Source organism: Methanococcoides sp., from assembly GCF_030594565.1.
Taxonomy (GTDB): Archaea; Halobacteriota; Methanosarcinia; order Methanosarcinales; family Methanosarcinaceae; genus Methanococcoides; species Methanococcoides seepicolus.
Window position 1 is genome coordinate 1 of record NZ_JAUVEY010000001.1, and the last position, 57,671, is coordinate 57,671.

The following is a 57,671-nucleotide window of genomic DNA, read 5'->3' on the forward strand; positions in this document are numbered from 1 at the left end:
GAAGTTAAACTTAAAAATTGTCGGAAAAGACCACTCTAAAGTGAATTAGAGAGTTACTTATTAATGCACAATTTCGATTAGTTCTCGATAGATAGATTTACACTATCAGTCAGAATTAATCGAACTGCCAAATTCAACGTCAGACCGAAAAAGCTCTGGTCTCCACTAATGATCTTGATTTGAAAGTGATTGAAATTCCACACGTTGAGTGGATTTCCTTAAACTCCTTCATGCTATATATACGTTCCGAATCGGAAAGCATAACCACATTTTTGAGAATGTGAATCCAGTCATGAAAGAGCATAAACGTTTTTGAACCCTCATCCTGATCGTACCGAAAATGGCACCGATCAGCTCAATGAGAGCACCCCTACCACTACGCACTCGTATTTATATGTAGTGTGACAACGTTTGACATGGGTTTATATAAAAGTCATTTGTGGCACATGACATGAAATATATATTTACAGCAACCCTGCAAACTAATCCACAGCATTACAAGAAAAATTATAAATCAGATTAAACAAATCTAAAAAAAGTTAGATATATTAATAACAAAAATATTGAAATTGCTGTGATAAAATGCAAAAAGACAAAATGCAACGTATGCAAGGAATAGGATTGTTTTTCGCAGGATTAGGAAGTATTATAGTTGCAGGAACATATGCCCTTGATATCTCAAACAAATTTACCATAATAGGAATAACTTCTTCCTTAATTGGTGCCTTCTACTTCAGAAGATCTGAAACTCTCCGGCGTAAGCTCACAAAAATCAGCAATTAAAAAGATATGAACACTCTACTAATACTAGTATATTGAAAAATATAGGCCATCCAATGTAATAAACTACTTCAAACGTTTTCTATTTATACCATTAATCAGGTAGTATTAATGATTATTATGGATACAAATACACAACTGAGGGATCGATTTTTACGTCGATGAACCCATCCGAAACCGAAAGATAAGCATTTTTGACACTACCCTTCGTGACGGCGAACAAACCCCCGGCGTATCCCTAACTCCTGAGCAAAAGATTGAGATAGCTCATCAGCTTTCCAAGCTTGGAGTGGATACCATCGAAGCAGGGTTCCCCATAGCCTCCGCAGGAGACATGGAATCCGTTCGCAACATCGCAAACGCAGGCCTCACATCAGAAGTATGTGGTCTTGCACGCGTACTAACAAAGGATCTTGATACATGTATAGATGCAGGCGTTGGAATGATACATACTTTTGTTTCCACATCTGACATCCAGAGGATACATACCATCAAAAAGAGTCGCGAAGAAGTCGTCGAGATGTCAGTAAATGCCGTACAATACATAAAGGACCACGGTATGCGCTGCATGTTCTCTGCAATGGATGCAACCCGCACAGACCTTGACTATTTAATAGAAGTATACAAGGCAGTTGAAGACGCAGGATGTGACATCATCAACGTCCCTGACACAGTGGGAATAATTGCACCCTCCGGTATGTACCGCCTTATCAGCAAACTGGACAAAGAGATGAACATCCCGATAGACACCCACTGTCACAATGACTTCGGACTTGCCGTTGCAAACAGTCTCATGGCAATAGAAGCCGGTGCAAGTCAGGCACAGGTCACCGTCAACGGATTGGGAGAACGTGCCGGTAATGCAGATCTTGCGGAAACAGTAATGAGCTTGCACTCTATATACGGTGCAAAGACGAACATCAATACCGAGTATATCGTAGAGACCGCCCGAATGGTCGAACGTTACACAGGCGTTCAAATACCTCCCCACATGCCTATTGTAGGAGAGAACGCATTTGCTCATGAATCCGGCATACACACCCACGGTGTCCTCGAAAATTCCGATACATTCGAACCAGGCATCATGACACCTGAAATGGTCGGACACACTCGAAGGATAGTACTCGGAAAACACGCAGGAAAGCACGCTGTCCTCAGATCATTGCAATCTGCGAACATCAACCCAACCGATGCTCAGCTCGATGCGATCATCAAAAAGGTGAAAATGCTTGCAGACAAAGGCAAACGCATAACTGATGCAGACCTTTACACGATAGCATTCGATATCCTTGGAAGACCTGAAGGAATGCCACCTATAGACCTCAAAGAGGTCAGTGTCATGACCGGTAACATAACCACATCTACCGCAGTCGTAAAAGCACTCTTCAACGGAAAAGAATGCGTAGCATCGAATGTAGGTGTAGGTCCAGTTGACGCTGCCCTAAAAGCAGTCGAAACCCTTATCGGACAGCATGCAAAAGTGACCATCCATGACTTCAGGATAGAAGCAGTCACCGGTGGATCCGATGCACTCGCAGAAGTGGTGATCGGAGTGCAGAACGACAAAGGCAGGATAGTGACCGCACGCGCAGCAAACGTTGACATTGTCCTCGCATCGGTCGAAGCTCTCGTAACAGCTATTAACATGCTCCTCAAAACATAAGGAGCATGCTAAAGGTCATAGACTCACACTGTCACCTTGACTTCCCAAAGTTCAACCGTGACCGTGATGAAACAATAGAAAGAGCACGCAATGCGGGTGTTGTTAAAATGGTCAACTCGGGAATTGACCTTAAATCAAACCAGGCAACACTCGCACTTGCAAATGAATACGATTTTATCTATCCTACAATTGGCCTAAGCCCTCTGGTAGTATCCCACTACGGCAATGAAGTCGCCAATTCGATCATTCTCCAGCTAGAACTACATGCAGAACAAGCAGCAGGTATAGGGGAAGCAGGTCTTGACTATCATTACTATAAGGAAGACAAGGAAAGAGAACACCAAAAACAATACTTCCGTAAAGTAATAGAGATAGCAGAAAAATATGAAAAGACACTCGTAATTCACGGAAGGGAAGCCGAAGAAGACTGTTTTGAAATGGTAAAGGACCTCGACAAGGTCGTCTTCCACTGCTATGGAGGCTCAATAGAAACAGCCGCCAGGATAACCGATGCAGGATACTACATATCCATCCCCACAATAGTCTGTTTTTCAGAGCACCATAAGAAAATAGCAGAGAACGTCCCCCTTGACAAAATGCTCATTGAAACCGACAGCCCATACCTATCCCCTCGCAAAGGTCGGAACGAACCCGCATTCGTACTGGACAACCTCTCAGTAATAGCAGAAGCAAAAGGCACAGACCCTGAGACCATTGCAAACGCCACCTTCAGGAACACGAAGAAGATATTTGGTATCTAAAACATACCCGGAGTCAAACAATGAAGATCACCAGCATAACCACATCCCCATACGCATCCAACTCATACCTCATAAACGAAAAGATACTCATCGATCCCGGAATGGATGCCGATCGGCTCATACAAAAAATAAAAGAGCACACACAACCGGAAAACATCGAACTGATAATACTGACCCACTCCCACTTCGACCATTGCGCCGCAGCTAAATCCGTAGCAGAAATATGCAATGCCCCTATAGCCATCCACAAAGATGATGCTCAAGCCCTGAAAAGTAGAGAAGAAAGTGTATCCATACTCTTCTCAGCACCAGCCCCGGACATAGACCCGGACATCCTCTATGCAAACGGTGACATAATAAAGATAAGCGAAACCGAAGCAATGGAGGTCATTCACACCCCCGGCCACACCCCGGGAGGAATATCACTCTACGAGCCATCTTCGAAAAGCCTTTTCTCCGGTGACACTGTATTCCCGAACGGAGGAATTGGCCGCACCGATTTTACCGGTGGCTCATTGGACCAGCTTTCAGCATCCATAGAAAAACTAACAGAACTGGACGTAATTACACTCTACCCAGGGCACGGCCCAGTTACCAGTGATGACGTGAACAAGCAGATACGTTTATCACTACAGATGTCAAGAGCATACCGATAAAAGGACAAACACATGTCACAGAAAAAACGTAACCCGAAAAAGATAGATACATCCCGCTTTCTCCCAATGGATATTAAAGATATCAAGAGTCGCGGATGGGATCAACTTGACATAATCATTGTAACAGGTGACGCCTACGTAGACCACCCCGGCTTTGGTGCAACCATCATAGGACGCGTCCTGGAAGATGCAGGATTCAAAGTAGGGATAATCTCCCAACCTAACTGGGAAGACACAAAGGATTTCACCAAACTGGGAAAACCCCGGCTTTTCTTCGCAGTAACTTCAGGGAACACTGACTCAATGGTCAGCAACTACACCCCTGCCCTCAAGCCACGCCCAAAGGACATGTACTCCCCTGGAGGCAAACCAGGACTTCGCCCCAGCCGTGCAGTCGTTGTCTACTCCAACCGCCTAAAACAAACATATCCTGACGTGCCTATTGTCATCGGCGGAATAGAAGCGTCCCTCAGGCGTTTTGCTGAATTCGACCACTGGTCCGGCAAAGTAAGGCAATCGATACTCGCCGATGCTCCCGCAGATCTGCTTGTATATGGAATGGGAGAGCTGCAAACACCTGAAATCGCCCGAAGGCTCGATTCAGGTGAAGATATCAGGAACATAAATGATATTCCCGGGACCACATGGAAACTTGAGGTGAAAAAATGGAAGGAAGCGAAAGAGAACGATCAGATACCTTTCCCTTACGTGGAAATGCCTTCCTACAATGAAGTATCAAAGGACAAGCCTACCTATGCAAAAGCATTCAAGCTAATGTATGACCAACAGGACCCCGTAAGAGGTATTGCCCTTGTCCAGCCTCATCCAAAAACGACCATCATCCAGAACCCCCCAATGAGACAGCTTTCCCAAAAGGAACTTGATCATGTCTATGATCTACCTTACACCCGACGGGAGCATCCCTCATACAAAGAGCCAGTACCTGCTCTTGAAACTGTCAGATTTTCAATAACAACTCACAGAGGCTGTTTTGGAAGCTGTTCTTTCTGTGCCATCGCACAACATCAGGGAAGAATGATAACAAGCCGTAGTATTGACTCCATCCTGCATGAAGCTGAGCTTCTGACAAGAATGAAAGAATTCAAAGGCAACATAATAGGGGTTGGCGGACCAAGTGCTAACATGTATGCCATGAAATGCAAGAACTGGGAGAACAAAGGCGCCTGCAAGGATAAACTTTGTCTTTACCCTGAACCCTGCCCCTCCATGGACACATCCCACAAAGAAAATATCGAAATGCTGCGCCAGCTTAGGGAAATGCCTGAAGTAAAGCGTGTTTTTGTAAGTTATGGAGTTCGATATGACCTCGCCTTACAAGACCCTGAATATATCACAGAGCTCTGCCAATATCACGTCAGCGGCCAATTGAAAATTGCACCTGAACACTTTTCAAAATCGGTTACGGACTGTATGAAAAAGCCAGGAAGAGAAGTATTTGAAAAATTTGCCAAGATCTTTAAGGAAACTAACAAGAAACTGAACAAAGACCAGTATCTTGTAACATTCCTTATGTCAGGCCACCCTGCATGTACAATGGATGATATGATAGAACTTGCAGAGTACATCAAAGCAACTGACAGATATACCGAACAGGTACAGGATTTCATACCAACCCCGATGACCGCGGCAACCTGTATGTTCCACACAGGACTTGATCCCTTCACAGGAAAAACAGTCTATGTAGCTACTTCTCGTAGAGAAAAGAACATCCAGAGAGCGATGATGCATTATCGTGATCCGAAAAACCATGGTCTTATCTTCGAAGGACTGAAAAATGCAGACCGTCAGGACCTTATCGGGAATACCTGGAATTGCCTTATACCACGAAAAGGCAAGAATATGTTTGCACCAAAAAGATGAAATTTTTTATAATATGAAGATTATCGATATGCTAAATTCCATAACTTCATAGAGTAAACATGACCCAAAAAAGATCGAAAATATTGATCATTGATAATGAAAATGATAATGTTGAAATGCTGGAAGCCATACTCAGCTCCGACTATGAAGTTATAAAAGCATATTCCGGTTGCAAAGGTCTTGAGATCGCAATTGCTGAAAGTCCTGATATCATCATACTTGACATCATGATTCCGGACATTACAGGCCATGAGCTATGCAGGACATTGAAGAAAGATGAACGCACAAAGCTCATACCTATCATCATGCTGACATCACGAGCAGAAAAGAAAGAGAAAATAAAAAGCCTTGAAGAAGTTGCAGACGATTTTCTCAACAAACCTGTCAGTCATATGGAAATATTAAGCCGTGTGCAATCCCTGTTAAAAATAAAACACTTACAGGAAAACATAATCAAGGAAAGGAACCAGGCATATAAATATCTCGATGCAGCAGGCACTATCATTGTTATAATCAACACGGACACAGAGATAGTATTCGCAAATCAGAAGACCTGTGATATCTTTGGTTGGGAGAAAAAGGATATTCGCGGTAAAAGCTGGATAGATTTTATTCCGGAAAACGGACGTGAACGCCGAAAACAGGACTTGCTCAGCATCTTGAGCGGTAAAGCCCAACCGCCTGAATATTACGAACGTTTAGTAGTGACTAAAAATGCGGATGGTACGTTTTCCGAACGCATGATCCTCTGGCATGATGTGATATTAAAAGATGATGAAGGCAAGATAACAGGATTGATTCGTTCAGGAGACGACACGACTGAAAGAAAAAATATTGAAGAAGAACTTTCAAAGGCTAACGAAAAGCTCCAGATCTCCCACAAGTTGAAAGATGAATTCCTGGCAAACATCAACCATGAGTTAAGAACACCATTGATATCAATAAAAGGTTTCAGTGACCTGCTCTACAATGAAAGACTGGGTGACCTGAACGAGCATCAAAAAAAGACAATGGAATCCGTGGTCCGAAATTCAGAACGCCTGCAACATCTCATAGAATCACTGTTCTATGTAAGTGAAATGCAGAACGAGACGATAAAATACACATTCAGTCTTATTAATATCAAAAAAATACTTGAAATGATCAAAAAAGACATGTTCCCCCAGATCGATCAGAAGGGGATCGAGGTCACTACCGACATTTCCGATTCGCTCTCACCGGTACACGGGAACGCAAAGTACATAGAAAGTGTATTGATGCATCTGCTTGGCAATGCTATCAAATATACTCCATCAGGAAGGAAGATCTCCATCCTTGCCTCAGAAGAGAACGGGGACATACACATCGTCATAAAAGATACAGGTAAAGGCATTCCAAAAGAGATGCTTACCCATATATTCAGTGAAGCTCCTGAAGAAGAAACTGAATGTGATATCTGTTACTGTAGTCAGGATTATGGACTGATCATCTGTAAAAAGATAATCGAAGCGCATAGAGGCACCATATGGATAAACAGTGAAGTAGACCAGGGCACCGAGATCCATGTCAAATTGCCTGTATTCGTTGATAAAGGCCCCATCTGCAAATAAATGAACTTAGACGGCCTTCAGGCCTTCCTTTTGTGCCATATATAAGAGGTCCAGCAGATCAATGACCGGAACATCACTTGCCTGTTCCAGATTCGTCCTACACAACGGACAGCATGTTACAATATGGTCCACACCATCGGGAACATCCATTGTCCTCTTTTTAGCAATTGAAGCCGAAAGGTCAGGATATCCTTTCCTGACTCCCCCACCCCCTCCGCAACATCTGGCATTTTCCCTGTTGGTCCTCATCTCTTTTAGATCACAGACAGCCATTATCAGTTTTCGGGGAGCATCGAATATCCTGTTTGCCCTGCCAAGATGACACGGATCGTGATAAGTTACCGTGAGATCCAGCCTTCCAAGCCCCAACTCATCCATATGTTCCACCAAAAACTCAGTGATGTGAACGACATTGAACCTGTCGGGATAGTCATTCTTGAACGTATTATAACAACCTGCACAACTGGCTATTATGGTATGTGCACCGGTCTTTTCGATCTGCTCAAGATTATGTCTTATGAGCTCATCCGCATCGAATCCTGTCCTGAGTAGCGGAGAACCACAACATACCTCATCGGAAAGTACGGTCACCCCCATATCTCTGATAAGGTCATATGTCTTGAGAGCATCTTCCCTGAACCGATATGAACCAAGGCACCCTACGAAATATACATAGTCTGCGACCTTGGGAACATCCCTTTGCCCCAGGATAAAACTTGTATCAGACCTCTTTTCGCCAAGGGGATTTCCTGTAAGAAGAGTATTATTATACAATTCCAATTGTGAACCTTTGACCTTGCCCATCCTGACAAGGTCGCGACGTAACTCTTCGAAGACATCAGTTGGCTTTGCTCCTGCAGGACACATCTGCTCACACAACCCACATGTGGTACAGGTATTGATGCTATCGATCATACTTTCATCCACATCCATCCCTTTTGAGATACCCTTTGCAAGAAGCATACGCCCTCTCGTACTGAAAGATTCCCAGCCAAGTTCTTCAAAGACCGGGCATATACTACGGCATGTCCCGCAACGGACACATTTGAGAATCGACCTTTGCTTATCTTCCTGCATATCAAAGCCCCATTTTACCCGGATTAAGTATCCCTTTCGGATCAAGGGCCCTTTTTATCTGCCGCATCACCTCAAGAGAAGTTGGGTGTTCCAGTTCCATATACATCGCGCGTGCCTTCCCCACCCCATGCTCAGCACTCACAGTACCACCCACAGAGATCGCACGCCTGTATATCCTGTCCGCCACAGCATGTGCACTTTCCAGTTCTTCCTCACTGAGCATATCGATGGCCATCCCGGTATGGAGATTCCCATCGCCGATATGCCCATAGGTCATAATATGAATATCGAACTCTTCTGAAAGCGAACGCACGTATTCAAGCATACCAGGTAGTTCTTTTATTGGAACTCCAATGTCTTCTCCTACATAGATACGAGTGCGCTTAACATCGATCTTTGATATGGCAGCACCTACCAGCCTGCGTGCCTTCCATAGATTATCACTTTCAGCTCCACTCTCCGCGACCTTTATGGCAGAAGCCAGCTCCTCACAGGCTTTCCCCACAAGAGCAGCTTCTTCCCTGACCGCATTCTCCATCCCGTCCACTTCTATCATAAGAATAGCACCCACATCAGGAAGTTCCACAGAAGGATCGAACCTCCTGACAGCCTTGATGGCAGTACTGTCAAGAATTTCACATGCCGAAGGTATGATCCCGGATGAAAGCACCTTCACCACGGCCTTGCCGGCAAGAGTGGTATTGTCAAAGGATGCAAGTATGACACTGCGGGAATGGGGCAGAGGATGTATCTTGAGCACAGCCTTAGTGATAATACCAAGAGTGCCTTCAGAACCTACTATAAGATTGGTCAGATCATACCCTGAAGCTGTTTTCAAAGTCTTCGAGCCGGTGTTCACTATTCTGCCATCGGCCATCACGACCTCAAGATCGAGAACATAGTTCCTGGTAGTACCGTATTTCACACACCTCATCCCGCTTCCATTGTTCGCCATGAGCCCGCCGATGGTACACATGGCAGTGCTCCCGGGGTCAGGCGGGAAGAAAAAACCATACGGCTCCAGTGCCTTGTTAAGTTTTTCGTGAACGACACCGGGTTCGACCGTGATCTGAAGATTGTCAATATCGATGTCAAGGATACGGTCCATTGAGGACATATCCAGCAAAATGCCCCCATTTACCGGAACCGCACCACCGCAAAGACCTGAGCCTGCACCCCTTGCAACAACAGGAGTGTTCGACATGTCCGCTGATCTGATCACATCAGCTACCTGTTCAGTGCTTGCAGGCCTTACGACAAAGTCCGGCAGCCCTTCTACTCCGGAAGCATCAAAGGAATAACAGTAAAGCTCTGACCTTCGGGTAGAAACATTCTCTTTCCCGAGGATCTCCTCAAGTTCTTTAGCGAGCATCATCTTAACCTGAAACCCTTTTTAAAAATAAACGTTTGGGTACTTATGTTCAGTAGAAAAGATTTACATCTACTTAAGCATATTAGGGAAACATGACATCATACTTTGAGGTAGAACAACGGGATGGTGCTGCCCGAATTGGAAAAATACTCTTTCCAACACCAGTAAGGACACCATATATAATTGATACAGCATCCCTTAACGATGCCCATTCCCCCATAACAGATGCAGGCTCCATCTGGAACATCTCTATTGAAGAAGCAGAAGAAAGGATCAGGAAGATCCGCGAAGAGGTCGGGGATGAAACTATTATCATACTTCCTCATCAGGACCTGACCTTGGAAGTACCTGAAGATGTGGTAATGAAGACCTCGGAGAGAACCGAAGTTGAATCTACAGGTCCTATAGGTCGCATTTTCCGCAAAGGTGTGGATGTGAAAAAGGCTGACCTTTACGTAATGGAAGGTGCAGGTTCTTTAGAAGGCAATGCGAGAAAGTTCCTGGAGAGACTTATCGATCTGAAAGATAGTGTTGCTCCTGATACCGCTATTTACCTGCCGAACCTCTGTACCCCCATAAATGCTGCAATGCTTGTTTACCTTGGAATAGATATTGTTGATGATACAAAGGCAATAATAGCCGGATATAACGATATCTACATGACAACTGCCGGCAAACATTTCCTTGATTCGATGACAGAGCTGCCATGCAGATGTGAAGCATGCGCACCTATTACGCTCGAGGAACTAAGAGCAATGCCTAAAGCTGATAGGGCAGAGCTGATCAGCAGACATAACCGCAACATGCTGGAAGCAGAGATAGTCCTAGCAAGGGAAAGGATACGCTCCGGCAACCTTCGTGAATACATTGAAGGACAGTGTAGAACAGAACCGTGGCTTGCAGCACTTTTGAGGCTTTCCGATACACAATACGACTACATGGAAAAGCAAACTCCTATTGCCAGGTCCAACCAGATGCTTGCAACGACTTCTGAATCCATGACAAGGCCTGAGGTCGTTAGGTTTGCAAAAAGGATACAGGAAAGATATACGCCTCCGGAATCCGAAATACTCGTGCTTTTTCCTTGCTCGGCAAAGAAACCATATTCAATATCCAATTCCCACAACAAGTTCATAAAATCATTGGGAAAGTACAGGAAATTCGTGCATGAGGTTATCCTTACCTCCCCACTGGGTATCGTACCCAGGGAGCTTGAAATGACCTATCCTGCAGCACATTATGATACTGTTGTGACAGGATACTGGGATGCTGAAGAGATAAAGTGGGTCTCCGCCTGCCTCAGGGATTATCTTTCAAAGCACAGCTATTCACATGTCGTAGCACATGTAGAAGGAGCCTACAGGGAAATATGCGAGATCGTTTCAGAACAACTTTCCATCGATTTCATTTATACAAGTGCCGGGAACGTGTCATCATACGACTCCCTCGATAACCTGAAAAAAACCCTCTCTGAGATAGTGTCGGAAAAGGAGTATAAGCAGACCAGATCAAGGACCGACATGATGCGCTCTATTGCAGACTACCAGTTCGGCCTAGGTGCCGGTAAGCTGGTCGTACCTGACGATGCAAAGATAAAGGCACCATTCCCCAAACATCAGGTATTCATTGGCAAAGAACAGATAGCTACAATGATACCGCAGTATGGTACACTCGCACTTACCGTTGCAGGGATACGATTGCTTTCAAATTCCGAGGAGTACTCAGGCTACACTGTGACCATAGATGATTTCCTTCCAAGAGGCTCATTGCTTGCACCTGGTGTTGTTGCTGCTGACAAGAACATCAGACCCGGAGATGAGGTCATGATCACCGGCAGTAAAGCAATAGGAGTCGGGCGCGCTATGATGAGTGGAGAAGAGATGGTAGGCTCATCACGAGGGGTAGCTGTGGACCTCAGACATGTAAAAAAGGCTAACTAAGGCATTAATTTGCTTTTAAGGCCTTTTTTCTCTTTTTCTTATTACTTCTTTCAATATTCTTTTTTATAATGAGATACCTACTAAAAGACAATGATAGTCAGAAATTTTATGCCCCAGGATTTTGAACAGGTTCTGGCCATTGAAATGGAAGCATTTACAGAGCACAATCCTTTCGTTTACATGAACTTCTATGAGATGAACGATGAAGGATTTCTTGTTGCAACCACGGGCAATAAGGTCATTGGTTTTGTCATGGGCTATCGGTCTGAAACGAACGAAGGCCGTATATTCTCCCTGGCAGTAAAAAAGGAATGGCAGAACATGGGAGTTGGAAAAAAGCTCCTTAATTCTATTCTGGACCTGTTCAAAGATGAGGGCATAAGATCTGCGACCCTTGAGGTCAGGAGCAGCAACGACAAAGCTATTCAGATGTACAGGAAAATGGATTTTATAGCTTGCTGGATAGAGCACGATTATTATTCGGATGGAGAAAGTGGGATCATTATGAAAAAACAACTTTCTCCAAGGTCATGGACCAATCACTCCAAGAATATCTCTTTTGAAGTGCCTTCACTTCCTGAGACCAAGTTCCAATTGCCTGACAATATTTAATTATTGCTGACAGGGGAGTGCCTTCCAGTGCGCTCTGCAAATTCCTGCATTCTTACAGATGTTCTGCCAATGCCAGAAAGCTCATCTTCTGAGATTATCGAAGCAAGATGGTTTCCAAGTATAAATATGGCATGTTTATGATCTGCTTTACTGCGATGGATATGAACAGGACTTATTGACAGTGATCTATATTCAGAAAAATCATAATCACTGCTCTGAGATTCCAGATGTCTCTTTATCTGAGCTAATAATGTATGCAACTGAATCAATTCATCTTTTTGCATGGTTTTAGTCCGTTTTCTTTACACCACACTATTTTGTGTGCGTTGCATTACAGTAAACTTAAGACTCAAATAAAACCATTATTCGCGGACGAGCCTTTCCTATTTATCATATAAATGTTTTTTGATTTATTTTTTATGATTAATAATGCTCTATTGAGGGAAAAAGAGAAAAAGAGAAAAGATTTGATCCTTAAATGATCAAAAATCAGATGCTGTCAGAACATTGACACTTGCAGGGCTTTTTGCAATATTGCCCTTTTTCACACCAATAAGGTTCTCAATACCCTTGTCAGATGCGATATCCAGGATACGCTGAGTTACGACTCCATCGAAAACAACGCTCTTGATCCCTTCATCGTTCTCTTTCAGTGTGTTGACCAGATCACGAACTGCAGTTTCCTCAATGATCTTGTCCTTTGAATCCAAAAGTCTTGCTCCAAGAGTTCCATTCAGTGCATCAGAGTGTGGTTTAAACCTAAGTGCCCGCGGAGAGAGCACTGCGGGCTTTGCTTCTTTTGGCGCCCTTGTTTCCCTGGGTGCCGTTGTTTCCCTGGGTGCCCTTGTTGCTCTAGTTGCTGTTGTTTCCCTGGGTGCCCTTGTTGCTCTAGATGCCGTTGTTTCCCTAGTTGCTGTTGTCTCCCTTGGTACCCTTGTTGCCCTAGATGCCGTTGTTTCTCTAGTTGCTGTTGTCTCCCTTGGTACCCTTGTTGCCCTAGATGCCGTTGTTTCTCTAGTTGCTGTTGTTTCTCTAGTTGCTGTTGTTTCTCTAGTTGCTGTTGTTTCCCTTGGTATCCTTGTTGCCCTAGATGCCGTTGTTTCCCTGGGCACCCTCGTTGCTCTTGATACCCTCGGTTTCTCTTCGGACATGGAAGGTTTGTTAACAACTTTGGTAGCAACAGGTGCAGAGACCTCACTCGTTGGCCTTTCCTTGCGCTTTGGAATGCGTGTGACCCTGCCACCCTTAGCAGGTTTTTCTATCTGTTCAGGTTTAACATCTGTTTTGATAGAGTAATTTTCAAGAGCCTGCTCTACAGGGATCTTCTGCCTCAGTGCGCGTACGATCTCCCTCTGAACAAGGTCTTCGACACTCTTTCCGTCAGGAGCACGTGCAATGTAATCAATGTCTGCAACCTGTAGAAGCTCCTTTATGATGAGCTTTCCACCACGGTCACCGTCTGTGAATGCAGTTACGGTCTTCTTCTTTGTGAGCTCTGCAACCTCAGGTGGTACATTGGTGCCGCCTACACAGATAGTGTTCTTGATACCATATCTCAAAAGGTTCAGCACATCCGCCCTGCCTTCAACAACAACGATCGCATCGGATTCGACCACATTAGGGCCACATGGGATCTTGTTCTTTCCATAGTACTCCATCTCTTCAATGCGTACTGACTGACGAACTTCATCTGCGATCTCCTGGGATTCCGGAAGGTTCTCATCGAACATGTCGGTAAGAATGTACTTTGCACGCTCAATGATATGTTTCCTTTTGGTTGCACGAACATCCTCGATCTGTGTGATCTCGATCTTTGCCGTACATGGACCTACTCTGTCAATGGTCTCAAGGGATGCTGCAAGAATAGAGGTCTCAACCCTATCGAGGCTAGATGGAATAAAGATATTACCTTTGGTCTTACCGCCCTTTGCACCTACTGCAACCTCTATCCTTCCGATACGGCCGGTCTTTTGAAGATCGCGCAGGTCCAGATCTGAACCAAGCAGACCTTCTGTCTGGCCAAAAATAGCTCCTACAATATCAGGGCGTTCAATTATTCCGTCAGCGCTGATCTTTGAATGAATGATATATTTAGTGGTGTCTGTATTTTGCATATTATCTCCTTCTTATACAGTAGTTGCCATATTAGGCAGGATCTACGTTTAAACAGACTAACAAAATATGACCAAATATGCATACTACAAAATAGGCTCTCAAGAGTAGAAGAAAGAAGATCTTTCGGCTGCATGTACTATGTCAGATATTGTCTATTGACCATCAATTCAAACAAATTCCCCATAGTTTGAACTACCAAGTAAGGCATCAACTCTCCAGATAATCCACATATATATAAGACATCCCAAAATCCCCTCGTGCATCAATTGCACATGGATGTGTCATCTGTTAATGCGAATAATTCTGTATGCTGACATCGAACCTTTGAATAGCTATAGACAATTGACACAAATTATAAAGTGCCGTTTGTCCAATTCCTATAATATGAATAAGCCTGACTCTCTCGACTGCTCCTTCTGCTTGTAATATGTGATAATGGTGCGCATAAAGTGATGGCGCAACCACAATGATCCAGATTTTATTTTGATAATCTGTTTATTTCCATTGAATAAATCACCCAATGGAATATTTGATAAATTAATTAAGTTTTAGTGTGATAGTATTCCAATCACAATAGACTAATTAGTCCTTACACTTTAATAACTTTGTGGTTTTGGATCTTTCTGAAATACCTCTGCACCACGATTTCAAAAATGTGTTCGAAAAACTATTTTAAGGATCATTATGGTATTGTAAAGTGGATGTAATTAAATACATCACAGCATCCTCTTTAAAATATAAAGATCACACCATAACCACAGTATATTCACTAAAATCAAACACGATAACCGTGTTTAAATTTGTCTGATGTAGAGCTAAAATATCGTAATAAATCAACATGTTTAAATACAATAACATAATAGGGATGCTGACGAGCGGGACACATTATTTTTTACTACAATAACCCCCCCACTCCCCAAACTCGCTCGTCAATTATCTTACTGTTCTATCCTCGGTTCTTCATCATATACGGTTCTCATCAAATGCCAAAACCCTAATAACATGCATCTGAGAATATCTTTATGAAAGATATTAGAAAATATGACCTTGCCATCATCGGCGGAGGTGCTGCCGGGCTTACTACTGCTACACATGTAAAGCGGTGCAGGGACCTTTCCGTCATAGTCATTTCAAAGGATGCTCACATATCGTACAGTGAATGTGGGATACCTTTCAAACTGTCAGGCAAAGTAAATGATTTTGATTCTCTTATTGTCAAAACTCCTGACTTCTTTGATAAGATGGGGATAGACATAGAACTTGAAACTGAGGCCCTGTCAATAGATATTCTCAATAGAACGATAGAGCTTGAGAACTGTGATATCTTGTTCGATAAGCTTGTCATCGCTACCGGTGGAAAACAGCGGATACCTCAGCCCTTACAGAAATATATCGGAATGGATGGCGTATTCACCCTGCAAACACTTGCTGACGGCATGAAAATAGAAAATGCACTTCTTTCCGCTGAGACCATGGTCATCATCGGTGCCGGTGCAATAGGTGTTGAGACCGCAGCCGGTATAGCGAAAAGAGGGATAGACACAACACTGATCAACCGCGGTCCTGCAATTATCTCACGTCTGATAGATCCTGATATGGCAGAGATAGTTTCAGAATACCTCAAGTCTGTCGGTGTAACCCTCATTACAGGCAATATACCGGATAGTATCGAAGGGAAAGAAAGGGTGGAGAACGTTCTAATTTCAGGAGAACGAATACCAGCGGATATCGTTATAATAAGCACAGGAATATTACCTGATGTCGAGCTTGCAGAAAATGCAGGTATTTCCACAGGAGAACTTGGAGGTATTATCGTAAACGAACACCTTCAGGCATTTGTGGACGGCGATTTTTCAACCGACATATTTGCAGGCGGAGATTGTTGTGAGATCACAGACTTTATCACCAACAAAAGAACACTTGTCCAACTCGCCCCTGCTGCAAGACATATGGCTACGATAATGGCTAACAACATCTGTGGGAAAGATACCGTACTCAAACCTCTTCTGGGTCCCAGTATCTACGTTGCAGGTGATCTCCTGATAGGCTCGGTGGGTCTTACAAGTAAAAGAGCAAGGTCAGAAGACATCGATATAATCACAGGTTACGCTACAGGAACGACAAAAGCATCTTACTACCCAGGCAGCAGTGATATCCACATCAAGCTTATTTTTAGTGATGATCGACTTACAGGTGCACAGATAATCGGAAAAAGCGGTGTAAAAGAAAGAATTGACAGTCTTGCTTTCATGATAAAGAAGAAGACAACAATTGAAGAAATGCTTTCAATTGAAACCTGTTACGCACCGCCGGTATCTACTGTTGTGGATCCCCTTATGTATGCAATTAAAGACGCTTTCAGGAAAATAAAGGCAAGAACATGATCGATATCGATGGTTCCTATGGAGAAGGCGGCGGACAGATAGTCAGAAACGCCATAGCACTTTCTGCTGTTACGGGAAAAGCAACATCCATAAAGAATATACGTAAAGACCGGCCAAACCCCGGACTCTCAGCCCAACATGCAAAAGCAATAGGAACAGCGGCCTTATTGTGTGATGCAAAAGTAGAAGGAGTTAAGATCGGCTCTACGGATATTGCATTCTTTCCACAGGAAACAAGGGGGGGTAACTATACCATTGATATCGGCACTGCGGGAAGCATAGCTTTACTAGTACAATGCATAATGCCCATTGCTGCTTATTCTGACACTAAGGTCAAACTTGACATAAAAGGGGGAACTGATGTTTCATGGTCACCAAGTATCGATTATCTTAATAATGTCACACTCAATGCCCTCTCGAAAATGGGCTACCGATGCAACATCGATATTTTAAAAAGAGGATACTACCCGCGTGGTGGAGGTAGTGTTAAGGCAATGATCGAGCCTTCACATTTAGTGCCTCATGAGCTTTCAGAAGAAAGAGGGATCATCCGTGGAATATCGCATTGCTCCAATCTGCCTGACCATGTTGCACAGAGGCAGGCCGACAAAGCAAGGGCTGTTCTTGAAGATGCCGGCTATGAATGTTCAATAGAAACATGCCGTACTGACTTTCAATCCACCGGTAGTGGAATAACTTTATATTGTGGAATGAAAGGCTCTTTTGTGCCTGGTAAAAGAGGAATAACAGCAGAAAAGGTAGGCGGTGATGCTGCTACATCCCTTCTGGATGAACTTTTAACCCCTTCTTCCGTTGACATTCATCTTGCAGACCAGCTTATCCCCTATCTCGGACTTGCTGAAGGTGGTTCTTTTACTGTAAAAGAAATATCACCCCATACAAGGACCAACATCTGGGTCACAGAAAAATTCCTTGATATAAAGTTCAAAACCGAAAAAAGAAAAGGTATAGTGGAAATTTCAATTCAATAAGCTTCAAAAAGCTTATTCCTCAGTTTCCACGACGCTAAGATATTCCGGTGGAACACCATCTGTTAGCACAATATCATCATTGACCAACATAAAATGCAATCCATCATCTTGTGCCTCATCCACATCGACCTCAAGCACTACCGGATTCTCAGTATGGACCGAAGCTGATTCTATCGCCTTCCCATAACTTGTACTAAGATGTACATAGCGTTGTCTCATGGGAGCAATACCAGTATCAAGAAGCATATCAACCTCTTCCTGACTGACACCATAGTAAAGATATGGAAGCTCAGTTTCAAGATAGTCCAATTCCACATTAACAGAATGACCGTATCTTGCCCTTATCTTGGAACCCTTTATCTCATACCTAGTTTTCAGATCGGATTCGATCAGAGAAATAAGCCGTTCCCTTGTCGCCCATTTGTAGCGCCGGTCCATTATGTCACAGAGCAGGTCCATATTGACCCAGCCCTGTTCGTCCATAGTGAGTCCAACATCATCGGGAAAGTGCCTCAATGCGCCTGAGATGAACCTTCCGAGACGCTCTTCGCGTTCATCGTCCAGTACATACCTTCCGCTCTCACCACAGTCCGGACAAAACTCGCCCCTGAAGTATCCATGCTCATTACACTTGCGAATCATGCTATCTAAATGCAAATGCATTTTATACTTAATATATCTTTATCTACATCCACGCATCAGAAAGCGGATAATAGAAAATAAGAACGGATTTCTGCAAGATAATGTATGACCTACCTTTCGTTAGGGTTATATCATATCGAATTAAACTTACCCGAGACCTATGCTATTACAAAACAAGGAAAGAGCCTATCTTTTTCCTATAAGTTTTGGATAATTCTTATGGACCCGTTTTAATACTATTTACAGGTGTCATCAATGGACGAGATAACTGAGATCTACAATAAGCTTGGAGGCATTATCAGCGAAGACGATTTTAGAAAGAGGGTCGATGAAAAAGTAGACCAAATGAGCGGTCTTTGTGATATGAAGACAGCAGCAATGCTTGTTGCTCATGATCTTGGGGTCACAGATACTGTAAAAGATATCATCAAAATAAAAGATATAACTGCTGATATAGGCAATGTGAGCTTTGTAGCAAAGGTCACTTCCATTCTTGATGTACGCGAATTCAATCGCAACGATGGTACCATTGGCAGAGTGGGAACTGTTAAGGTCGCAGACGAAACAGGTTCCATAAAGCTCACTCTCTGGGATGACCGTGCGGATATCATTAAGGACGGAAGCGTCGAGGTTGGAGATTCCCTGGAGATCACAGGTTACGCAAAGGATGGCTATTCCGGAACAGAGATAAACATCGGCAAATACGGCCTAATGCGTCAGACCGACCAGAAAGTAGAGGTCAGCATGCAGTCACAGAAGATAGCTGATATAAAGGACGGTATGTCCGACATCAATATTTCAGGAAAACTTCTGGATATCTCTGATGTCAGGAACTTCCAGAAAAAGGATGGTAACCCTGGGCGCGTCATGAACATACTGATAGGTGACGAAACCGGAAAGATACGCGTGACACTGTGGGACGAAAAAGTAGATTCCACCACTTCCCTGAACCTTGATGATGCTGTTGAGATAATCAACGGATATGCAAGAACAAATAATTTCAGCCAGCAGGTTGAGGTACAGATCGGAAACCATGGTGTTCTCAGAAAGACCGAAGCAAATGTCGAGTACAAAGAGAGCTATACACCTATCGCTGACATCATACCCGGCGAATCCTATTCAATAAAAGGATTTGTTTCCGGTCTTGGAGAACTGAGGGAGTTCGAGAAGGATGACGGAACCAGCAACATGGTCTCAAACATCTATGTATCTGATGATACCGGCCGTATTCGAGTTGCTCTGTGGGGAGATCATGCCCTTCTTGTAGATGAACTGGACATTGAGACACCTATCGAAATAATTGATGCATACTCAAAATCCGGATACGAGGATATAGAACTAAGCGCTGGAAACCGTACAAGAATAACAATCAAGTAAAAATGAACACCTATATATGCTATAAAGTAGAATTTTTATGTAATTGAATGTGGGAATTCAATTAGTAGCATAGGAAGGTGATGTTTATGGTCCTGGTGACCAAAGGGGACATTGAGGCGGACGGGTCTATCAAAGAGACCCTGAAAGATGTTACCGTTCATGAGATAATGACTAAGGATGTCTTTATCCTTGACGTGACAAGCACAGCTCTTGAAGTAGCCAAGGCTATGGATGAACAGAATATTGATAGCGTCATCATCACAAAATATGGTGAAGCTACAGGCATTATAACTGAAAGAGATATGGTATGTAAGGTAATGGTAAAAGATGCCATGCCCCACACCGTAAATGCTGAAGAAATAATGTCATCACCTATTCTAACAGTGAAACCAAACACTGGTGCCATTAAAGCATCTGAAATGATGGTGAAATTCCATATTCGAAGGCTTGCGGTCACCGATGGGAAGGCGATCGTAGGACTTGTTACCGACAGGGACATCCTTACAGTAGCTCCGGGTCTGAATACAATTCTGGAAGACCTTATAGAGATAAATAGAGAGCAGGATGTCGTTGAAACTATTGACATTGAAAGGGGGGTATGTCAAAGGTGTGGATCACATGTGGATGATCTAAATCAATTTAACGGTCTTATACTATGCGAAGATTGTAGAGAAGAAGAAGAATAAGCAGATGAAGATGAAGCTTCTTTGTCTGATTCATATGATCGGGGGTTTTATATGAAAGTCAACGAAATTATGTCCAAGGATGCTGTTAGTGTAAAAGAGCACGACAACATGACATATGCACGGCAGTTAATTAGAGACCACTTTCTTAGAGGTCTTGCTGTAACCAATGCCAACGGAAAGATGGTTGGTATCCTGAAAGATAAGGATATTCTCAACATCGCATCCACACGTTCCAATGTAACCATTGAGGGATTCGTGAATGATTGTCCGCTTATAACACCAGAAACAGACATCATGGATGCTGCAAGACTTATTATTGCATCAGGTGTCGGGCTCTGTCCAGTAGTGGCCTCTGAAACTGATAAAGAGATAGTCGGAATGGTAAGCAATTCAGATATTCTTGCAAATATCGGACCTCATAAAATAAATACCAAAGTTGCGGCTGATGTCATGACAACTGATGTCATTAGTTGTAACCCACAGGACATTCTTACAAAAATATGGCCGATCCTACTTACATCGAATTGTTCCGGCCTACCTGTGGTCACCAATGCTCATGAACTTCAGGGCATGGTAACTATAAGGGATATCATAAGATCCGGATTTGTCAGGCCAGCCATTAGTGAGAAAAATCAAACACAATCCAAAGATGTTCCGCCAGTTGAACAGATAATGTCAACTCCTGCCTATACAGTGGCTTCTGACACCAGTGTAAAAGAGTGTATTGAAAAGATGCTCCATTATGATATCGGAAGACTGACGGTTGTTGATGATGGGAAAGTAACAGGAATAGTGGCCCGGACCGATATACTGCGTGCTTCTTTATGAGTGTTGATCCCGCTTTATGACCTAGCATAACTGAGGCGAATCGATCAAGAAATAAAAATTAAACAATTAGGATTGTAACCACAGACCTTTCAATATTTTTGGATGGCTTTTTGTTTATTCCAAAATTCGTACAGCCTATCGAATACTTAATTATTGGAAAAAAATAAGGAGGATAAAATGAAACTTCAAAACAACGGCCCTGTGGGTAGCAAGAAAAAGGATCCTGTTCAGTTTGCTACCAATGAAACAATGGATAAGAGGGCTTTCGATTTCCATGCGAAGATATCAGAGCATGAAGGGGATATTATGTCTGTGGCAACTAAGCATGTTATTACTATCCCGCCTACAACAAAGATCATTGATGCCATCAAGATAATGACAGAAAGGAAGTTCAGGCATATTCCTATAACAAACGCTGGCACAAACAAAATTGAAGGTATCATTACATCTTTTGACATAATCGATTTCCTTGGGGGAGATAAGAGCCAACTTATTGAAAATAAATACAAAGGGAACTTACTGGCTGCTATCAACGCTGATATAAGTTCGATAATGCAACCCCACGTAGTGTCCATTCATAGCACTGGCAATATCAAGGAAGCCTTTGAGCTCATGCTGAAGCACAACATAGGAAGCTTGCCTGTAGTTGATAGCACAGATCATGTTTGTGGAATATGCACTGAGAAGGACTTCTTAACGTTTGCAAGCGGACTTCCCACTAATATGTCAGTTGCCGGTCACATGAGCAAAACGGTGGAAAAGGCGTCTGCTGATATGAAGATCGGAGATGCTGCTAAAGTGATGGTCAAGAACAACTTTAGAAGACTTCCTGTTGTAAAGAAGGATATACTCATAGGAGTTGTCAATGCATCGGCCATTATGAACTTTTTAGGGAACGGAGAGGTATTTGAGAATTTGGTCACCGGTAATTTCCACGAAGCAATGGATGTTCCTATCAGTTCATTGGTCTCAAAGGATGTAGTATGGACCACTTCTGATATAGACCTCGGAGAAGCGAGCAGCCTCATGCTCAAACATGGTGTTGGATCCCTGCCTGTTATCGATAATGAAGAGCTTTGTGGTATAATCACAGAAAGGGATATCCTAAGAGCAATAGCTGAATGAATTTTATTTCCACAGGAATAACTAACAAACGAAGGAGGATGAGATATGAATATATCAGACATCATGAGCTCCCCGGTGTATGTTATGGAGCCGGAAGAGCCTGTGTCACATGCAAGGAAATTGATGCTTAGACATAAGATAAGCACAATTGTTGTCGTGGAAGGCAACAAGATGATAGGTATCGTTACCAAATCCGATCTTGGAAGACGCCTGGCCCAGGCAGAACCAATGTGGAGACGAAGGCCTATTGACAAGGTTCCTGTAAAGATGATAATGACAGAAGACCCTGTTACGATCTATAAAGATGCATCTGTTCCTCAAGCAACGGCATTGATGGTAGATAACGATATCAATAACATCCCTGTGCTCAACAATGGAGAACTTGTTGGTATTGTTACAAGAGTGGATATAATTCGCTGCATGTCTGAGCTCCCTGTTAAAAAAAATCTGGGTGAGATCATGACGGCAGATCCTATTTTTGTTCACAGGCATCACACCCTCAACCACGTGATCGATGAAATGGAAAGTAACAATGTCAGCAAGCTTATTGTTACAGATGATTCCGGGGAAGCTGTTGGAATTATAACGACAAGAGAACTTGCACTGCAGGTACTTGCAGATAATGAGGGAGAACTTCCTTCAAAGAACATAAAGATGGCAAGAAAATCAGAACCCAGTGGTGAGAAAATATACAGATATGTCAAGACTGTCCCTCTTGTGGCAGAGGATGTAATGAGCGACATATTTGCTGTACTGGATGTTGGGGATGATATCACAAAAGCTGCAAAGATCATGGTGGAAAGGAACATTACAGGTATCCCTATTGCTGAAAATGATGAGATCGTCGGTATTGTCAGCAGGACAGATATCATGAGAGCAGCTTGATGGATATTTGAGAGATAAGTGATAGATTAGTGATCTGACGTCACGAAATAAAAGAGGTGAGAAGATATGCAAGTGAAGGACATAATGGTAGAACCGATATCTATTGATAAAGCAGACACGATATCCCATGCGCTTGATGTTATGGAAAAGAAGGATACACGCCGCCTTTTGGTAAAACATGACGATAAGCTTATCGGCATACTTACAATGAGAGGTATTACTAAAGAACTTGGTACACGAAAGAAAGGGGCTAAACCTGCATCTTCACTCCATGTAGCAACCGCTGTTTCAGATAAATTCGTAAAGGTCCTTCCTGATATGGATGTGGACGACGCACTTATACTGATGGCAAAGGACCGCGGTATTATAATTGTAAGCGAGAATGAGAAGATTCTCGGTTGGGTTACACCAAATGAAGTGCTGAACAATAGTCAGATCGATGGTTATGCTGCTGAGATAATGAACAAGGAACCTATAATCGTACATCCAGGAGACAGGGTCAGCCATATCAGACACATAATCCTTGATGAAGATATTGGAAGGTTCCCTGTTATTGAGGATGGCAAACTTGTAGGTATTGTCACTGAACAGGACATCGCTAAGTCAATGCGTGCTTTCAGGGATATTGTTTCTGGAAATCAGCAAGATTCGCGTATTAAGAACCTCATTGTCGAAGATATTATGAAAAGAGGTGTCAAGACCGTGCAATCCAACACTCTGATGTCGGATGTTACAGCGATGATGCTCAAAGAAAAGATCGGGGGTTTGCCGGTAATGAACCTTGAAGGAGATATGGTAGGTTTCATTACAAGAAGGAACATTATTAGTGCGTTTGCAAAGTGAAAGAATGAAACCTGATGATGCTGATCGTATCATATTGGATGTGAGGGCAGCTGCAGATTATCTGGACCTGCCCTTTTCCAAACTCCAGAAATTATTACAAAAGCGTGAGCTTTTGCAGCTCTGGGGAGAACATCAGCATCTTTTTCGTTTTGATACATCTATTTCTCATATTGACAGCGGATCAGTTCTGTAGCAAAAGAACGGCTGTTTTGAACTTATAATGGGATTTCCAAAGATACACCGGGCCATGCTGTTAAAACCTACTATAGAAGCTCACTTTTCTGATGTCGAGACTGTCTGTGCCGAAGAGAAGATGAACGGTTTTAATGTGCGTATCGTTACAGTTGACGGGAAGATCATTGTCATAACCCGCGGAGGTTATGTCTGCCCTTACTCTACTGAAAGGGCACAGAAGTTTTTGGATATTGATTTTTTTGAAGAACATCCGGAACTTGTACTCCACGGCGAGATGGTAGGTCCTGACAATCCTTATATCCCAAAGAAGATATACAATGTCGAATCCCTTGAACTTTTCGTTTTCGATATCAGACATAAACATACTGGCATTCCTCTTCCGCTTTATGAGCGAAGGCAGCTTGCAGAGGAATACGGATTCACACAGGTCAGGCTATTTGGCGAATTTCCAAAGGAAGAAGCTCCCTTAAGGATAAGTGAGATCATCAGGGAACTTGGGAAGATAGAACACGAAGGCGTTGTTATCAAAGATCCCATGATGGAGATAGCACCTTTAAAATATACCTGTTCGCAAAGCAATTGTGCAGACCTGAAACATGCTTTCAAGTTCTACAATGATGTCGGCAGGGATTATCTGTTCTCCAGGGTAGTGCGCGAAGGTTTTCAAGCAGTTGAATGGGAAGAGACATCTGATGATATAGACAAGCGCTGCCTGCAACTTGGCAGAAGCATACTTTACCCCATGATAGATTCTATCATCAATATAGGAAATGGTGTCCGTATAGCCGATGAAGTTCAGATGAAGGTATCAAGCCTTGAGACCGTTTCAAAGTTCAAGGAATATTTAAGACGGCAAGGCATGGAAGCCATTTTCAGTGAACCGGAAGTGGCAGGTGATGAATTTATTGTCAAGATAAAGAAGCTGAACAAGAGTACCAATGATAAGACGCTTTCCATGTGGAAGGGAGAAACATGGTAAGCTCAAAAAAGCATATATCACAATAAGTATTTGTGTACACAAAAAGTGTGATAATATATGACAAAAATAACTATCATCGGAAGCGAAAAAAGCGGAAAGACAACCCTTGCTGCAAAATTAGGGAAGAAGGGAACCGTAGCAGATTTTACAATGTACGATTTTGCCAAGAGCGGAAAAGTTCTGACAACTATCGATGCAACAGGATATCCTACAGCTATCAAGCCGATGATGGCTGGTTTAAACCTTTCGGACATTGCAGTTCTGTGCATACCTCCTGAAGGACTTGATCTTTATTCAGGAGAGTGTATCATTGCACTCGACCTTCTGGGCTATAAGCACGGCATCATCGTTCTGACAAAATCAGATACAAGCTATCCTTTTGCCATTGATGAACTGAAGGAGAAGATAACGAAATTAACAACAGGAACAGCTCTTGAGAACTGGGAATATATTTCTGTTTCCACAACATCCTTTGAGGGAATGGAAGAGCTCAAGGAAATGATATTCGATCTTGGCGAGGTTGTCGATAAAGAGCTTGAAGAATTGAACGAGCTTCCACCACGTGTGGTCGTCGACCAGACCTTCAATGTTACCGGTATCGGATGTGTTGTTCTTGGTGTCGTGGACCAGGGAACCATCAACGCAAAGGATAAACTGATAGCTTTCCCAAGTGATAAGCAGATAGAGATCCGTTCCATTCAGCTGCATGATGTAGATGCAAAGAGTGCACCAGCAGGTGCAAGAGTTGGACTTGCACTCAAGAACGTGCAATCAAAGGATGTTGAGAGAGGTTTTGTACTCTCACAAAAGGAAGAAGTTACAGAGGACCTTACACTCAAATGTCATTTCACACCCTTCTCAAAGGGCTTTGCGGTAGGAGATGTTCCTCATATCTTCGTAGGTTTGCAGTCAGCCCCAATGCGAATTGAAAAGATCCTCGTCAACGGAGAGGAAGTTGAGAGGACTACAACAGATGCTGAATGTGTGCTTACTCTCTCAGGATCGAAATTACTGGCTTACACTGGATCTGACAGGTTCATAATCTGCAATCTGGATGATAAACAGAGATTTGTGGGATATGGCTACATAGCCTAAAACCCCATTTCTTTTTTTAACTACTGTTCTTTACATTAATTCGTTGTTTCAGTTTTTAGTAGAGTTGCTTGTTCTGGAAAATACTGATACCTTCTTCAACATTGCTCAGCAACTGACAGGCGATCTCCTGTGTCGGCCATGAGCCAACTCCACAGTCCGGACCAACATATTTTATGCGGTCCCCAAATATGGAATGGGCATTCTCAAGGCGTTTTGCAATGATCTCCGGGGTCTCCATTTCTGTTACGATCTCAGGCAGATACTGGGTGTCTTTCCAGACATTTGTATTGTATTTCTCGTTCAGAACGGAAGCAAGATTGAAAATATCGGTCCTTGCGATACCTACACGAAGGAAAGAATCCGTGTCTTCAAGCACTTTTTTGTCTATAAGGTCAAGATAGGAAGGATTGGCTGCTGATTCCACGCCTATTACATTGATACTCGGAGTGTCACATGCAATCTTGTAATGCAATGGTGAATGTAAATGTATTTCTACATCTACATCCTGTTTGCCTGCATAGGCGGTAGAAAGGCTCAAAGCTTTCACCAGTTCAGCATCTTCAAACATTACCTGTGGATTGATACCTATACTTGGCTCATCGATAGACACCGTTCTGATGTTGAAGTTCTTTGCGGACTTGATGGCCTTACTGATAAAACGATCAATGCTGACTGCAAGCGTATCCAGGATGTCGGTATATTGGGTTCCCCCGAAATCCTTGAGATAAAGCTCAAGAGGACCTGTCACGCAGACGCGGACATCCGGCTTGTCGCCTGTCTCCTTTTTGTATTGTGCGGCAGTCTTCTCCAAAATATCAAGCTCGAGGATGCGCGCACTGTCCTCTTTGACCTTGAAAGGCTCTTCCACACACTCCGGGTCCTTGATTATGGACAGGAACTGCTCGTACATGTCCTGGAACTGCGGATATGTTGCGACCTGCACACCTGCATCTAATTTCTGTTTGAATGCTGATCCTATGATATTGAAGAGCTGCTCATCACTATCCCTTTTTGAGAAGGCGTTTGCCATCCACTCTTTCGTTACACCTTCAGGTAACGGAAAACTTCCAATATCATCAAAGATCAGGTCTGTCATAGCTACTCTACTGTAAGTATCATTTATAATAGTAGCGAAATGAGAAGATCATCTCCTATCTCTCCGGATATCTGCAAGATTTATAAGTAAAGACTCACAAGTTTAAACCCAGTCTTGATCTTAAACAATTATCTTTTAAAAATATCATTCTCTCGCTGGTGAAATAATTGAAAATAATGATAATAGGCGGCTTTCTCGGAAGTGGCAAAACCACTACTCTGTTGAAGCTTGGAAAACATCTTAGCGATACAGGACACAAGATAGCAATAATAGTGAACGAGATAGGCGAGATAGGCCTTGACGGTGATACCCTTTCAAGTACCGGTATCGTTACAGAAGAACTAACAAGCGGGTGTATCTGCTGCACGCTCAAGATAAGCATGGAATACACTTTGAGCAACCTTTCAGAGGAATTCCAGCCTGATGTCATTATCATCGAACCTACAGGTATCGCTTTCCCAAGACAGATAAAGGACGATATTGCACTGATGAAGATCGAGAACTTAAGCTTTGCACCTATCGTCAACATTGTGGATGGAACAAGGTTCAATACGGAAATAAAGCAGACACCAAAGTTCATTCAGACACAGATCGAGGATGCTGACATACTTTGTATCAACAAGGTCGATATAGCAGAAAAAGAAAAGGTTGCAGAGGTAAGGAATTTCCTGGAAGGGCTAAATCCCGAAGCAGAGGTTATCGAATTCTCTGCAAAGGAAGCCGATGAAAAGTTCCAGAGACTCATAGACCTGCTGGCAGGTCAGAGCAAGGAAAGGGAAGTAAGGGAAAACATCAATTCCATTGAAGCTTCCGAGGTAAGCTCCTATTCCGGTGAACTGACGATCAAGGACTGTGAACTGGAAGCTAAAAAGGCAGAAAATTATGCCATCGATGTTCTAACTTCCATCGGCGAACAGATCAAAAAGCTCAATCCGGATTTTGTAGGTCACATCAAGATGGCTCTGGAATACCCGGAAACTCTCATGAAAGCCAGCATCACATCTTCCGAAAGTGTACCCAATGTAGAGTTCTTTGAAACAAAAGGCAAAGAATGCACTCTGAAGTTCCTCTCAGCAGTTACGAACGTGGAAAAGGAAGAGCTTGTGAAGATCGTTGAGACCACGATAAAGGAGCATCTCAAGCAGGAAGGCATACCTTTTGGTAATAAGGTCAAAAATATACAGACCATCGATATTCTTTAAAAAAATTCTTTGAGAAAAGAATTTACCTTTTCTTGACTCTTTTTTTGCAGAATAATAGCTCATGATCAGTTCTTACTTTTTCCCGAACAATTCAATACCTTCAAATCTGCATTCTGCAAGTCTTCTTTCATAGAGCAGATAACGGAACCTTTTGAAAAGTGCATACATCCTAAAATATGATCCAAACAGCTTTTCAGAATACCTGTCTCCAAGATAAAACACTTTTTTATCATCCTGAACAGAGTCATCAACAAATTTTACTACTGCATCAGCATTGCATAATTTTATCAGAGTACCTTGAGAGAGCTTTGGGCCAAGAACGATGGCATCCTCTTCCATTCCATCATCGCCTAAGGTATCTTCAATGAAACCGTAGTTAAATATCGTAGGTATCGGGGAAAAAAGGACTTTTTTGTACCTATCGTCTACTTTCTGGTACTTGAAAAAGCTGAATTTGGGAGTTTCGATCCGTATCTTCATTATTAAGTAATCAACTTCTTTTTTATAAAACGCTTTTCAGTAAGTGAACCATTTATGGAAATGTCAATATGATCAACAAGAGGTTGTAGAACATTTTTGATGCAGTCTTTTGAAGTTAACTTTCTTGGGTTGGATCCGTTACGCTGTGATGAGAATGACATGCGGAGGGGATTTTAGCAGTATATAGCCGTGTCGTATGATAGCATGATAGCATTTAGTGGTATTCAAGCTAAATTAGCGAAGTACTGATATTCAAAGCAGGATTCCTTAAAAGGCATAGATAATCCTGATGAATAGTATTTCCCTCTTGCTTTACGCTGGTAAGTAAACAGTTGTTTATGTTGTTTGCCCTTTGCTTATTTGTTTCACTTCTAGGTCACGTCGGTATTTTAAAATGCCTGAAGCTACACCAACAGTTCAATGGCTTAGCATGTTCTGTTAATGAGCTTACAAACTGTGTTTACTTAGTTTTTTACGATGAGATTTATATGACCATTATTACCTTATTCGGTTTCAAATGTATAACACCATAAATCCTGTCAAGCATCATATCAAGTTTTTTTTGAAAAAACAATCATAGAGCCATCTTTCAGACATATTTCCTTGAATACATTAAGACCATTTACCTTCAGAGCGTCGATGTAGTCATTAAAAGAGATACTATTCTCAAAACTATACCTTGAATTTGCTTTCTTTATATCTTTAAATGTCCACAGGTTCCAATCAAGAGTGAGCAGAGGGTCAGATATTGAGTTCTCATCCGGGACCTGTCTGTTCACAAAAACTCCCCCTTTATTTAGCGCAGAGACGATTTTTGGAATCAATCCAGGAACTCTTCCTCCCGGATTGAGCGATGAGAATACGAGGTCATAACCACCTCCAATGTCATCAGTAAAAAAGTTACCTGGAATCACATCCACTCGATTCGCCCCGTATTTTTGAACGTAGATTTTTGTTTGTTCAACCACCTGAGGCAGATCAAAAACAAATGCTTTTAGGTCTTTGTTCAAACTCGAAAAACCTATGGAATATAGCCCATGGCCCCCACCAAGGTCAAGCATTTTGCTTGCATTGTTAAAATCGATGTTTTCAATGACAGTCTGGATAACTTCCTGAAGCATTCCACATTTTGCGTTCTCTGCCATAGAATGTATCACCCTATCGCCGAAGAACTCTTCTTTTTCAACAATTCTCGGACCATCTTTTATAATATCTTGCAATTTTTCCCACAATTTCACGTTACTGTCCATATCTGAGAGAAAATTTAGTTGTGAATACGGGGAATCACTTAGAATGTAGGTATTAGATATGCCCGTATTTACATAACTATCCCCTTCTTTGTAGAGAAGTTCAAAACCACACAGAACATCACAAAGCAATGTTATCATTTTCCGGTTGCAACCTATTTTGTTCGCAAGTTCTTGCGGTGTTAGTGGAACTTTTGTATGCTCGAAAACATTAAGTTCCACAGCTGTAGCTAAGACCTTATAATTTCTAAAACCCTTCATCGAGTCTTCTACGATTCTCATAAATTTTTCAGGACCTACTTCCGGTCTCTTCATCAATTCTATCCCTAAACTCATACCTTACCACCTTTTTCAACATATCAACGATTTAAAACAATACCAAAATATTTATTTCCAGTTCACGATCTTTCCTTTATCCATTATGGCTATCTCATCACACATCCATTCAACAACATCCATATCATGGGAAATAAACAGATAGCTTATCCCGAATTTTTCCTGCAGGTCTTTCAGCAAGTTAAGGATCTGAGCTTGAACAAGGGGATCCAGCATGGAAGTGGCTTCATCTGCAACAATAAACTTTGGATTCAAACTTAAGACCCGCGCGATCACAACCCTCTGTAGCTGGCCGCCACTTAATTCATGCGGGTATCTGAACAAAAGTTCCTCATTCAAATTAACAATTTCAATCAACTTGAGAATTTTTTCCTTTTCCTCATCTGCACTACATAATTTATGGATCCTTAAAGGTTCTAAAATAGCATCATATATCTTCATCCTCGGATTGAGTGAGGATTCAGGGTTTTGGAATATTATTTGCATCTCGCACCCCAGGCTTTTCAGTCCCCGGCTCGTTAGCTTTGTAATATCCTTTTTTTCAAAGACTATACGACCTTCTGTAGGTTCTATCAGGCGTAAAATTGTCCTGGCAACGGTAGTTTTACCGCATCCGCTACTTCCTACCAGCCCCAGTGTTCTACCTTTATTTATTTCAAAATCCACTCCGTCAACTGCTCTTATTTCTTTCTTGTAGAAAATTCCACGATAATAGTATTTCTTCAGGTTCTCAACTGATAGCAAAGTCATTTTCAACCTCAATTTCCTTCATAAAGGAAACATCTAACATCCGTTCCTTTTTCAGTCTCTATCAGCACCGGATGCTTTTCTGTGCATTCATCCATAACACATTTGCATCTTGGATGAAAACTGCATCCAGATGGAGGTGAACTAAGGCTTGGACTCTCTCCAGCTGTTGGATTCAAACCTCTTTTGGGAAGTGAGTTCAACAAGTCCTGTGTATAAGGATGTTTGGGGTGAGATAGAATATTCCCAATTGTTGCTATCTCAATAATTTCCCCTGCATACATCACCGCGATCCGATCACACATTTTTTCAGCCACGCCAAGGTCATGAGTAATGAGAAGCAGACTCATATTTCTATTTTTTACCAGTTCACAAATCAGGTCTACAATTTTATCTTTCGTTGCAGGGTCAAGACCTTTGGTAGGCTCATCTGCGATCAACAATCCCGGATTCAGGGCCAACCCCATAGCTATCATAACCCTCTGTTTCATCCCCCCGCTGAATTGATGAGGATATTCATACATTCTTTTTGGGTCAATTCCAACCATTTCAAGCATTTTAGCTGCTCTGATCCCCGCTTCCTGTTTCTTCATATGCCCATGATATCGATAGATCTCCGATATCTGGTCACCAACAGATAACACCGGATTTAATGCAGCCGAGGGATTTTGGAGTATCATACCAATATCCTTACCTCTTATCTTTCTCAATCGGTCTTCGGGAAGGCCCAATAGATCTTCACCTTTGTAAATGATTTTTCCGCCAATCTCGACATTATCAGAAAGCAGTCTTATTATTGCCCTTCCAAGTATTGTTTTTCCACAACCGGTCTCTCCTATCAGGCCCATGATCTCATTTTCCCTGATCTCCAGATCAATACCGTTGTTAGCTTTCACAATTTTGCCCCTGGCATTGAAATATACCTTTAGGTCCTCTATCTTCAATAAGCTCATTCATTCACCAGCGTCATTTCGTTTCCTTTCGGGTCGAGCATATCCCTCAACCCGTCACCTAAGAAATTAAAAGCCATTACAGTCACCATTATGGCGGTACCAGGGAAAAAGGTGAGATGAGGGGAGGTTCGAAGATAAGGGATCCCGGCTTTAAGCATCGATCCCCATTCAGGTGTCGGAGGCTGGATCCCAAGTCCGAGAAAACTCAGGGAGGTCGCAAAGATAATCGCATGTGCGATATCAAGTGTTGCAAGTACAATAATAGGATTGATGCAATTTGGAAGTATATGGCGACGCATAATATAGATATTTGAAGCTCTCAGAGCTTTTGCAGCCTCGATAAATTCCTTTTCTCTGAGAGAAAGTGTAATCCCTCTCACAAGTCTTGTATATACAGGCCAGTGGGTCGCAGAAAGTGCAATTACTACATTTGAAAAGCTGGGACCTAACATCCCTGCGATCACAAGTGCAAGGATTATACTTGGAAAAGCCAGAACCACGTCTACAACTCTCATTATGGTCTCGTCAATTACTCCACGGCTATAACCCGCAATGATCCCCAAGGCCGTACCGACCAAAGCGGTTATCCCAACAACCATAACGCCAATTGCCAGAGAATACCTTGTTCCGAAGATCAGTCTTGAGAGAATACATCTTCCAAGATCATCCGTGCCAAAGGGATATTCAAAACATGGCTGAAGCAGTCTATTTTCCAGTTTTTGTTCCAAAGGGTCATGCGGACAAAGCAGGGAAGCAAGGATTGCAATAAAGACCAACAAGATGACTATGGCACCTCCAATGGCGCCCATCCTGTTCTTCCCGGCTTCTTTTAGAAAAGTGATTTTATCATTAGCTTTTTTCATACCTGATCCTCGGGTCTAAAAACGCATACATGATATCTACTACCAGGTTGGTGAGCGCAAATATGACAGCAATAAACAGCACACAACCCTGCACCATGGCAAAATCCCTGGCATATATGGAATCTACCAGCAACTTCCCGATCCCCGGCCATGCAAATATCGTTTCAACTATCACACTCCCTCCAAGCAAAAAACCCAGCTGTAACCCTGCAAAAGTAATGATAGGCAACATTGCATTTTTTAACGCATGCTTTAAGATTATTGTTTTTTCATCCAATCCTTTTGCTCTTGCTGTTACTATATATTCCTGGTTCAGTACATCCAGCATACTGGAACGTGTCAGGCGAGTTGTAATGGCAGCCATGGATGTTCCAAGGGTTACTGCAGGAAGTACGAGATGCTCAACTCCCCCATATCCATAACTGGGGAGCAGATGAAGAGTCAGGGCACATAACCAGATCAACAGCAATCCAAGCCAGAAGTTGGGAATGGATACTCCAAACAGCGCACCGGTCATACATAGATGGTCAATTACTGTATTTTTCCTTACCGCACTAATTATTCCGGCAGGAATGGAGATACACAATGATATTAACAGACTCGATATCGCCAATTTGATAGTTGCAGGGAGCCTGGTGGTAATTTCTTCAAGGATATCATGAGATGTTACCAGTGATCTGCCAAGGTCAAGGTGTGAGACGTGCTCAAGCCATTTCAGATACTGGATGTACACCGGGGAATCAAAACCTTCTGCTACCCGGACCCAGTCGATCTGTTCCTGGGTCAGGTCTTCACCGTACCTGGCCACGGCAATAACCTCTGCAGGGTCCCCGGGTGCAAAATGCATTGTAGAAAAGGTTACAATGGTCACTCCAATAACCACGAAAAATACGAGAAATATGCGTTTTAGAATATATTTCAGCATTTCTTTCCTTTTCCTTATGATCAGTTTTTCTTAATCCGGCACAATTAAAGATCAGTTATCCAACTGTAATAAAAAAGAAGGGAGGAGGAGCAATGATCTTGAGATTCATTGCTCTTCTTCGAGATACACTCCATCAAGGTTAAGCCACGGGTCCTCAGCAGTGATCTGGTATCCTTTTACGTATGTATTGGCTGCGATGATCTTTTCTTCGTGCACCAGATAGAACGCAGGCAGTTCTTCAAGTACCATGTCCTGCAGGTCATAGTACAGTTGTTGCTGCTTTTCAGGATCAACTGTGGAATCCGCTGCATTTGCCAGCTTATCGTACTCCGTGTTATTGTAATGTGAGAACGGGCAATACGACTGGTGGACAAAGAAGTGACGCGGGTAGGGTCCCCATACAAAATATCCTGTCCTGAAGATCACGTCAAACTGACCTTCATTTTCAAGCTTATTAATAGCTCCGCTTTCCAGTACCTTTATATCCGCATCCATTCCTACCTTTTGCAACGTGCCCTGAATGGCTTCAGCCATTGGAATATGACGGGATGCCCATACACCTTTTCCAACAATGATCGTTGCCTTAAGAGGTTCTCCTTCCTTCTCAAGAACACCATCATTATCAGAGTCCTGCCAACCGGCTTCGGATAATATGTCCCTGGCTTTTTCCACGTCATATTCGTACAGTTCAAGATCGGGGTTTGAATACATCATCACAGGAGAGAAAGCCCTGCCCCTGGCCGGTAATCCAATACCTTCCAGAACCGTGTTTAGCATCTGCTCAGTATTGATGGAGTATGCAACAGCTTTTCTTACTTCCTTATCCTCGAACACTCCACTATTGCAGTTGAACTGTAAAAAGTCCGTGAAGGTCGTTAATTTCCTGTATACATTGATATCAGGCTCTTCTTCCAGTCTTGAAACATCATACTCAGGCAGTTTTATTGCCATGTCGACTTCTTTTGTTTCAAGTGCCATTACACGGGTGGTAGCTTCAGGTATGACTTTAAAAGTGACAGTTTCAAGAACCGGTTTATCGCCCCAATAATTGTCATTCCTGACAAGCACGATCTCCTGGTCAGGGGTCTGTTCCTCAAATTTGAATGGACCCGTTCCAATAGGTTCTGCAAAATTCCCATTCTCATCAACACAGCCAGGACTCATGACAGGCCAGGCCACGTGTGTAAGATAAAAGGGCAGTGGCATTGGTTTTTTCATGACGAATTTCACGGTGCTGTCATCAATGATCTCAATATGGTCCAGAGCTTTTAAAGCGCCCATCTTTTTGACATAGGATTCATTACTGTAGGAAAATACAACCGAATTCGCATCAAATGGTGTGCCATCATGGAAAGATACGTCATCCCTGAGATGGAATATCCATGTCTTACCATCATCCGGTGTTTCCCATGATTCTGCCAATCCGGGCACTATGTTGAGATCTGTGTCCAGCCTTACAAGAGTTTCATATACCTGTGACCACACAAATCTACCATCCCCACCGGGAAACTTGTCGAGATACCAGTTGTTTACATCGGTACTTATGGCAACTACAAGTTCGTTTGTAGCACCATCTTCTTGTGGGGCTGTGCAACCAGATGTTAACAAGAAGGTCGCAATAAGCCCGCTCATGATTAGAAAAGTCAGGAAATTACTCTTTTTATTCATAACTACCACATCCTTTTTCCCACCACATCTTCACGCGAGTTGTCAATCCTCTCAGGATAATGTTACCAGCTTCCTCTTCAAGGTGGTCTTTAAGATAATCTCTTAGGATTGCGTCCTGGTGTTGTTCAGTGATGTTAAAATAAGACTTAAAATGGTCAACAGCCTCCTCCTCGGAGGAAAAGCTGTGGATATGCTCAAATGGAATTACATTTATGTGTGGGTAAATACCCATACGGTAAAGCACATTATAAAGAACATCGCATTTTGGTGCAGGATAATAATTGGTCCCATGAAGGGAAGGCCACAATGCTTTAAAGTTAATGTCCCATGAGGTTTCTCCTGCAAACCAGTAAATGTAAACATATCTTGAGGAGACTGCCTCCATTTTCCGAACAGCTTCTTTTATGTCGGGCATTCCCAGAGAGTAGGAGGCTATTACCACATCGTAAGGTGCTTCAAGATCAGATCCAATTTCGACATCCTCCCAGCGTTTATGAACACACTTGATGTTACCGATCTCATTTTCTGCGATCTGGTCTTGCAACACACTGATCATGCCAGGAGAAGGTTCAACCGCAGTGACATGAGATACCATTTCTGAAAGTGGGATTGCAAGTGTACCCGGTCCTGCTCCAATATCAAGAACTCTGGATTCCGGTGTTAAAGGAAGATCTTTGAGGGTATTTTCGATCAGTTTCTCCCCCTTTCCCTGAAACATTTTCAAAAATAGTTGTGCATTTTCTTTTTTGTCCCAGATAGCAGCACAATCTACAGCATGTTGTGATTGGTTCTGCATTAACATCTGTTCTTTCCAGATATCATTCCAGTCGATCGTATCTTTGTTCATCATTATTCCTAGTTTTTTAGTATTTTGGATATAATGTTGAATCGACTTATTGCATATAAAAATATCTATTTGTAACAACTAATAATACGATTATTAAATTATCTCATAATTCCTCCCAATCTAATTTGATAACATCAAACTTATACATAATTTGCAAATGAGTTCGCCTCTTTAATCCCTTTTGCAAATTTGTTAATACAAGCAATTGATATGCTACGAAATTCATAATCGAATACATCTTCTTACTCCCATTTTTCATTCCTCTGATATCAAATTTAACTGTCCACTTAATATGATTGTGTACTCGTTCACATTCACTCCTATGTGAATAATCTTCATCGAATCCATCATCTCCAATGTTCTTGTTTCGTAAGTGCATCACTACTTGTTTTTCCCTTCCATTTTCATAGAGGAAACGAAGTTTTTCTTCATATTTCATGTGAATAGATCCACCAAGTTTCCACATCTTATTGATCCAGTGATCAATTCGTTCTATCGTCCCCTCATATTGAATTTTAGAATCAGATGACTATGCAATCACTGGTTTTGCATTCAACTTATAGCAGATATCTGCATGATTCCTGAACGAATCATAACCTCCATACAATGCATCAATATGTTTCTTCAATTCAGGTGAATCATGCGCAGTTCCTTTTGATGAGTCATGTAGATTGGAAGAGTTCCTATCATAGTGATGTGCGCTTTGTCCATCTTACAATTGTAATGCGGATTGTAATCCGCATACTTGTCATATATTGATGCTTCAAGTGGGGTTGAATCTGTTTTTGCATCTCTTATCTTTGTAATTTTGGAGATTTTCGTTCCAACTTTAAACATCACTTCGTCCAATCCAACTTCTCCAAGCCTGTATTTTACAAAATGATGAAGTGTTGCAGGGGATGGAATATTCATAACGCCATAATTATCTTCAAAAGAAAGAAGCTGCACTTCTTCTTTTGTTAGTGTAGATATTGTTTTCTCAAATGAGAGGTTCCTAAAACATTTCACAATGATGAGCTTTATCATTGACGAAACCTTATACTTAAAATGCCAGTCCTTATCGGCATAATAGCTAGTTTCAACATAAGAAGCAATGTCATCGATATCTAAGAAATACAAAAATTGGCATATTGATACGTTGTCTGTGTTTAGATAGTTGGCAAGATTGTCGCTGATACCGATTCCGTCCTAAACTGTGTAAGTATATTTTATGAACTGGTACATTTTCTAGCATATATATGTAATGTATGAGCTATGCTCAGAGTAGTAACAGTAGTCTTGAAAAAAGAGTTACGCTTTTAAAGCGAAAAGCTAATTTGATGGTCTCATTATATAGAATGAGAAACTGGCTTAAGATACAAAACTCTCAAAACATAATTGTAGCAATGTATTCAATGAAAAAGTAACCTTCAAGGATGAATATCAAAGGCATACCTACTACAAAGATCGGATGCCTTGTCTTATGCCTGAACATCTGCATTCCCAATATAGAACCAATACTACCTCCAAGTATAGCCCACCTGAACAGCTTCTTTTCAGGTATCCTGTACTTGTCCTTGATAGCCTTTCTCTTGTCAGAGAACATAAGCCAGAAAGAGTATGTGTTCACTAAAAACAGATACAGGAGAATGTACAAATATAATTCCATTCTTCATTCTCCTTCTCTATCAGGTCATTTTTCTGTTGATCTACATCCATTCCTGCAATACTTACATGGATTCAGGTGCGCCCAATCCAAGAGTGTCCAGGGTGTTAGCAAGAACCGTTCTTGCACAATCCACCAGAGCAATACGGCTTGAACGTAATTGTTCATCCTCTGCATTCAAGACAGATACAAAGCGGTAGAACTGGTTGAACGCATCTGCAAGTTCTCTTGCATAGATAGCAAATGTGTGAGGTCTGAGGTCCTTTGCACATTGATCGAGCATGTTGTCGAACATTGCCATCTTCTTAATGAGAGAAACTTCAGAATCTTCCACAAGAAGGGCTGCATTGATAGGTTCTTCCGGCTTCCAGAGACCTTCATCCTTAGCTTTCTGGAGAATGCTACATGCACGTGCATGTGAGTACTGAATAAATGGCCCACCCTGTTTTTCAAAGTCAAGGGCTTCTTTCCAGTCGAACACTGTGGATTTTTCAGGTGATACTTTTATGATATCGTATCTCACCGCACCAATTCCCACGATCTCAGCCACATCTGCCTTGAAATCATCAGGCATCTCCGGGCGGCGCTTGTCCACTTCTTTATACGCCTGTGTCTTTATCTGGTCCAGTAGTTCATCAGCACTGATGAACTTACCACTTCTTGTGCTCATTGAGCCTTCCGGAAGGGAAACGAATTCAAAGATAACAAATTCAGGCTCTTTCTTGCCTATTGCATTGAGTGTGGCCTTGAGCTGACCGGATATCAATTTATGGTCTGCTCCGAACACATCGATGATCCTGTCCGCACGTTCGCCTTTCCATTCATGATATGCAAGATCACGTGTGGTGTAAAGGGATGTACCGTCCGTACGCTGTATCACCAGTGTCTTTTCAAATCCGTAGTCCTTAAGATCTACAACAAGTGCACCGTTGTCGATCTCTGTGCGACCTGTAGCCTTTATCTCTTCAACTATCCTTGAAACATCGCCGGACCTGATGAAACCGGATTCCTTCGGGAACTCGTCATGCGCTACATTCATCTTCTTAAGCGTTTCTTTGATGCCGGAAACTGCCAGACCGACCGCCTTATCAAAAGTTTCGATGGTAGCTGCATCTCCTTTTTCAACAAGCTGCATAAGCTTGTCTATCTCAGCTACTTTTTCAGGATGAGCATTGAGTTCTGCGTTTGCTTTTATGTAAACATCTGCAATGGCATGGTCAGGCTTGGAGCTCTCATCAAACTCGAAGTGGCCAAGGGCCCAGGAAACTATTGCTATCTGGCGACCCATATCATTAACGTAATAGTGAAGTTCCACATCATATCCTGCACGTTTGAGAATACGCCCGAGGGTATCACCGATTATGGAATTCCTTATGTGACCCACATGTAGCGGACCGTTAGGATTTGCCGAAGTGTGCTCGAGCAATATCCTGCCTTCAGAGAAATTGCCACCAAAAGCTTCTTTTTGCTCCCTTATCGCCAGAACTGTGCCCTCAATGAAATTACGGCTTGCCCAGATATTCAAATAGGGACCCAATGCCTCAACTTTCTCTACGAGAGAGCCTTTAGGTATCACAATTTCGCCTGCTATCTTCTCAGCAACATCCTTCGGGCTCTGCTTTGCAACAGAAGCTAACCTGAATGCTATTCTTGAAGACAGGTCTGCGTGCTGTGAAGGACCAAGCTCCATATCGTCTGCTTCAAACCCTGCTGAACTGACAGCATCGTTCAGTATACTTGTAACCTGATCTATAAAATCTAAAAACAAAATGATCACCTTTAAATTAACTTTAGATACCTGTGTTGAAGCGCAATATCGCTACAACGCCGCCAAAAGCTTTCAACAGTTGTGAACCTTCCTCGAAATCAGTGGATATGAACTCCACCCTTGTGCCCATTTGGTCACATATCTCAGACAATTGATCAACGACATCCACCTTTTCAGTGATCTCAAGATAAGAGCCACATTTAGGGCAATTGCCAGTAGGAGAACTGCTGTCCCCGGGCTTGAACTCGCGACTTGTCTTCTGCTCATAATCACAAGAAGTACACTTGACGGTTTCCCTTACAGCTCTGAGGTCCTCGGATATCAATAATATATCCACAGCACCTATTATGAGGTTCTCACGGACATTATCTTCACCATAGGTCGCTTTGCCGGAATCTGATACCAATTCCCTGAAGAACTGTTGCATCAGCTTCTTCTCGACCATGAGATCAAGGTCTTCAAGTCTCTCGCCCGCAGCATTCACGAGTTCGGGAAGACCGGATTCATCGGTGTATGCAACATCGAAAAGACCAAGGACCTTCTTCTCGATCTCATGGTGGAAGAAATTACCTGATTCGAACTCTTCCTTTGTGGGTGACGGACCACCTATAAGCACTCCTTCGAAATCTTTCTGGTCTACTGCAAGGAAGACCTCACTTGCAGCATCTCCGATACGTTTGTAGAAATCATGTATGGCAATAAGTCGCAATTGCTGGAACCTGTGAGCACTCTGACCACCCTTTCTCTGTTTGCCGGGTACAGTGGAAGTAAGCTTACGGAATGCTTCTATCTGTTTACCCGTGAGAAGACCAACCGTAGCTTCACGCCTGTCCAATACAAGCAGACCATAGGTCTTTGCTTCCTTTAGCATCTCTTCCAATGGGGTAAGGAAAAAAGACGAATCGCAGTGATATCTGTAAGTGATAATGGGTTGTGGTGGCTCAACAATGGTGGTCTCCATATTGGTCTTGTTCGCACCAACATCTACCGCACCAGTAAAATATACGATCCCGTTCTCCGGAACTGTACCATACCTGAGCCTTGACATAATAGAATCGATGGCTCCCTGTACATTGGTCTTGGTAAGCTTGGATTTGATATTGGAAGCCTGGCTATGTTCATTCCTAAGCTGTGATACAACATCTGAGATCTGTTTATCAGGAGGTATGTACAGAGAAATAAGTTCGGTACCACGACCTTTTTTTCCCCTTAACGATTCCAGTTTCTTTTTAAACTCGTATTTCTGATGTGAAGATTGTTCAGCCATTGTAGGAATACTCCATAATTAGGATCAATTGGAATTATAGTTGCATCTTGCAACCTAATGATTATGTTCTGCATTGAACATTGATGCTATTAGCTATACAGATGTACCTATGTGAACAAGGATATAAATATAAGTTATGACTGGTTGCATAACCCTTGTCTAAATTTTATTCAAGATGTGATACTTTTCCGTCTTTCGAAAGAAGAACAATACGACTAATTTCCACATCATCCGCAACACTGTATCCAATATGACCAGCAAGCTCTTTTGCAAATTCCAGAACTTCATCGTGTGCAGGCATGGCTTCGCGTGGAAGGCGGCTTCTGGAAAATCCAAGATGCATATACGCCTTGACCTCAATGTAATCTGGGTCCGCCTTTTCGATAAGTCGCCCATAACCTGCCGTATCGAACATGTTCAAACCTTTGATCAATGTTATGCGAATAGCCTTTCTGTTATTTTTCGTTCCAAGGATCTCAAGGGACCTATTGATCTTATCCCACAGTGCAGGAGATTTCGGTAAACAAACCTTTTCATACGTCTCTTTGTCAGGCGCATCCAGGCTCATATAAAGCTGTGAAGGTTCTATCTTTTCCATCATTTCAGGAACAGTACCATTACTTACAACAAAAGTACTAAAGCCCTGACTTTCATACTCTTCTACAAGTTCAGGAAGATACGGATACAATGTAGGTTCACCTGAAAGAGAGATAGCGACATGTTTTGGTTCATTGGCTTCTATCCAGCGCTCTCTTGGCGCTGAATCTCCAAAACCTGAGATCAACTTTCGCTGTGCCTTGATTGATGACCCCACTATTTCCACTGGAGAATCCCAATTATTTGGAAGAGATACTTCAACTTCAGTAGGCCTCCAGCAATGCAAACACCGTTGATTACACCTAAGTGTCGGCGTCATTTGTAAGCAACAATGAGAAGTTATGCCATAGAAAGTTGACTTATAGCAGTCGCCTTCATCTTTTATTGAACGGCTAAGCCAAAGACATGTCTTAACAGCCGAATGAGTGCCTGCAAGACTGTACTTTTGCTTTTTTAGCAAAGTTTCAAAATCAGTTATCTCAGGAAGAACCATCAGATCTTCCTTATTTTTTAAAGACATTTGATGCATACTTCCCTGTCGAAGTATATATAGTAATCGGAAATAGAAAGATAGCTCAAATTCTTTCTCATACCTTGTGATAATATCATTAGAACTGAAGAAGGGTTGTCCTGAGAGTAGATAGGTCCACCACCGGAACTTTTGCAGGGGTAGGCATTAAATTGACCCTTTTCTGGAACTCTGTCTGAGACTGCCATGTACCTGAATTTATAAGAAGTACACTCTTGTAGTTGCCAATGCCAACAGTATGTACATGACCACAATGCAGTATATCGGGTATCGGGTCAATAACGAAATGGTCCTGTTTTTCCGGTGCAATGGAAACCCTGCTTCCATATATTGGTGAAAGGTGTCTTCGCTTTATCATTTCCACCATAGCTTTTTCAGGTTCCTGGTAAGAAACTCCCGGAACAGATGCTACCAGATCATCTATCGAACGTCCATGATACATCAGGACCTTGACACCATCAAGATCAACAAGCGCAGGATTTCCTACAAACGTTATCCTGTCAGAGAAAAGGGAAGTGATACGCTCCGGAAAACGTGGCTGGGGTTCTGCTTGCCTGACCGCATCGTGGTTACCGGGAGAAATGATGATCTTTATATGTTCAGGTACCTGATCGAAGTACTCAGCAGCTTTTCTATATTGGTCATAGATGTCAAGTATATCAAGCTCATGTTCCTGTCCCGGGAATATGCCGATACCATCAACAAGATCACCTGCGACCACAAGAAAACGTATTTCCTCAGACATCTTTTTCAGCTGCTCATTATCGGTCTTGCCGTTAAGGAAATCAAGAAAACCGCACCACTCTTCCTCAAGAAAAGTAGAGCTACCCACATGGATATCCGATGTGAAAACTGCTTTACCCCAGGTACCTTCTCTCCTGTTCGAGATGTTCGGAAGGTCTGGAAGTACCAGCTTTTTCGCGATCAGAAGACTACCATCATTGGTCATTGAGCCGGTTATACCGATGACCTCATCAAGAACGAGTTTGCTTGCTTCCTCGAACAGGTCCTTTTCCGCCTGATGCACCAGCACCGGAAATGAACCTGTGGGGTCTTCCAATTGTAGCATCTTATGACCATTGGCAGTGGTCCTTATCTCAGAGACCATCCCTATGATAGATGTCTCATTATAATCCCCACCGCCTCCACGCCTTATGCCGCTACTTTGTTTCCGGTTCTTGTTAAGGCTTTCAATCGGTCGGGCGGTGACCCTTCCACGTATGATATTACTCAGTTTAGTGTAACGGTTCCTGAAATATTGGACAAATTCCATGTACTCACCAACACAGGTCGACATATCTGTAATGTCAGACATGATATTGATATTGTTCACCTGCCCGTTGGAGTCACTAAAACATCTTTCATCTCGTAAAGTGGCTGAAGATGATGTTGGAGAAAGTGTTGAGGATATTGAAGACCGTGCAGGAGATCGGGTCGAAGGAACTGGGGATACTTGAGATGTTGAAGTATCATTGGAACACGGTACCTCATCAAGACATTCCTTTGGAAGGTCCGGATATTCTTTTTCAAAACTCTCAATATCAATATGTTCAGCTTCAATGACAAAAAGGGATTCATCCACATTTTCGAGTATATAGGAAATAAGGTCATTTGGTGCACTATGTGAGGTGATCATTTCCACAGCTTTAGGGCTTATCTGATAACCTGCTTCCAAAAAAACTTCCTGCGCCTTGATCTCTTTCATAATATGGCCTGAAATGAAATGATAGAACTGAAATTGAAGCTCAGATCGAAATTGACGAAACTACAAATATCCATGAGCAAAATTTGAGTCGTGGTAACAAAAGCATTCCTACAAATAAAAATGCTACGTACGAAGATAATAGATAAAGCCTAAATACAATATTCTTTTAACCAATCAGATACTTTCTTCTTTTGGATCAATATGACCTTACAAGAATCATTTCACACATTTAGAACAAGTGAGAATTTCTGGATCTCTATTACAAGAGATCTCGCATCCGTGCTTCTGGCTGTACTGGCTTTTGCAGTGATCTCACAGATCGTTTTTGGAATGTGGACACCTATGGTTGCGGTTGAATCCGGCAGCATGGAACCACATATGCAGATCGGTGACATTATTTTCATAAAAAGTATTGATCGGACACAGATAATAACCAATCAGGATACTTCTACAGAACATATTTCATTTAAAATGCAGGGTGATGTTATTCTATACCGCCCTTATGGTCAGGAAGGAGTTACACCTATCATACATCGGGCTATGTACTATGTAGAAGAGGGAGAACCTATGTGGATTAACGGTCCTGCTGCTCCTCACAGTGGTTATATCACAAAAGGTGACAATATAAGAACGAACATCTATTTTGATCAGCAAGGCCAGATAAGCTATTATGAACCTATTAAAGAAGAATGGATAATAGGAACAGCACAGTTCAGAATACCATATCTGGGTCATCTGAGACTGCTCATATCCTAAATATCCTTATATTTTTTCACTTTTTTTACAACAAATTAAAAATTGATGCATCACAGATGCATCTGTGCTGTGATCACCGGTTTGAAGTCTGCAAGCATTCCTAACCTGTAATCTTCCAGAAGAACACGCCTGGTACTTTCGATAGGAACACTCAATACTATTTCCTTTGTCCTTCCATAACGTCCTTTACTGACTACGACTGCATTGAGAATACCAAGCATATCCAGTTCAGATATAAGATCAGTGACTCTTCTTTGTGTCAGGATATCCATATCTACACTTAAACATAACTGACGGTAAACGTTGTAGACCTCTCCTGTAGTAACATTTCTGTGTCCGTTATCCCTCAGGACCATTACACTATAAAGGGACAGTTTTGATTGTGTCGGAAGTGTCCTGACCACTTCAACGATACGATCGATCTCGATCTTTTCCTGAGCTCTTCTGACATTCTCTTCCGCTACATGACCCTGGTTATCACGTTCAGCAAGCTCACCTGCAACTCTTAGAAGATCCAGTGCACGTCTTGCATCACCATGTTCCTGTGCTGCAAAAGCAGAACACAAAGGAATGACCATTTCGTCAAGGACATCTTCCTTGTAAGCAATAGCTGCTCTTTGCTTTAGGATATCACTTATCTGTTCAGCATCGTATGGTGGGAAAATTATCTCTTCTTCCCCAAGTGAACTTTTCACCCTTGGATCGAGAAAATCTGTAAATTTAAGGTCATTTGATATACCTATCATACTGAGCTTTGCATTTTTAAGATCGGTGTTTATACGGGAAAGATTGTAAAGAACATCATCTCCCTTTTTCACAAGTTTATCGATCTCATCCAGAATGATCATTATAACCTGCTTTTTAGAATCGATCGCTTCTTTGAATTTTGAAAATACTTGATCGGTAGGCCATCCTGTCATTGGAATATCTTCACCAAATTGTTTAGCAAGATTTGCCAATAACCTATATTGTGTATCGATAACCTCACAATTAAGATAAAGTACAGAACATGGAACATCCAGATCTTCACTTTTCCTCTCGAGTTCGATACCAACATATCGTGCAACAGCTGTTTTACCTGTACCTGTTTTCCCGTAAATCAAAATATTTGATGGAGTATCTCCCCTAAGTGCAGAAACAAGGATAGTAGCAAGATTGTTTACCTGTTCGGTCCTGTGAGGTAGTGTGGCAGGTGTGTAAGAAGGTCTCAAAACTTCCTTGTTTTTAAAGAGTGATTCACTCTGCAATAAATCTTCAAATAATCCACCTAATGATTTATTCTCCATATTTTGAACCTTCCAATAAGTTTAGACTTATTAATAATGATTATGAAACAACATTTATTCTAACGACAAGATCATAATAAACAATACAATTATTCAGTGAATGTCAAAGTTTATCAGTTAGATATATTTTAATCAATTTACACGAGTTAAAGTTTTTTAAGATATCATTTTTTAGTCTAAAACTTTTTAATGAACTTAAGATAAGAAAAATAATAAGAAAAATGCAGAAAAATACTTACAAACAAAGATTTTTTTATGATAGTAGAATATTAGCATCATTAATCTTTATACAACATTTTTCAGAACATTATTAATTACTTTTAACCATCTTAAATCCAAAAATTGTTAACATTATTATTTCCAGTTGATGCAATGGAAGTGTATCTTATTAACATTTATGGTTAGAACCCCTTCGTTTCGGCTGGAGTATTTTATAAAACTAAATGTATAAAACTGAAAACAAAGTCAAGCGAATTATTTTCGAATTATTTGCAAAAATCACTTTATAACAAAAAACATTAAAAAGAGTTCTTTTGGAAGTAGACCCCTTTGTTTCCCTTGGAAACTATATAAAGAACGGTGACCCTATGGTTTCGACTGGAGTGCAGAAAAAAAATAAGAGATATATTTTTTATAATACTAAAAAAAGAAGGTGTTGTAAAGATATAATTAATAGTTAATAAACCTTTCCAGAAGTTTAGAACCAAATTCCCAAAATTGACTAAAATGTTCCAGTCGAAACAATGGGGTGACCCCTAGAGTTCCTCAAGTTTAAGTTTAATAAAATTCTGTAAAAAATTAAACATTCAAATAAAGGCACATAAGTATTTCCTGAAATTTTGTTCCATAATTTAATTTAATTTAATTTAATATTTTTGATGTTCTTTATTTTGTTTATCATAATTTTAATAAGATCAAAATGTTATTCGTAGCAAATTAATAAAATTTGATTTTTTAGAACTTCATCTATGAATTAACTATATTCATCTCTATTTTTAGATAATTTAAACACAATCATTTTAAACAGGTTGTATGTAATTAGCTTGAGAATTCATGGAAGAAAACGGCAAAACAAAAGAAGAAATATTAGCAATTCTTAAAAAAGCCAAATCCGCTGATACAAGTTATGAGCGTGTTCTAAGTTCAATGTGTACTTATCCACATGAAATTGCAGTTTTAGCACATACACAATTCATAGAGTCAAATATGGGTGATCCAGGTCTTTTCCCTGGTACATTCGATCTTGAAAGACAAGTTCTTGCTATGTTTGGAGAAATGTTACATCACAAAAATTCTCCTGAAAAAGCTGGCTATCTTACAACCGGAGGAACCGAATCTAATATACAAGCAATAAGATCAATGCAAAATTTTCGGCGTGATATATCAAACCCTAACATTATAATGCCACAATCAGCTCATTTTTCATTCGATAAAGTTGCAAACCTTTTAGGGATTGAAATTAGGAAAGCTTCTCTTGATAATCTGCTTAAAGTTGACCTGGATTCTGTAAGATCGCTTATTGATGAAAACACAATTGGTCTTGTTGGTATTGCAGGTACTACAGAATTTGGGCAGCTTGATCCCATCGATGAATTATCAGAGCTAGCTATTGAAAATGATATTTTTTTGCATGTTGATGCAGCATTTGGTGGTTTTGTAATTCCTTTTATGGATCTTGATTATTCCTATGATTTTAAACTTGAAGGCGTAACTTCAATGACAATAGATCCTCATAAAATGGCTCTTAGCACAATTCCTTCAGGTGGGCTTTTGTTCAAAGAACCTGAATATTTTGAATGTCTTGAGATACACACACCTTATTTAAGTGTCAATAAACAATATTCACTAACAGGAACTCGAAGTGGTGCAGCAGTGGCTTCAACTTATGCTGTCATGAAACATCTTGGAAGAGAAGGTTACAAAAAAGTTGTTTCAGACTGTATGTCTGTCACAAAAAAATTGGTCGAAGGTGCAGACAAATTAGGTATAGGTACTGTTATTGATCCGGTTTTGAATATTGTTGCATTGGATGTTCCTGAAGCTGATCTTGTGAGAAAAAAATTGCTTGATGAACATGGATGGCATGTATCTATTACACGTGATCCCCGTGCTCTTAGGATCGTTATAATGCCTCACATCAAAAATGAAACGATAGAACTATTTTTGAAGGACCTTGCAAAAGCGGTTAAGTAAAAAAATTTAAAATAATCGTTTTTCAATATCGTTTTTTATTTTTCACGGATGAGGGGATGAATCGATGATACCTAGCCTTGAAACTTGTAAAGACGTGTACCACCGGGATCCGTGTCTAATACTAACTATGATCTGAGCATATATACAGTTGAGCCAAGCGGGGTGAAAGTGTTCTGTAAGGCAAATTTAGACCATTCAATGGTAAACATCAAAAGAAATAGTATTATAGAAATCGATGAAAACAACCAGATAGTACTAAATATCATAAAGATGAGAATTTAGTCATGCAAAATTCTTTCAAAATTGGGACTATTATTGGTATTCCTATCAAAATTCACATCACATTCCTATTGGTGCTGCCAGTTTTTGCATTTATATTTGCGTCCAATCCTGCACCTTTTGGCTTTAGTGATATTCAACCGGTATCGCTAGGATACTTGCTTGCATTTGTGACAACAGTTCTTCTTTTTGTATGTGTGGTCCTTCATGAGTTGGGGCATTCCTATCTGGCACAAAAATATGGTGTTAAGATAACAGATATCACTTTGTTCCTGATAGGTGGTGTCTCTTCAATGGAAGAGATCCCAAGGGATCCTTCTCAGGAAGCAAAAATGGCGTTTGCAGGTCCTCTTGTAAGTTTCATTATAGGTACATCACTACTCCTGCTCAATTTTGTTCTGGCTGATACGTTCGCTACATTTGGAAATAATGTTGTTTTCAGGATCATACAAATGCTCGGCTCTATCAACATAGTTCTTGGTATATTCAATCTGCTACCGGCATTTCCAATGGATGGAGGACGTATCCTTCGGGCATGGTTTGCAAGAAAGATGAGTTATATACAGGCAACTCACACAGCAGCATCTGTAGGTAAAATGTTTGCTTTACTTCTCGGTTTTCTGGGATTGGTCTCGAGTCCCTGGAATCCCTGGCTTATATTTATTGCAATTTTTGTTTACATGGGTGCATCCGGAGAAGACAGGTCCACAGCTGTTACGATCATACTTGAAAAAATACCTGTTAAGAATGTTATGTCAAAAGAGGTTATTTCTGTCGAACCTTCCATGACAATTGATGAACTAACACAATTCATGTTCGAAAAAAAACACATGGGCTATCCAGTGATGGAACGTAATACTTTAAAAGGTATTATAACGTTTACAGATGTGCGCAGGGTAATACCTCTGGAACGTTACAGTGTATTGGTATCCGATCTAATGACACATAATGTAGTGACGATTCCATTAGAGGCGACTGCTTCCGATGCTTTGAAGCTGATGAGTTTTAACAACATCGGCAGGGTATTGGTGATAGATGAAGATGGTTCTGTGGCAGGTATTCTTTCCAGGACCGATCTGATGCATACTATGACATTATTGAACGAGTGATGTGAACAATGGAAAGTTCGACAGATAAAGAAGTACAGTTAAAGGAAAGTCAGTTGATGACCGATTCCCGTACTGCTGCTTCTGGTTATAATTACGATATAGGTTCAGGCTCAGCTTATTCCGGAAATGGAGGTGCTACTTTTTCACAGACACCTTCCATTGTTTCAACGGAAAGAGTTGATCCTGCCAAAGCAAAGCCTTCTGAAATAATAATCGTGGGTACAGCCCATGTTTCAGAGAAGAGCGTCAATGAAGTAACAAGCGCTATTGAAAATGAAAAGCCGGATATTGTGGCAGTCGAGCTCTGCCAAGGCAGATATGATTCGCTTAAAGGGGAGGTAAAAGATTCAGACCTTCCCATAAAGGATATCCTGAGTGGCGGAAAGATATATTACTTCCTGGTGCACCTGCTTTTGGCCTATGTACAGAAGAAGATCGGCAATGAGATGGGAGTTCAGCCAGGTGCTGAAATGATAACTGCCATCGATGTAGCAGAAGCCAATGGGGCCAAGGTCGCGCTTGTTGACCGTGATATACAGCTTACATTGCAGCGTTTCTGGAGCAAGATGAGCATCTTTGAAAAGTTCAATATGCTAGTTGCACTTGTTTCTTCAGCTCTGGGAATTGGTGGTTCCAAGAATATAGATATTGATAATATTACTGATCAGGACATGGTAACGACGCTTATTAATGAGCTTCGAAAAGCTTCCCCGAATGCGGCTACCGTGCTCATTGATGAAAGGGATGCCTATATTGCAGGAAATCTTTTAAGACTTGCCAATGGTGGCAACAAGAAGATAATAGCAGTATTAGGTGCAGGCCACAAGCAGGGAGTTGAAAGATACCTTAAGGACCCGAAGTCCCTCCCTCCTGTTTCTTCACTGACGGAATTGCCTCAAAAACGGTTCAGCTTCATGAAGATAATTGGTATCGGAATAGTGGGAATAGCCCTTGCAACATTCATTTTGATCATCATGTCAGGAACACCTATTGAACTTTTGCTTCTGGCATTTGGCTGGTGGTTCATTATCAACGGTGTTCTCAGTGCGACAGGGGCTGCTCTTGCAAAAGGTCATCCATACTCGGTTATCACTGCATTTTCGGTCGCCTGGTTGACCTCCCTGAATCCAATGATGGCTGCCGGATGGTTTGCAGGTCTTATGGAAGCTAAACAAAGGAGTCCGACTACCTCTGATCTGAAAGAAATGGTAAAACTTGAAAGCTTCAAAGAGCTTCAGAAGAACAATTTCTTCAGAGTTGTCTTTGTAGCCGCACTTGCTAATGTCGGAAGTACCATAGGGACCTTCCTTGGTGTCTATGTGATGGTACAGATAACAGGCCTCGATCCAAGAGATATAATCAGTGCAGGTCTGTCAGTGATAGGTTTGTAAAAAGGTTTAATGATAGATCATTTTTCGATCTATCCAACCATTTTTGACTTTTTTCATTTATCTTCATTTTTTTGTCTGTTCTATCAATGGAATATCCGGCAGATTTTCCCAGACATCTTCATAGTTGTCATATACTGTCAGAAGATCGACTATAACAGGTAACGGGTCTGCCCATATCTCCGGCAGGTCGGCTTCACCTTCTACTTTTATCTCATAGGCGAGCATCTCTTCAGGTGGAGCATATTGAGCATTCACACTTTTTTTGTTTCCTCTGGCATCGATACGGTACCAACCGATGTCCGGCAGATAGACAGCATTCAGGCCATGGAGGCAAAATGGTTCTCCATTCTCATCCCTGCTAAGACGCTGATAACATAATCCGGCGGGAATGCCATTTGCCCTGAGCAAAGCTGCCAGAAGGTGACTTTTAGCATAACAGTAACCTGTTCCTGCTTCCAGGACCTCGGAAGCTTTCAGGGTGATAGGGTTCAAACAATAATCATGACTGTGATATATCTCATCCCTTACCCATTCAAAACACCTTTTTGTAATTTCAACAAGATCATCCGATCCCAATGCAAGCTTTTTTGCAAGCTTTTGAATTTTTGGGTGTTCCCAGTCGATTATCTCTGTGGAGCGTAGATATTCTTGCATACTATCAGCCTGCTATCATTATGAATAGATATTATAAAACACTATGAAAGGAAATTCTGAACAAACGAGGACCTAAAAAAAGAAAATAAAAAATGGTTGACCTTAGAAAAGGTCATGAAGGTTGAACTTGTGTGGTCCGAGACTTCCGCCGTAGTTTCCTGCGGTGATCTTCTTGATTCCAGGAACAGCAACAGCTGCTCTGATTCCCATCTCGGTTGCTTTTGCAATGGATTCGAAGTCAAGACCATTGATAACGATCTCATAGACACAGTTAACATCTGCAGGAATCTCTGAGCCTTCTACCTTGTCCTTGATGCTTGGACAGAACTTCTCGTTTGCAGTTGCTTTGAGGAACTTGTACTTGTTTGCGCCTGCCTTTGAACCGCTTGCTACGATTCCGCCTGGGAATGGTGTGATGGTACCATCAACAGCTCCGATTGCATCGACTGCGTTCTCTGCTGCGGTAAGTGTTGTCATCTGTGTGTCACCGAAGATGAAGAAGTTACCACCTGCGATAGCGGTTACTGCACCGAGTGTGTCCTCGACAAGGAAGTCACCCTCCATCATTGGGATAACGTGCATCTTGCGACCGCCAACTTCTGTCTCAGACTCTGTTCCATCTGCGAAGTATTTGAGCTTGCGTCCGGTATCGAACTGCTTCTCTGCATCTGGAAGGCCGTTGAACACTGCGGTTGTTGGTGCTGTGAGTATACACTGACCGACACGCTCTAAAAGCTGTTCTTCAAGTGACTTGAATCCGAAGGTGCATAACTGTATGTAAACACCTGGTCTGCCATCTGGTGTCTCACTTGCATCCGCGTATTTCTCAATGCCGGCTTCAGCAGGACATCCAATGACTGATGTTCCGAATCCTGTTGCTTCCTGTGCTGCAACAGTTGCCCAGCGCTTTGTTGCTGCTGTGATCAGTATTCGTGAAATTTTGATTGGGAATGCCTCTGCAAATGTATCTTCGATCTCTACTCCATTTAGTTCCATTACAACACCTACATGATTGAATTTTAGTATGAATTACAATACAATTACAATACATATATGTTGTGTCCATAGCGATAGATAGTAGATTTATAAGGACGAATTTGAAAGGTATTGTCATTTTGGTTATCAAAATAAAACGATTTTAAAAAGAGTTCCATAGGATTTTCATTCTTTTGGTAAAACTTCCATCAACAAATATTTGGAATTTGACCATTAAATATAGGTGCACGACCAAATTGAAAAAAACGAGTGATTTCGATTACTGGTATCCATAGTAAAATAATAATCCTCGTAGTGACCATCCGGCTATGAATCCGCTTAATATTAAAGCTAGTAGTCTTCCTAAACGGATAGATTTTTCCGTCATGATTCTTTTCCCCATATTTGAGATTTACTATTACAATACATATACTCTTCCATTTAGAAAGTTCACTTCCCTGTACCTTCATAGTTCACAAAAAAAGGATGTAGAATTATCATGGGTTTGAGGCTCACCCATATCCATGAAAGCATCCTGGACAATAACAGCAAACTGTCCTGAATCTCCCACGTGGAGCATGTCCAGAGTGACCTTCTATTAAAATACAGTGCGATCTTTGGATCTGGTTAACCTGCAAAGAATTACCATCCATCCGCAATGATGGCTACTATCTTCACAAATTCAACTGAAACTGGTTGAGGTTGTATCGGATTTCTTCTTTCCAATCTTGAATATCCGCTTTAAGCTGAACTGTGTCAACACCTTTGCGTTCAAGCGTATCTTCATTGGATATTACAAAGGACTCAAATTCGTTAAGATGCCTGTATATATTGTTTGCAGTGGATCTGTAATTATTCTCTGCAGTTATCAGTTGATCCAATGCTTCATCGAGTTCATTTTCTTTCGCATCCTTATCAGATGCATTAATGTAAGCCTCATATGCAGCAGTGTAGTTTTCCTGTTTTTCAATAAGTTCATTTATAACAGGATTATATTCTTCTACATCATTGTCGTACAATTGAATGTAAATGTCGTATTTGCTCATGGTTCCGGAATCCATACATCCGGAACTCAATACTGCTATCACAAACACTAGTATCAACGTGATCATTTTTTTCATGCAGCTTTCTCCTTTTTGAAGATATTACATATAAATACAGAAATATATTAGTAACAACTTCACTTTGGATTCGAAATATTTGCAATGCATTATACATATACTCTTCTATTTAGAAAGTTCACTCCCCTGTACCTTCATATGTTCGCAAAAAAAGGATGTAGAATGTATCTTCATGAGTGCGATGCTCGCCTATATCCATGACAGCATCCTGGACAATAACGGCAAACTGTCCTTGTTTTCCCATTCTGGAAAAAAGTTTCGCAATGGCCTTTACAGGTACCTCAAGTTCTGAACGCATTGCAGCAAGACAGATATCCTTCATTGAAACAATGGTCTGTTGCATCAGTTCCTCAGAGTCATTTTTAAGAGCAGCAAGGCCCACATCGTTCAGTTCATGAATGACATGTAACAATTCCTCTTCACGATAATCACGTGCAGCTATCACACCAAGGTCCTGCATTGCCCGGATGACTTCCAGTGCATCTTTAGGGTCGAAAAACTTTCCCATGCTACGCAAAGAACCCACCAATTTTTTGAAACCATCCTGTCCTTCCTGAGTTTTTTCTTGAATAAAACGAATACCGATATCCCGCATTGTGAGAACTATAAGACGACTGTAATTTGCGCGCTCATATCTTGTTGATATTCTCGCCAGTTCCAGCAACTGTTTTATTACGGTTATCATGGTTGAAGTGTCCTGTGCAAAGGTTGCATTGTTGCCAATCTCTTTGAGCAGCAACAATCCCTTTTCGACTGCTTCTTCATGTCTCGATCCGGCAGCAGCTTCTGTAATATCCCCTATGGACCTTACAAATTGTTGGTTCAGTTGTGTCGAAGTTGTTTCTTTTATAACATCGAAAAGGGACGTCAATGATCTTAATGATCGTACAGCTCCATCCTGGCTTCCGTGATTTGAAGCGGCCTTTCCGATAACACCGATCGAACGAACAACACGTTCTGTTGCAGTTTCGTCTCTTGAGGCTGCAATAAAGCCCATCTCGAGCAAATGGAAATTCATATGTTTTGCAATAGCAGTAGTGTCCCTGCCACCTGTCATGAGATTCTTTGCTGTAATGGTTATCTTGTATAATCCTTTTTTGAAGATGTCCTCATCATTGTTCCGAATTGCACATCTTATACTGTCAACAGCAGCTGAAAGAGGATCATCGACATCTCTGGCACTGTGTTTTGATGAAGCTTCGATAAGGTCGTATGAGGTGATCTTCCCCATCATTTCTTCAAATCTGTGTACTATCTTTTCGTTGTAGAGGTTCCTTGTAATGGCTGCTGCCATATATCCCAGAATAGTTGCAATTGCTACGACCACGCTGAATATGATAGGGTCATAAAGGTTCATGAGATGGGATGCCGAGACCGCAAATGCTACTGAACCAATTATGAACGAAAGATTGTGATTCATTGTTCTTCTTTTTGAGCTTTGCCATATTGTTATGACCCAAAGGAAAGCAAAAAAGACAAGAATGATCGAATCGGCTGCAATGTCGGGTGTGACATCGGATATCAGAAGCGCTGCTATAACAGATATTTGAATTGCGAATGCGGCCACTGTAAGATCTGGAGCGGCTTCTGAAAGGTCCATCTTGAGACTTTTTCGTATGAGAATATCAAAAAAAAGAATGCCAGCGGTAAGACCGATGACAATTAAACTATCGATGATCGTGGTGATTAATATATCCATTTTTATCACTGGTTGAATTTAATATTATTCTTATAGTTTTGCTCCACAGTTCTTGCAGAAAAAAGCATCAGTATCATGACCCTGCAATCCGCAATTGTGACAGGCGATGTTAAGGGCAACGTCCTTCGTTTTTTCAGATATGATTATAGGTCTGGCTGCCATGCTGGTGTTTATAATAGAATGGGTAATGATGCCAGTGGGAACCGCTATTATGGAATAACCGAGTAACATAACAACGGATGCCATTGCCTGCCCTAGTGGTGTAACAGGCACGAGATCACCGTATCCCACAGTTGTCAGTGTTGTTATGGCCCAGAAGACACTTCGTGGGATACTGGTAAATCCGTTTTGCTCCCCTTCAATGACATACATCATTGAGCCCAGTATTATTACAAGGTTCAGGACAGTGAATGTAAAAACTGTTATCTTTTTGCTGCTGTCTTTAAGGGCCTGTACCAGTATATCAGCCTCTGAGAGGTACTGGACAAGTTTGAGCACCCTGAATATCCTGAGCAAACGAAACACTCTGATTATCAGCAGGTATTGGCTTCCGGGAAGGAACAAACTAAGATAGGTTGGTACGATAGCCAGAAGATCGATAATTCCAAAGAAGCTGGTAGCATAGCGGACTTTACTTTTTACACATATCATCCTCAGTAAATATTCAATTGTAAAAAGGACGGTGAAGATTATTTCCGCCATGTAGAGCTTTTGATGATGAATTGAGCTTATTGAATGAACACTGTCCAGCATAACGACTAAAACGCTCAGAACGATCGTTATTATAAGGGTTATGTCAAAGTATTTTCCAATAGGGGTGTCAGCTTCGAAGATGTATTTGTACAGGTATGAACGCCACCCCTCACATTCTGAACGATTTTCCGAATCCCTGTTCCATCTGTTCATCATTCATCCCTCTTCTCATATCAATATCATGAGTTTGTGTTCCGGCATTGTAAATGTTGCAGGAACCTGATAACAAAATTCTCTCTATTATAATATAAATCATTCTAAATATTGGGTATTGCTCATCAAAAGCTTTATTTTCTTGCGTCTCATATTTGAGATGCATCTCATATTTGAGGCAGGATAACAAAAAGGTACCAAAAATGCATCGCATAAATTCTTTGAAACATCTGGCTCTTCTGGGCGCACTTAAGAAACCTGTAAAGATATCATCAAGTGAGTTTACCAGATACACTTCCACAGGTTCCAAAACAGCCGCAAGGATACTAAAGCAGCTTGAGGAAGAGGGTTTGATCGATCGTCTGATCATTCCCGAAGGCCAGATGATATCCATTACGGAAAAGGGTCGCAAATGGCTTGAGAGTGAGTTCAGTGATTATAAGCACATATTCTGTGGTGATGAGGATAAAATTGAGCTCTATGGTAATGTGATAACGGGTCTTGGGGAAGGGCAGTATTACATTGCTCAGGATGGATACGGATCACAGTTCGAAGAAAAATTGGATTTCAAGCCTTATCCGGGTACTCTCAATGTCAGGCTTACCAGTCACAGTGCAGATATACAGAAAAGGAAAAGCCAGAAAAATATAATTCCAATATCCGGTTTTACTGACGGTCAGCGTACTTTTGGAGGCTGTAATTGTTATTTTGTGGAGGTAGAAGGGGTGAGGGGAGCTGTTGTGACTCCCGAACGTAGCCATTACCCCCACGATCTGCTGGAGATAATATCCCCTGTTCATCTTCGTAAGACCTTAGAACTGAATGACGGGGATGAAGTGAAGATTATGATCGAAGACCGCAGTGCATGTGAGTGATCCTATGACAAACGAAAATTACACTGATAATATCAAGAATGCAATAAAGGCTGCACAGAATGGGGAAATGTTCTT

51 protein-coding genes and 1 pseudogene (1 of these 52 running past the window's edge) are annotated in these 57,671 nt (G+C 41.7%); 26 read left to right on the plus strand and 26 right to left on the minus strand.

Annotated features, from left to right (window positions below):
- Positions 1–582: 582 nt before the first annotated feature.
- The 6 genes from QAS77_RS00005 to QAS77_RS00030 all read left to right on the plus strand — a co-directional run bounded on the left by QAS77_RS00005 (position 583) and on the right by QAS77_RS00030 (position 7,330).
- Positions 583–783, plus strand: a complete 201-nt coding sequence (locus QAS77_RS00005; RefSeq protein WP_250869485.1) for a hypothetical protein — start codon at positions 583–585, stop codon at positions 781–783.
- Positions 784–949: 166 nt separating this feature from the next.
- The gene (locus tag QAS77_RS00010) at positions 950–2,443 is read left to right on the plus strand and encodes a 2-isopropylmalate synthase (protein WP_250869347.1); all 1,494 of its coding nucleotides are present in this window, start codon (positions 950–952) and stop codon (positions 2,441–2,443) included.
- Between the two features lie 5 nt (positions 2,444–2,448).
- A complete protein-coding gene (locus tag QAS77_RS00015) occupies positions 2,449–3,204 on the plus strand; it encodes a TatD family hydrolase (RefSeq protein ID WP_250869345.1) in 756 nt (251 codons plus the stop codon).
- Positions 3,205–3,224: 20 nt separating this feature from the next.
- Positions 3,225–3,860 (plus strand): MBL fold metallo-hydrolase, encoded by a 636-nt coding sequence (locus tag QAS77_RS00020; protein ID WP_305063694.1) that lies wholly within the window; start codon positions 3,225–3,227, stop codon positions 3,858–3,860.
- A 12-nt stretch (positions 3,861–3,872) separates the two neighbouring features.
- Positions 3,873–5,741, plus strand: coding sequence for a YgiQ family radical SAM protein (locus QAS77_RS00025; RefSeq protein ID WP_305063695.1), 1,869 nt, complete (start codon positions 3,873–3,875; stop codon positions 5,739–5,741).
- Between the two features lie 59 nt (positions 5,742–5,800).
- The gene (locus tag QAS77_RS00030; RefSeq protein WP_305063696.1) at positions 5,801–7,330 is read left to right on the plus strand and encodes a hybrid sensor histidine kinase/response regulator; all 1,530 of its coding nucleotides are present in this window, start codon (positions 5,801–5,803) and stop codon (positions 7,328–7,330) included.
- Between the two features lie 6 nt (positions 7,331–7,336).
- Here QAS77_RS00030 and QAS77_RS00035 read toward each other — a convergent pair whose 3' ends face one another.
- Positions 7,337–8,407: a (Fe-S)-binding protein gene (locus tag QAS77_RS00035; RefSeq protein WP_305063697.1), complete on the minus strand. Its 1,071-nt coding sequence runs from the start codon at positions 8,405–8,407 to the stop codon at positions 7,337–7,339.
- A gap of 1 nt (position 8,408) precedes the next feature.
- Complete coding sequence (locus QAS77_RS00040) at positions 8,409–9,782, minus strand: FAD-binding oxidoreductase (RefSeq protein ID WP_305063698.1); 1,374 nt, start codon at positions 9,780–9,782, stop codon at positions 8,409–8,411.
- 89 nt (positions 9,783–9,871) lie between these two features.
- On the opposite strand from QAS77_RS00040, the gene arcS reads away from it, so the two are divergent.
- A complete protein-coding gene (gene arcS, locus QAS77_RS00045; protein WP_305063699.1) occupies positions 9,872–11,719 on the plus strand; it encodes an archaeosine synthase subunit alpha in 1,848 nt (615 codons plus the stop codon).
- Positions 11,720–11,809: 90 nt separating this feature from the next.
- A complete protein-coding gene (rimI, locus tag QAS77_RS00050) occupies positions 11,810–12,331 on the plus strand; it encodes a ribosomal protein S18-alanine N-acetyltransferase (protein WP_250868749.1) in 522 nt (173 codons plus the stop codon).
- Here the strand turns inward: rimI and QAS77_RS00055 are convergent.
- Both QAS77_RS00055 and dnaG read right to left on the minus strand, forming a co-directional pair.
- Entirely contained in the window at positions 12,328–12,615 is a 288-nt protein-coding gene (locus QAS77_RS00055; RefSeq protein ID WP_250868748.1) for a UPF0058 family protein, read from the minus strand. The two genes, rimI and QAS77_RS00055, sit on opposite strands and share 4 nt — an antisense overlap.
- Before the next feature lie 198 nt (positions 12,616–12,813).
- A complete protein-coding gene (gene dnaG, locus QAS77_RS00060; protein WP_305063700.1) occupies positions 12,814–14,445 on the minus strand; it encodes a DNA primase DnaG in 1,632 nt (543 codons plus the stop codon).
- Between the two features lie 1,023 nt (positions 14,446–15,468).
- Between dnaG and QAS77_RS00065 the strand changes: the two genes are divergently transcribed.
- Together QAS77_RS00065 and rtcA are read left to right on the plus strand one after the other, a co-directional pair.
- Positions 15,469–16,830: an NAD(P)/FAD-dependent oxidoreductase gene (locus tag QAS77_RS00065; RefSeq protein ID WP_305063701.1), complete on the plus strand. Its 1,362-nt coding sequence runs from the start codon at positions 15,469–15,471 to the stop codon at positions 16,828–16,830.
- Complete coding sequence (rtcA, locus tag QAS77_RS00070) at positions 16,827–17,822, plus strand: RNA 3'-terminal phosphate cyclase (protein ID WP_305063702.1); 996 nt, start codon at positions 16,827–16,829, stop codon at positions 17,820–17,822. The genes QAS77_RS00065 and rtcA overlap by 4 nt, the downstream gene beginning before the upstream one ends.
- A gap of 12 nt (positions 17,823–17,834) precedes the next feature.
- Here rtcA and QAS77_RS00075 read toward each other — a convergent pair whose 3' ends face one another.
- Positions 17,835–18,464: an RNA 2'-phosphotransferase gene (locus QAS77_RS00075; RefSeq protein ID WP_250868742.1), complete on the minus strand. Its 630-nt coding sequence runs from the start codon at positions 18,462–18,464 to the stop codon at positions 17,835–17,837.
- 255 nt (positions 18,465–18,719) lie between these two features.
- On the opposite strand from QAS77_RS00075, the gene QAS77_RS00080 reads away from it, so the two are divergent.
- The 9 genes from QAS77_RS00080 (at position 18,720) to QAS77_RS00120 (ending at position 26,477) form a co-directional block, all read left to right on the plus strand.
- Positions 18,720–19,841 carry an OB-fold nucleic acid binding domain-containing protein gene (locus QAS77_RS00080; RefSeq protein ID WP_250868740.1) on the plus strand — a complete coding sequence of 374 codons (1,122 nt, stop codon included), beginning with the start codon at positions 18,720–18,722 and terminating at the stop codon, positions 19,839–19,841.
- An 86-nt stretch (positions 19,842–19,927) separates the two neighbouring features.
- Positions 19,928–20,527, plus strand: coding sequence for a CBS domain-containing protein (locus QAS77_RS00085; RefSeq protein ID WP_305063703.1), 600 nt, complete (start codon positions 19,928–19,930; stop codon positions 20,525–20,527).
- Positions 20,528–20,578: 51 nt separating this feature from the next.
- Positions 20,579–21,355 (plus strand): CBS domain-containing protein, encoded by a 777-nt coding sequence (locus QAS77_RS00090; protein ID WP_250868736.1) that lies wholly within the window; start codon positions 20,579–20,581, stop codon positions 21,353–21,355.
- A gap of 177 nt (positions 21,356–21,532) precedes the next feature.
- Positions 21,533–22,480 carry a CBS domain-containing protein gene (locus QAS77_RS00095; RefSeq protein WP_250868735.1) on the plus strand — a complete coding sequence of 316 codons (948 nt, stop codon included), beginning with the start codon at positions 21,533–21,535 and terminating at the stop codon, positions 22,478–22,480.
- 45 nt (positions 22,481–22,525) lie between these two features.
- Complete coding sequence (locus QAS77_RS00100) at positions 22,526–23,365, plus strand: CBS domain-containing protein (RefSeq protein WP_250868734.1); 840 nt, start codon at positions 22,526–22,528, stop codon at positions 23,363–23,365.
- Positions 23,366–23,431: 66 nt separating this feature from the next.
- Entirely contained in the window at positions 23,432–24,208 is a 777-nt protein-coding gene (locus tag QAS77_RS00105) for a CBS domain-containing protein (RefSeq protein WP_250868733.1), read from the plus strand.
- Between the two features lie 4 nt (positions 24,209–24,212).
- Complete coding sequence (locus tag QAS77_RS00110) at positions 24,213–24,401, plus strand: hypothetical protein (RefSeq protein WP_250868732.1); 189 nt, start codon at positions 24,213–24,215, stop codon at positions 24,399–24,401.
- 27 nt (positions 24,402–24,428) lie between these two features.
- A complete protein-coding gene (locus QAS77_RS00115) occupies positions 24,429–25,382 on the plus strand; it encodes an RNA ligase (RefSeq protein ID WP_305063704.1) in 954 nt (317 codons plus the stop codon).
- A gap of 57 nt (positions 25,383–25,439) precedes the next feature.
- Positions 25,440–26,477, plus strand: a complete 1,038-nt coding sequence (locus tag QAS77_RS00120) for an EF-Tu/IF-2/RF-3 family GTPase (protein ID WP_305063705.1) — start codon at positions 25,440–25,442, stop codon at positions 26,475–26,477.
- A gap of 55 nt (positions 26,478–26,532) precedes the next feature.
- Here the strand turns inward: QAS77_RS00120 and QAS77_RS00125 are convergent, their stop codons facing one another.
- Positions 26,533–27,573, minus strand: a complete 1,041-nt coding sequence (locus QAS77_RS00125; protein ID WP_305063706.1) for a methionine synthase — start codon at positions 27,571–27,573, stop codon at positions 26,533–26,535.
- Between the two features lie 176 nt (positions 27,574–27,749).
- On the opposite strand from QAS77_RS00125, the gene QAS77_RS00130 reads away from it, so the two are divergent.
- Positions 27,750–28,775: a CobW family GTP-binding protein gene (locus QAS77_RS00130; RefSeq protein ID WP_305063729.1), complete on the plus strand. Its 1,026-nt coding sequence runs from the start codon at positions 27,750–27,752 to the stop codon at positions 28,773–28,775.
- 72 nt (positions 28,776–28,847) lie between these two features.
- On the opposite strand, the gene QAS77_RS00135 is transcribed toward QAS77_RS00130, so the two are convergent.
- The 14 genes and pseudogenes from QAS77_RS00135 to QAS77_RS00205 form a co-directional block, all read right to left on the minus strand.
- The gene (locus tag QAS77_RS00135) at positions 28,848–29,255 is read right to left on the minus strand and encodes an inorganic diphosphatase (protein ID WP_305063707.1); all 408 of its coding nucleotides are present in this window, start codon (positions 29,253–29,255) and stop codon (positions 28,848–28,850) included.
- A 551-nt stretch (positions 29,256–29,806) separates the two neighbouring features.
- Positions 29,807–30,838, minus strand: a complete 1,032-nt coding sequence (locus QAS77_RS00145) for a methyltransferase family protein (RefSeq protein ID WP_305063708.1) — start codon at positions 30,836–30,838, stop codon at positions 29,807–29,809.
- Positions 30,839–30,889: 51 nt separating this feature from the next.
- Positions 30,890–31,588: an ATP-binding cassette domain-containing protein gene (locus QAS77_RS00150; RefSeq protein ID WP_305063709.1), complete on the minus strand. Its 699-nt coding sequence runs from the start codon at positions 31,586–31,588 to the stop codon at positions 30,890–30,892.
- A gap of 8 nt (positions 31,589–31,596) precedes the next feature.
- Positions 31,597–32,538 carry an ABC transporter ATP-binding protein gene (locus tag QAS77_RS00155; RefSeq protein WP_305063710.1) on the minus strand — a complete coding sequence of 314 codons (942 nt, stop codon included), beginning with the start codon at positions 32,536–32,538 and terminating at the stop codon, positions 31,597–31,599.
- Positions 32,535–33,401, minus strand: coding sequence for a nickel ABC transporter permease subunit NikC (gene nikC / locus QAS77_RS00160; RefSeq protein WP_305063711.1), 867 nt, complete (start codon positions 33,399–33,401; stop codon positions 32,535–32,537). Before nikC ends, QAS77_RS00155 begins: the two co-directional genes overlap by 4 nt.
- Complete coding sequence (gene nikB, locus QAS77_RS00165; RefSeq protein WP_305063712.1) at positions 33,388–34,326, minus strand: nickel ABC transporter permease; 939 nt, start codon at positions 34,324–34,326, stop codon at positions 33,388–33,390. The genes nikC and nikB overlap by 14 nt, the downstream gene beginning before the upstream one ends.
- A 105-nt stretch (positions 34,327–34,431) precedes the next feature.
- Complete coding sequence (locus tag QAS77_RS00170) at positions 34,432–35,994, minus strand: ABC transporter substrate-binding protein (protein ID WP_305063714.1); 1,563 nt, start codon at positions 35,992–35,994, stop codon at positions 34,432–34,434.
- Complete coding sequence (locus QAS77_RS00175) at positions 35,987–36,844, minus strand: class I SAM-dependent methyltransferase (protein WP_331521770.1); 858 nt, start codon at positions 36,842–36,844, stop codon at positions 35,987–35,989. Before QAS77_RS00175 ends, QAS77_RS00170 begins: the two co-directional genes overlap by 8 nt.
- A 137-nt stretch (positions 36,845–36,981) precedes the next feature.
- Positions 36,982–38,023: pseudogene (locus tag QAS77_RS00180) on the minus strand (ISNCY family transposase).
- A 184-nt stretch (positions 38,024–38,207) separates the two neighbouring features.
- A complete protein-coding gene (locus tag QAS77_RS00185) occupies positions 38,208–38,489 on the minus strand; it encodes a DUF1294 domain-containing protein (protein WP_305063715.1) in 282 nt (93 codons plus the stop codon).
- Positions 38,490–38,550: 61 nt separating this feature from the next.
- Entirely contained in the window at positions 38,551–40,254 is a 1,704-nt protein-coding gene (gene argS, locus QAS77_RS00190; RefSeq protein ID WP_305063716.1) for an arginine--tRNA ligase, read from the minus strand.
- Positions 40,255–40,276: 22 nt separating this feature from the next.
- Positions 40,277–41,521, minus strand: coding sequence for a peptide chain release factor aRF-1 (gene prf1, locus QAS77_RS00195; protein WP_305063717.1), 1,245 nt, complete (start codon positions 41,519–41,521; stop codon positions 40,277–40,279).
- A gap of 166 nt (positions 41,522–41,687) precedes the next feature.
- A complete protein-coding gene (twy1, locus tag QAS77_RS00200) occupies positions 41,688–42,638 on the minus strand; it encodes a 4-demethylwyosine synthase TYW1 (protein ID WP_305063718.1) in 951 nt (316 codons plus the stop codon).
- A gap of 88 nt (positions 42,639–42,726) precedes the next feature.
- Entirely contained in the window at positions 42,727–44,352 is a 1,626-nt protein-coding gene (locus QAS77_RS00205; protein WP_305063719.1) for a DNA-directed DNA polymerase II small subunit, read from the minus strand.
- A 201-nt stretch (positions 44,353–44,553) separates the two neighbouring features.
- On the opposite strand from QAS77_RS00205, the gene QAS77_RS00210 reads away from it, so the two are divergent.
- Positions 44,554–45,108, plus strand: a complete 555-nt coding sequence (locus QAS77_RS00210; protein WP_250868583.1) for a signal peptidase I — start codon at positions 44,554–44,556, stop codon at positions 45,106–45,108.
- Positions 45,109–45,158: 50 nt separating this feature from the next.
- Here QAS77_RS00210 and QAS77_RS00215 read toward each other — a convergent pair whose 3' ends face one another.
- Positions 45,159–46,394 carry an ORC1-type DNA replication protein gene (locus QAS77_RS00215; protein WP_250868582.1) on the minus strand — a complete coding sequence of 412 codons (1,236 nt, stop codon included), beginning with the start codon at positions 46,392–46,394 and terminating at the stop codon, positions 45,159–45,161.
- A 1,053-nt stretch (positions 46,395–47,447) separates the two neighbouring features.
- Between QAS77_RS00215 and mfnA the strand changes: the two genes are divergently transcribed.
- The 3 genes from mfnA (at position 47,448) to QAS77_RS00230 (ending at position 51,366) form a co-directional block, all read left to right on the plus strand.
- A complete protein-coding gene (gene mfnA, locus QAS77_RS00220) occupies positions 47,448–48,587 on the plus strand; it encodes a tyrosine decarboxylase MfnA (RefSeq protein WP_305063720.1) in 1,140 nt (379 codons plus the stop codon).
- A 284-nt stretch (positions 48,588–48,871) separates the two neighbouring features.
- The gene (locus QAS77_RS00225; RefSeq protein WP_305063721.1) at positions 48,872–49,975 is read left to right on the plus strand and encodes a CBS domain-containing protein; all 1,104 of its coding nucleotides are present in this window, start codon (positions 48,872–48,874) and stop codon (positions 49,973–49,975) included.
- Positions 49,976–49,983: 8 nt separating this feature from the next.
- Entirely contained in the window at positions 49,984–51,366 is a 1,383-nt protein-coding gene (locus QAS77_RS00230) for a TraB/GumN family protein (RefSeq protein ID WP_305063722.1), read from the plus strand.
- Positions 51,367–51,429: 63 nt separating this feature from the next.
- Here the strand turns inward: QAS77_RS00230 and QAS77_RS00235 are convergent, their stop codons facing one another.
- The 5 genes from QAS77_RS00235 to QAS77_RS00255 form a co-directional block, all read right to left on the minus strand.
- Entirely contained in the window at positions 51,430–52,020 is a 591-nt protein-coding gene (locus tag QAS77_RS00235; RefSeq protein WP_305063723.1) for a transglutaminase-like domain-containing protein, read from the minus strand.
- A gap of 102 nt (positions 52,021–52,122) precedes the next feature.
- On the minus strand, positions 52,123–53,016 hold the full coding sequence (gene fhcD / locus QAS77_RS00240) for a formylmethanofuran--tetrahydromethanopterin N-formyltransferase (protein ID WP_250868577.1): 894 nt from the start codon (positions 53,014–53,016) through the stop codon (positions 52,123–52,125).
- A 653-nt stretch (positions 53,017–53,669) separates the two neighbouring features.
- On the minus strand, positions 53,670–54,116 hold the full coding sequence (locus QAS77_RS00245; protein ID WP_305063724.1) for a hypothetical protein: 447 nt from the start codon (positions 54,114–54,116) through the stop codon (positions 53,670–53,672).
- 118 nt (positions 54,117–54,234) lie between these two features.
- Complete coding sequence (locus tag QAS77_RS00250; RefSeq protein ID WP_305063725.1) at positions 54,235–55,815, minus strand: hypothetical protein; 1,581 nt, start codon at positions 55,813–55,815, stop codon at positions 54,235–54,237.
- A 30-nt stretch (positions 55,816–55,845) separates the two neighbouring features.
- Complete coding sequence (locus tag QAS77_RS00255) at positions 55,846–56,721, minus strand: ion transporter (RefSeq protein WP_331521777.1); 876 nt, start codon at positions 56,719–56,721, stop codon at positions 55,846–55,848.
- A 203-nt stretch (positions 56,722–56,924) separates the two neighbouring features.
- Here QAS77_RS00255 and QAS77_RS00260 point away from each other — a divergent pair, with 203 nt between their 5' ends.
- Complete coding sequence (locus tag QAS77_RS00260; RefSeq protein ID WP_305063727.1) at positions 56,925–57,596, plus strand: winged helix-turn-helix domain-containing protein/riboflavin kinase; 672 nt, start codon at positions 56,925–56,927, stop codon at positions 57,594–57,596.
- A gap of 4 nt (positions 57,597–57,600) precedes the next feature.
- Positions 57,601–57,671: part of a 3,4-dihydroxy-2-butanone-4-phosphate synthase coding region (locus QAS77_RS00265; RefSeq protein ID WP_305063728.1), annotated on the plus strand (this coding region is incomplete at its 3' end). The annotated region continues 271 nt past the right edge of the window; the window shows 71 of its 342 annotated nt.

Excerpts from the sequence above, each read along its gene's own strand:
- arcS (WP_305063699.1), top strand. The coding sequence starts at position 9,872 with ATGACATCATACTTTGAGGTAGAACAACGGGATGGTGCTGCCCGAATT.
- QAS77_RS00025 (WP_305063695.1), top strand. The coding sequence starts at position 3,873 with ATGTCACAGAAAAAACGTAACCCGAAAAAGATAGATACATCCCGCTTT.
- QAS77_RS00245 (WP_305063724.1), bottom strand. The coding sequence starts at position 54,116 with ATGAAAAAAATGATCACGTTGATACTAGTGTTTGTGATAGCAGTATTG.
- twy1 (WP_305063718.1), bottom strand. The coding sequence starts at position 42,638 with ATGTCTTTAAAAAATAAGGAAGATCTGATGGTTCTTCCTGAGATAACT.
- QAS77_RS00090 (WP_250868736.1), top strand. The coding sequence starts at position 20,579 with ATGAAAGTCAACGAAATTATGTCCAAGGATGCTGTTAGTGTAAAAGAG.
- QAS77_RS00185 (WP_305063715.1), bottom strand. The coding sequence starts at position 38,489 with ATGGAATTATATTTGTACATTCTCCTGTATCTGTTTTTAGTGAACACA.
- QAS77_RS00085 (WP_305063703.1), top strand. The coding sequence starts at position 19,928 with ATGGTCCTGGTGACCAAAGGGGACATTGAGGCGGACGGGTCTATCAAA.
- dnaG (WP_305063700.1), bottom strand. The coding sequence starts at position 14,445 with ATGCAAAATACAGACACCACTAAATATATCATTCATTCAAAGATCAGC.
- QAS77_RS00120 (WP_305063705.1), top strand. The coding sequence starts at position 25,440 with ATGACAAAAATAACTATCATCGGAAGCGAAAAAAGCGGAAAGACAACC.
- prf1 (WP_305063717.1), bottom strand. The coding sequence starts at position 41,521 with ATGGCTGAACAATCTTCACATCAGAAATACGAGTTTAAAAAGAAACTG.
- QAS77_RS00150 (WP_305063709.1), bottom strand. The coding sequence starts at position 31,588 with ATGACTTTGCTATCAGTTGAGAACCTGAAGAAATACTATTATCGTGGA.
- QAS77_RS00040 (WP_305063698.1), bottom strand. The coding sequence starts at position 9,782 with ATGATGCTCGCTAAAGAACTTGAGGAGATCCTCGGGAAAGAGAATGTT.
- QAS77_RS00250 (WP_305063725.1), bottom strand. The coding sequence starts at position 55,815 with ATGGATATATTAATCACCACGATCATCGATAGTTTAATTGTCATCGGT.
- rtcA (WP_305063702.1), top strand. The coding sequence starts at position 16,827 with ATGATCGATATCGATGGTTCCTATGGAGAAGGCGGCGGACAGATAGTC.
- QAS77_RS00115 (WP_305063704.1), top strand. The coding sequence starts at position 24,429 with ATGGGATTTCCAAAGATACACCGGGCCATGCTGTTAAAACCTACTATA.
- QAS77_RS00095 (WP_250868735.1), top strand. The coding sequence starts at position 21,533 with ATGAAACTTCAAAACAACGGCCCTGTGGGTAGCAAGAAAAAGGATCCT.
- QAS77_RS00210 (WP_250868583.1), top strand. The coding sequence starts at position 44,554 with ATGACCTTACAAGAATCATTTCACACATTTAGAACAAGTGAGAATTTC.
- QAS77_RS00215 (WP_250868582.1), bottom strand. The coding sequence starts at position 46,394 with ATGGAGAATAAATCATTAGGTGGATTATTTGAAGATTTATTGCAGAGT.
- QAS77_RS00015 (WP_250869345.1), top strand. The coding sequence starts at position 2,449 with ATGCTAAAGGTCATAGACTCACACTGTCACCTTGACTTCCCAAAGTTC.
- QAS77_RS00005 (WP_250869485.1), top strand. The coding sequence starts at position 583 with ATGCAAAAAGACAAAATGCAACGTATGCAAGGAATAGGATTGTTTTTC.
- QAS77_RS00170 (WP_305063714.1), bottom strand. The coding sequence starts at position 35,994 with ATGAATAAAAAGAGTAATTTCCTGACTTTTCTAATCATGAGCGGGCTT.
- QAS77_RS00225 (WP_305063721.1), top strand. The coding sequence starts at position 48,872 with ATGCAAAATTCTTTCAAAATTGGGACTATTATTGGTATTCCTATCAAA.
- QAS77_RS00255 (WP_331521777.1), bottom strand. The coding sequence starts at position 56,721 with ATGAACAGATGGAACAGGGATTCGGAAAATCGTTCAGAATGTGAGGGG.
- QAS77_RS00100 (WP_250868734.1), top strand. The coding sequence starts at position 22,526 with ATGAATATATCAGACATCATGAGCTCCCCGGTGTATGTTATGGAGCCG.
- QAS77_RS00035 (WP_305063697.1), bottom strand. The coding sequence starts at position 8,407 with ATGCAGGAAGATAAGCAAAGGTCGATTCTCAAATGTGTCCGTTGCGGG.
- QAS77_RS00075 (WP_250868742.1), bottom strand. The coding sequence starts at position 18,464 with ATGATTCGCAAGTGTAATGAGCATGGATACTTCAGGGGCGAGTTTTGT.
- QAS77_RS00205 (WP_305063719.1), bottom strand. The coding sequence starts at position 44,352 with ATGAAAGAGATCAAGGCGCAGGAAGTTTTTTTGGAAGCAGGTTATCAG.
- QAS77_RS00105 (WP_250868733.1), top strand. The coding sequence starts at position 23,432 with ATGCAAGTGAAGGACATAATGGTAGAACCGATATCTATTGATAAAGCA.
- QAS77_RS00235 (WP_305063723.1), bottom strand. The coding sequence starts at position 52,020 with ATGCAAGAATATCTACGCTCCACAGAGATAATCGACTGGGAACACCCA.
- nikC (WP_305063711.1), bottom strand. The coding sequence starts at position 33,401 with ATGAAAAAAGCTAATGATAAAATCACTTTTCTAAAAGAAGCCGGGAAG.
- QAS77_RS00130 (WP_305063729.1), top strand. The coding sequence starts at position 27,750 with ATGATAATAGGCGGCTTTCTCGGAAGTGGCAAAACCACTACTCTGTTG.
- QAS77_RS00230 (WP_305063722.1), top strand. The coding sequence starts at position 49,984 with ATGGAAAGTTCGACAGATAAAGAAGTACAGTTAAAGGAAAGTCAGTTG.
- QAS77_RS00030 (WP_305063696.1), top strand. The coding sequence starts at position 5,801 with ATGACCCAAAAAAGATCGAAAATATTGATCATTGATAATGAAAATGAT.
- QAS77_RS00260 (WP_305063727.1), top strand. The coding sequence starts at position 56,925 with ATGCATCGCATAAATTCTTTGAAACATCTGGCTCTTCTGGGCGCACTT.
- QAS77_RS00065 (WP_305063701.1), top strand. The coding sequence starts at position 15,469 with ATGAAAGATATTAGAAAATATGACCTTGCCATCATCGGCGGAGGTGCT.
- nikB (WP_305063712.1), bottom strand. The coding sequence starts at position 34,326 with ATGCTGAAATATATTCTAAAACGCATATTTCTCGTATTTTTCGTGGTT.
- QAS77_RS00020 (WP_305063694.1), top strand. The coding sequence starts at position 3,225 with ATGAAGATCACCAGCATAACCACATCCCCATACGCATCCAACTCATAC.
- QAS77_RS00110 (WP_250868732.1), top strand. The coding sequence starts at position 24,213 with ATGAAACCTGATGATGCTGATCGTATCATATTGGATGTGAGGGCAGCT.
- QAS77_RS00175 (WP_331521770.1), bottom strand. The coding sequence starts at position 36,844 with ATGATGAACAAAGATACGATCGACTGGAATGATATCTGGAAAGAACAG.
- mfnA (WP_305063720.1), top strand. The coding sequence starts at position 47,448 with ATGGAAGAAAACGGCAAAACAAAAGAAGAAATATTAGCAATTCTTAAA.
- QAS77_RS00135 (WP_305063707.1), bottom strand. The coding sequence starts at position 29,255 with ATGAAGATACGGATCGAAACTCCCAAATTCAGCTTTTTCAAGTACCAG.
- QAS77_RS00125 (WP_305063706.1), bottom strand. The coding sequence starts at position 27,573 with ATGACAGACCTGATCTTTGATGATATTGGAAGTTTTCCGTTACCTGAA.
- QAS77_RS00055 (WP_250868748.1), bottom strand. The coding sequence starts at position 12,615 with ATGCAAAAAGATGAATTGATTCAGTTGCATACATTATTAGCTCAGATA.
- rimI (WP_250868749.1), top strand. The coding sequence starts at position 11,810 with ATGATAGTCAGAAATTTTATGCCCCAGGATTTTGAACAGGTTCTGGCC.
- QAS77_RS00145 (WP_305063708.1), bottom strand. The coding sequence starts at position 30,838 with ATGAGTTTAGGGATAGAATTGATGAAGAGACCGGAAGTAGGTCCTGAA.
- QAS77_RS00155 (WP_305063710.1), bottom strand. The coding sequence starts at position 32,538 with ATGAGCTTATTGAAGATAGAGGACCTAAAGGTATATTTCAATGCCAGG.
- fhcD (WP_250868577.1), bottom strand. The coding sequence starts at position 53,016 with ATGGAACTAAATGGAGTAGAGATCGAAGATACATTTGCAGAGGCATTC.
- QAS77_RS00080 (WP_250868740.1), top strand. The coding sequence starts at position 18,720 with ATGGACGAGATAACTGAGATCTACAATAAGCTTGGAGGCATTATCAGC.